This window comes from Marinifilum sp. D737 (assembly GCF_026672275.1).
Classification (GTDB): Bacteria; Bacteroidota; Bacteroidia; order Bacteroidales; family Marinifilaceae; genus Marinifilum.
Window position 1 is genome coordinate 1 of record NZ_JANQCD010000022.1, and the last position, 57,671, is coordinate 57,671.

49 protein-coding genes and 2 tRNA genes (1 of these 51 running past the window's edge) are annotated in these 57,671 nt (G+C 35.0%); 22 read left to right on the forward strand and 29 right to left on the reverse strand.

The window, feature by feature from the left end:
• Positions 1-187: 187 nt before the first annotated feature.
• On the reverse strand, positions 188-1,177 hold the full coding sequence (locus tag NQ163_RS13365; RefSeq protein ID WP_268190815.1) for a GSCFA domain-containing protein: 990 nt from the start codon (positions 1,175-1,177) through the stop codon (positions 188-190).
• A 7-nt stretch (positions 1,178-1,184) separates the two neighbouring features.
• Entirely contained in the window at positions 1,185-2,021 is an 837-nt protein-coding gene (locus NQ163_RS13370; RefSeq protein WP_268190816.1) for an alpha/beta hydrolase, read from the reverse strand.
• Between the two features lie 139 nt (positions 2,022-2,160).
• Here NQ163_RS13370 and NQ163_RS13375 point away from each other — a divergent pair, with 139 nt between their 5' ends.
• Positions 2,161-2,583, forward strand: coding sequence for a secondary thiamine-phosphate synthase enzyme YjbQ (locus NQ163_RS13375; RefSeq protein WP_268190817.1), 423 nt, complete (start codon positions 2,161-2,163; stop codon positions 2,581-2,583).
• Between the two features lie 49 nt (positions 2,584-2,632).
• Here the strand turns inward: NQ163_RS13375 and queG are convergent, their stop codons facing one another.
• From queG to sufB, 7 genes are all read right to left on the reverse strand, one after another.
• A complete protein-coding gene (queG, locus tag NQ163_RS13380; RefSeq protein ID WP_268190818.1) occupies positions 2,633-3,565 on the reverse strand; it encodes a tRNA epoxyqueuosine(34) reductase QueG in 933 nt (310 codons plus the stop codon).
• Between the two features lie 341 nt (positions 3,566-3,906).
• Positions 3,907-4,218, reverse strand: a complete 312-nt coding sequence (locus NQ163_RS13385; protein ID WP_110362295.1) for a metal-sulfur cluster assembly factor — start codon at positions 4,216-4,218, stop codon at positions 3,907-3,909.
• 8 nt (positions 4,219-4,226) lie between these two features.
• Positions 4,227-4,706 carry a SufE family protein gene (locus tag NQ163_RS13390; RefSeq protein ID WP_268190819.1) on the reverse strand — a complete coding sequence of 160 codons (480 nt, stop codon included), beginning with the start codon at positions 4,704-4,706 and terminating at the stop codon, positions 4,227-4,229.
• The gene (locus NQ163_RS13395; RefSeq protein WP_442786027.1) at positions 4,706-5,929 is read right to left on the reverse strand and encodes a SufS family cysteine desulfurase; all 1,224 of its coding nucleotides are present in this window, start codon (positions 5,927-5,929) and stop codon (positions 4,706-4,708) included. Before NQ163_RS13395 ends, NQ163_RS13390 begins: the two co-directional genes overlap by 1 nt.
• Before the next feature lie 112 nt (positions 5,930-6,041).
• Positions 6,042-7,403, reverse strand: coding sequence for a Fe-S cluster assembly protein SufD (sufD, locus tag NQ163_RS13400; RefSeq protein ID WP_268190821.1), 1,362 nt, complete (start codon positions 7,401-7,403; stop codon positions 6,042-6,044).
• Between the two features lie 44 nt (positions 7,404-7,447).
• A complete protein-coding gene (sufC, locus tag NQ163_RS13405) occupies positions 7,448-8,200 on the reverse strand; it encodes a Fe-S cluster assembly ATPase SufC (protein WP_110362289.1) in 753 nt (250 codons plus the stop codon).
• Positions 8,201-8,361: 161 nt separating this feature from the next.
• A complete protein-coding gene (gene sufB, locus NQ163_RS13410) occupies positions 8,362-9,813 on the reverse strand; it encodes a Fe-S cluster assembly protein SufB (RefSeq protein WP_110362287.1) in 1,452 nt (483 codons plus the stop codon).
• Positions 9,814-10,550: 737 nt separating this feature from the next.
• Here sufB and NQ163_RS20815 point away from each other — a divergent pair.
• The 10 genes from NQ163_RS20815 to thiL all read left to right on the forward strand — a co-directional run bounded on the left by NQ163_RS20815 (position 10,551) and on the right by thiL (position 19,596).
• On the forward strand, positions 10,551-10,757 hold the full coding sequence (locus NQ163_RS20815; RefSeq protein ID WP_442786028.1) for a helix-turn-helix domain-containing protein: 207 nt from the start codon (positions 10,551-10,553) through the stop codon (positions 10,755-10,757).
• A gap of 387 nt (positions 10,758-11,144) precedes the next feature.
• Positions 11,145-11,342: a hypothetical protein gene (locus tag NQ163_RS13415; RefSeq protein WP_268190823.1), complete on the forward strand. Its 198-nt coding sequence runs from the start codon at positions 11,145-11,147 to the stop codon at positions 11,340-11,342.
• A 32-nt stretch (positions 11,343-11,374) separates the two neighbouring features.
• Positions 11,375-11,974, forward strand: a complete 600-nt coding sequence (locus tag NQ163_RS13420) for a hypothetical protein (protein ID WP_268190824.1) — start codon at positions 11,375-11,377, stop codon at positions 11,972-11,974.
• A gap of 776 nt (positions 11,975-12,750) precedes the next feature.
• Positions 12,751-12,954: an HTH domain-containing protein gene (locus tag NQ163_RS20820; protein ID WP_442786029.1), complete on the forward strand. Its 204-nt coding sequence runs from the start codon at positions 12,751-12,753 to the stop codon at positions 12,952-12,954.
• Between the two features lie 146 nt (positions 12,955-13,100).
• A complete protein-coding gene (locus NQ163_RS13425) occupies positions 13,101-13,592 on the forward strand; it encodes a hypothetical protein (protein ID WP_268190825.1) in 492 nt (163 codons plus the stop codon).
• A 565-nt stretch (positions 13,593-14,157) separates the two neighbouring features.
• Positions 14,158-15,549, forward strand: a complete 1,392-nt coding sequence (locus NQ163_RS13430) for a carboxypeptidase-like regulatory domain-containing protein (protein WP_268190826.1) — start codon at positions 14,158-14,160, stop codon at positions 15,547-15,549.
• Between the two features lie 10 nt (positions 15,550-15,559).
• Positions 15,560-16,993, forward strand: a complete 1,434-nt coding sequence (locus NQ163_RS13435) for a carboxypeptidase-like regulatory domain-containing protein (protein WP_268190827.1) — start codon at positions 15,560-15,562, stop codon at positions 16,991-16,993.
• A gap of 4 nt (positions 16,994-16,997) precedes the next feature.
• Positions 16,998-17,762 carry a hypothetical protein gene (locus NQ163_RS13440; protein WP_268190828.1) on the forward strand — a complete coding sequence of 255 codons (765 nt, stop codon included), beginning with the start codon at positions 16,998-17,000 and terminating at the stop codon, positions 17,760-17,762.
• A gap of 17 nt (positions 17,763-17,779) precedes the next feature.
• Complete coding sequence (locus tag NQ163_RS13445) at positions 17,780-18,325, forward strand: TlpA family protein disulfide reductase (protein WP_268190829.1); 546 nt, start codon at positions 17,780-17,782, stop codon at positions 18,323-18,325.
• A 221-nt stretch (positions 18,326-18,546) separates the two neighbouring features.
• Entirely contained in the window at positions 18,547-19,596 is a 1,050-nt protein-coding gene (thiL, locus tag NQ163_RS13450; RefSeq protein ID WP_268190830.1) for a thiamine-phosphate kinase, read from the forward strand.
• Between the two features lie 85 nt (positions 19,597-19,681).
• On the opposite strand, the gene NQ163_RS13455 is transcribed toward thiL, so the two are convergent.
• The 5 genes from NQ163_RS13455 to NQ163_RS13475 form a co-directional block, all read right to left on the reverse strand.
• A complete protein-coding gene (locus NQ163_RS13455; RefSeq protein ID WP_268190831.1) occupies positions 19,682-20,656 on the reverse strand; it encodes a DUF5700 domain-containing putative Zn-dependent protease in 975 nt (324 codons plus the stop codon).
• 124 nt (positions 20,657-20,780) lie between these two features.
• Complete coding sequence (gene lpxA / locus NQ163_RS13460; protein ID WP_120240873.1) at positions 20,781-21,563, reverse strand: acyl-ACP--UDP-N-acetylglucosamine O-acyltransferase; 783 nt, start codon at positions 21,561-21,563, stop codon at positions 20,781-20,783.
• A gap of 67 nt (positions 21,564-21,630) precedes the next feature.
• Positions 21,631-23,022 (reverse strand): bifunctional UDP-3-O-[3-hydroxymyristoyl] N-acetylglucosamine deacetylase/3-hydroxyacyl-ACP dehydratase, encoded by a 1,392-nt coding sequence (locus NQ163_RS13465; protein WP_268190832.1) that lies wholly within the window; start codon positions 23,020-23,022, stop codon positions 21,631-21,633.
• Between the two features lie 41 nt (positions 23,023-23,063).
• A complete protein-coding gene (gene lpxD, locus NQ163_RS13470) occupies positions 23,064-24,104 on the reverse strand; it encodes a UDP-3-O-(3-hydroxymyristoyl)glucosamine N-acyltransferase (RefSeq protein ID WP_110362257.1) in 1,041 nt (346 codons plus the stop codon).
• Between the two features lie 215 nt (positions 24,105-24,319).
• Positions 24,320-25,579: an HD domain-containing protein gene (locus NQ163_RS13475; protein ID WP_268190834.1), complete on the reverse strand. Its 1,260-nt coding sequence runs from the start codon at positions 25,577-25,579 to the stop codon at positions 24,320-24,322.
• Positions 25,580-25,923: 344 nt separating this feature from the next.
• On the opposite strand from NQ163_RS13475, the gene rimP reads away from it, so the two are divergent.
• From rimP to NQ163_RS13505, 6 genes are all read left to right on the forward strand, one after another.
• On the forward strand, positions 25,924-26,388 hold the full coding sequence (rimP, locus tag NQ163_RS13480; RefSeq protein WP_268190835.1) for a ribosome assembly cofactor RimP: 465 nt from the start codon (positions 25,924-25,926) through the stop codon (positions 26,386-26,388).
• Between the two features lie 20 nt (positions 26,389-26,408).
• A complete protein-coding gene (gene nusA, locus NQ163_RS13485) occupies positions 26,409-27,641 on the forward strand; it encodes a transcription termination factor NusA (RefSeq protein ID WP_268190836.1) in 1,233 nt (410 codons plus the stop codon).
• 68 nt (positions 27,642-27,709) lie between these two features.
• Entirely contained in the window at positions 27,710-30,727 is a 3,018-nt protein-coding gene (gene infB, locus NQ163_RS13490; RefSeq protein ID WP_268190837.1) for a translation initiation factor IF-2, read from the forward strand.
• A 237-nt stretch (positions 30,728-30,964) separates the two neighbouring features.
• A complete protein-coding gene (locus NQ163_RS13495) occupies positions 30,965-31,504 on the forward strand; it encodes an RNA polymerase sigma factor (RefSeq protein WP_268190838.1) in 540 nt (179 codons plus the stop codon).
• Positions 31,482-32,084 carry a hypothetical protein gene (locus NQ163_RS13500; RefSeq protein ID WP_268190839.1) on the forward strand — a complete coding sequence of 201 codons (603 nt, stop codon included), beginning with the start codon at positions 31,482-31,484 and terminating at the stop codon, positions 32,082-32,084. Before NQ163_RS13495 ends, NQ163_RS13500 begins: the two co-directional genes overlap by 23 nt.
• Before the next feature lie 4 nt (positions 32,085-32,088).
• Positions 32,089-33,294, forward strand: a complete 1,206-nt coding sequence (locus NQ163_RS13505) for a hypothetical protein (protein ID WP_268190840.1) — start codon at positions 32,089-32,091, stop codon at positions 33,292-33,294.
• A 61-nt stretch (positions 33,295-33,355) separates the two neighbouring features.
• Here NQ163_RS13505 and gcvH read toward each other — a convergent pair whose 3' ends face one another.
• The 15 genes from gcvH to NQ163_RS13580 all read right to left on the reverse strand — a co-directional run bounded on the left by gcvH (position 33,356) and on the right by NQ163_RS13580 (position 52,833).
• Positions 33,356-33,730 (reverse strand): glycine cleavage system protein GcvH, encoded by a 375-nt coding sequence (gene gcvH / locus NQ163_RS13510; protein WP_268190841.1) that lies wholly within the window; start codon positions 33,728-33,730, stop codon positions 33,356-33,358.
• Positions 33,731-33,933: 203 nt separating this feature from the next.
• Positions 33,934-41,460: a T9SS outer membrane translocon Sov/SprA gene (gene sov / locus NQ163_RS13515; RefSeq protein WP_268190842.1), complete on the reverse strand. Its 7,527-nt coding sequence runs from the start codon at positions 41,458-41,460 to the stop codon at positions 33,934-33,936.
• 45 nt (positions 41,461-41,505) lie between these two features.
• The gene (ruvA, locus tag NQ163_RS13520; RefSeq protein ID WP_268190843.1) at positions 41,506-42,087 is read right to left on the reverse strand and encodes a Holliday junction branch migration protein RuvA; all 582 of its coding nucleotides are present in this window, start codon (positions 42,085-42,087) and stop codon (positions 41,506-41,508) included.
• A gap of 144 nt (positions 42,088-42,231) precedes the next feature.
• Complete coding sequence (gene pdxA, locus NQ163_RS13525; protein ID WP_268190844.1) at positions 42,232-43,290, reverse strand: 4-hydroxythreonine-4-phosphate dehydrogenase PdxA; 1,059 nt, start codon at positions 43,288-43,290, stop codon at positions 42,232-42,234.
• Positions 43,291-43,470: 180 nt separating this feature from the next.
• Positions 43,471-44,910 (reverse strand): leucyl aminopeptidase family protein, encoded by a 1,440-nt coding sequence (locus NQ163_RS13530; protein ID WP_268190845.1) that lies wholly within the window; start codon positions 44,908-44,910, stop codon positions 43,471-43,473.
• Between the two features lie 175 nt (positions 44,911-45,085).
• Positions 45,086-45,466, reverse strand: a complete 381-nt coding sequence (locus NQ163_RS13535; RefSeq protein ID WP_120240888.1) for a hypothetical protein — start codon at positions 45,464-45,466, stop codon at positions 45,086-45,088.
• The gene (locus NQ163_RS13540) at positions 45,466-46,461 is read right to left on the reverse strand and encodes a DUF4837 family protein (RefSeq protein ID WP_268190846.1); all 996 of its coding nucleotides are present in this window, start codon (positions 46,459-46,461) and stop codon (positions 45,466-45,468) included. The genes NQ163_RS13535 and NQ163_RS13540 overlap by 1 nt, the downstream gene beginning before the upstream one ends.
• A 28-nt stretch (positions 46,462-46,489) precedes the next feature.
• Positions 46,490-47,938, reverse strand: coding sequence for a lytic transglycosylase domain-containing protein (locus tag NQ163_RS13545; RefSeq protein WP_268190847.1), 1,449 nt, complete (start codon positions 47,936-47,938; stop codon positions 46,490-46,492).
• Between the two features lie 164 nt (positions 47,939-48,102).
• Positions 48,103-48,300 (reverse strand): Sec-independent protein translocase subunit TatA/TatB, encoded by a 198-nt coding sequence (locus NQ163_RS13550; RefSeq protein WP_110362225.1) that lies wholly within the window; start codon positions 48,298-48,300, stop codon positions 48,103-48,105.
• A 53-nt stretch (positions 48,301-48,353) separates the two neighbouring features.
• A complete protein-coding gene (rseP, locus tag NQ163_RS13555; RefSeq protein ID WP_268190849.1) occupies positions 48,354-49,706 on the reverse strand; it encodes an RIP metalloprotease RseP in 1,353 nt (450 codons plus the stop codon).
• 129 nt (positions 49,707-49,835) lie between these two features.
• Positions 49,836-50,984 (reverse strand): 1-deoxy-D-xylulose-5-phosphate reductoisomerase, encoded by a 1,149-nt coding sequence (locus tag NQ163_RS13560; protein ID WP_268190850.1) that lies wholly within the window; start codon positions 50,982-50,984, stop codon positions 49,836-49,838.
• A 20-nt stretch (positions 50,985-51,004) separates the two neighbouring features.
• A complete protein-coding gene (locus tag NQ163_RS13565; protein WP_268190851.1) occupies positions 51,005-51,877 on the reverse strand; it encodes a M23 family metallopeptidase in 873 nt (290 codons plus the stop codon).
• A 116-nt stretch (positions 51,878-51,993) separates the two neighbouring features.
• A tRNA-Met gene (locus tag NQ163_RS13570) sits at positions 51,994-52,066 on the reverse strand.
• Positions 52,067-52,150: 84 nt separating this feature from the next.
• Positions 52,151-52,223, reverse strand: a tRNA-Met gene (locus NQ163_RS13575).
• A gap of 160 nt (positions 52,224-52,383) precedes the next feature.
• A complete protein-coding gene (locus tag NQ163_RS13580; RefSeq protein WP_268190852.1) occupies positions 52,384-52,833 on the reverse strand; it encodes a DUF4268 domain-containing protein in 450 nt (149 codons plus the stop codon).
• A gap of 129 nt (positions 52,834-52,962) precedes the next feature.
• On the opposite strand from NQ163_RS13580, the gene NQ163_RS13585 reads away from it, so the two are divergent.
• The 5 genes from NQ163_RS13585 to NQ163_RS13605 form a co-directional block, all read left to right on the forward strand.
• Positions 52,963-54,108, forward strand: a complete 1,146-nt coding sequence (locus NQ163_RS13585) for a metallophosphoesterase (protein WP_268190853.1) — start codon at positions 52,963-52,965, stop codon at positions 54,106-54,108.
• Between the two features lie 12 nt (positions 54,109-54,120).
• Positions 54,121-54,801: a DUF4956 domain-containing protein gene (locus tag NQ163_RS13590; protein ID WP_268190854.1), complete on the forward strand. Its 681-nt coding sequence runs from the start codon at positions 54,121-54,123 to the stop codon at positions 54,799-54,801.
• Between the two features lie 35 nt (positions 54,802-54,836).
• Complete coding sequence (locus tag NQ163_RS13595) at positions 54,837-55,919, forward strand: hypothetical protein (protein WP_268190855.1); 1,083 nt, start codon at positions 54,837-54,839, stop codon at positions 55,917-55,919.
• 52 nt (positions 55,920-55,971) lie between these two features.
• The gene (locus NQ163_RS13600; RefSeq protein WP_268190856.1) at positions 55,972-56,571 is read left to right on the forward strand and encodes a ribonuclease HII; all 600 of its coding nucleotides are present in this window, start codon (positions 55,972-55,974) and stop codon (positions 56,569-56,571) included.
• A gap of 267 nt (positions 56,572-56,838) precedes the next feature.
• Positions 56,839-57,671, forward strand: partial view of a S46 family peptidase gene (locus NQ163_RS13605; protein WP_268190857.1) — the beginning only. Its footprint extends 1,345 nt past the window's final position; 833 of the gene's 2,178 nt are visible here — the first part of the coding sequence; the start codon lies at positions 56,839-56,841; the stop codon falls past the right edge of the window.

Consider the following 57,671-nt stretch of genomic DNA (forward strand, 5'->3'; position numbering starts at 1 on the left):
TTCATCATGTTTTTCCTATCGCCCTACCTTTGTAAAGCGGGTGCAAAGATAACGCATACTTTCCCGACTTTCCAAATGAAAACCTCAAGTTTTTTCGCAAAAAGAAATAGCTGCCTGAAAATCAGTAGCTATTTTTTTATGTGGAAAGGGAAAAACAAATTACAAAATTTAGATGAGAAAGTCCAACTTAATTTTGAAGATTTTTTCGCATCACCTTTCTTTCCAAATCAAAGGACAGGTTTGGCAATTGTTTCTCAAGGATTTCCATCCCGGAAATGGTTTTTTGAATAAACTTTTGATGCGATTCAGAATCTGGATTAAAAGGACGATGTTCCGCAGCTGAAATCATTTTTCTAATTTTCTTCATGTAATCCACAGTCTCTTTCCCCATGAAAACATCAGAAAATCGTGACCAAATATAATTTACCGAAGTCGAATTCATATGAATCATGTCTTCATGATAAAATCGATAATCTCTCAATTCATCCATCACAATCTCGTAAGAAGCAAAATAGCTTACATGATCGAATAGTTGCACCAGCTGATCAACGGCCAGGAGCAAGGTTGACTTGCTTAATTGATTTCCGTGGGCTCCATCTTTCCAGTGCCGAATTGGGCTTACAGTAAAAACAATTTTCAGGTGAGGGTTAAAAAGAGATAAGGATAAAATTAAATCTTTATAAAATCGAACAATTTCATCTACTTCCAGACGATATCGATTAAAGGATTTTGCTGACTGCTTATGACAATTGGATACAATTTTTCCCGAATCGATTAATTCATAAACCCAAGAAGTACCGAATGTAATGCATAAAACATCGGCGGTAGCCAAATCTAATGAAGCAGATTGCATGGCAGTATTAATACTTTTCAAACATTCTTCGGAAGATGTTGATGAAAAACTTCCATGGTGAGAATAACTAAAGTATAAATCATTCGCAAAATTCAGATCATCTTCTGTAAACTCCTTATTGTCGATCAACAACTGAATACTATTGCCCACACTAATTGGGTTGTAGATTACTCCAAATGGATTTACAGTTGTGTTGAATTTATTTTGAACCAGTAAATTTCCAACATTTTCAACAAAACACGAACCCAACATTAAAATTTTAGAGTGATAGGAAATTTTAAAATCTGATTCAGGTATTTCTACAATTGTTCTGAATTGATCCATGATATTTTTATTTCTTCAGCAGTTTATATATCCAATCGCAAATGTATTCGAAAACTTCGTTATTAAAAGGTTCATTGTGCAATTCATGATAGCCTTTCTTCCATAATTTAAAGGTACAGTTTTCCTGATTTTTATCTGCAAAAATTTTGCTTGCCTTAGAGTTGGTAATTTCATCCTCATCGCCATGAATTAACAACAAAGGCTTATTAATATTTTCATCGGAATTGTATACAAAATAGCCAGCATCATATGCTTCCACAAATAAACGAAAGGATACCCAATGATGAACCAACTCATCTTCATCGTATTGGCGACAAACCTCTGAATTGTGAGAAAGCAAACTTGAATCAAATTTTGTCTTGATACTAATTTTCGGAATCAGGCGATTCAAAAATCTCAGTAATGGAATCACTATTTTAGGTGGAGAAGCTTGAGAAATGATCCAGGGTGAAGTGGAAATTACACCTTTATAATTCCCATTCCTTCTTAGCAAGTGGTTCAACACCTCTCCTCCTCCCATACTATGCCCATATAATAAGATTGGTAAGTTTGGATATTTCTGCTCTGCCGTATTTAAAACCAAATCAATATCATTCATGAAATCATTATAGGAAGAAATTACACCTCGTTTTCCTTCTGATAATCCATGACCTCTCTGATCAAAGCTTAAAAGTGCAAACCCCTTACTCACAAACTTTTCCGCCCAACACAGATACCTGGAACTATGTTCACCAATACCATGTACCAAAACAATTACAGCCTTTACATCCACATCTGGGAGGAATTCCTGTGCAAAAAGTTGAGTATTATCGAAAGTTTGTAGATGAAATATGTTATGCTGCATTGGGAAAATGATTTATACCGATTATCAATTAAATGCTCATTTACTACACATTGTTTCTAAATGATCTTTAAATTGTATATCGGCATTGTATCACAATTTATATTGTGACAAAAAATTAAAATATAAATGTAGCAAGAAAATGCAAAAACAAATTACAATTCGAACCGATAAGCACAACGCCTTATATGACATTACTTCAAAAGTTGAAAAAGTTGTGAGGGAAAGTGGCATTCAATCAGGCATGGTAAATGTTTATGCACAGGGAGCTACTGCTGCCATCATGATTCAGGAAAACTGGGATGAATCGGTGCAAAACGATGTGGTCACACTACTAAAAAAGTTGATTCCTTCGGGCGTATGGGAACATGATGCCCAGGATAATAATGGAGACTCGCATTTGAAAGCTGGAATTGTTGGTCCGAGCGAATGCATACCAATTATTAATGGTAAAATGGGGTTATCAACCTGGCAAAACATTTTCTTTTGCGAATTTGATGGTCCAAGAAAGGAGAGAAGTATTATTATAACGTGCATTCGATGTAAAACTTCAACCACAGTTTGATCTGGTTTTAAGTAGAAATTTACGTTGAACTCAAGCTATTGCAAGTTGTTTACAGATCTAAAAAATCAAGATTTCTCTTTATTCCTTTAAATTTTGTTCTCTTGACCGCTGAATCTCGAAATATTTCTCCGAATTTATGAGCATCCATATCCTGCCAATCTTCTTTTGACATGCTTAGCAAATCTGGGTTTGGATCAAACTCAGTAACATTATGAGGTTTTGACATTCTGTTCCAAGGACAAACATCCTGACAGATATCGCAGCCAAACACTCTGTTTTCAAATTTTCCTTTTGCTTCTTCCGGAATATCTCCTTTTAATTCGATGGTATAATAAGAAATGCATTTGCTTCCATTCACAACATATGGCTCTGTGATTGCTCCGGTTGGACAAGATCGAACGCATCTATTGCACCCTCCACAAAAATCGGCGTAAGCAGGTTTCTCATATTCCAGCTCCATATCCAAAAACAATTCTCCCAGGAAAAGAAAGGAACCAATTTTTCGGTTAATGAGTAATGAATTTTTCCCAATCCATCCTAAACCAGCTCTTTTTGCCCAAGCATGTTCTAAAACTGGAGCCGAATCAACAAATGCACGTCCCGAAACCTCTCCGATTTCCGTATTGATGTATTCAAACAACTGATTTAATCTGTCCTTTAGTACAAAATGATAATCTTTACCGTAAGCATATTTTGCAATTACTGGTGCTTCCTGATGATTTTGTTGCTCTTTCGGAAAATAATTTAGGCCAACTACAACAATAGACTTTGTATTTTCAACCAACAATCGAGGATCCAAACGCTTCTCGATATTATTGGCCATGTATCCCATCTCGCCATGGTATCCTTTATCCAACCATGAAAGAAAATTTTCTTTTTCGTCTTCCAGGAAATCTGCCTTTACAATTCCACAAAGATCGAGTCCAAGCTCATAGGCTTTTGTTTTAATGAGATTTGATTTTGCGAGAAGTGAAAGATTCATGATGGCAAGTTAATAAATTTAGCTAAGGTGTAAAGTTTTATGCTGCGTTGCAAGTGGATGTGTTAGGGATTGAAATGGAAACCCCGAAGTGAGGAACGAACGAGGCGTTGCAATGAAAAGCCCGACCCGACGAAGGAGGGCAACACCCTAAACAACTTTCATGATGCAAAGAGAATCACCAGGATCTCTGTGAATGAGTGAATGAGTAATTGAGTAAAGAAGTAGCTGCAATATTTAAGCTATTCTGCGTAAATCAGCGAAAAAAAATTGTGAGGATCTGCGAAATATTTTTGGGAAGACTTTCAGAAAAAAAGGGCCGAAAGGGCCCTTTTGAAAATATTTTAAAGAAAACCCAATTCGAGTTTTGCTTCTTCAGTCATCATATCCTTATCCCAAGGCGGATCGAATGTAAGAACAACCGTAACATCTTCGATCATTGGTAAGGCTTTAATTTTATCATTTACCTCTTCCAAAATCTGATCAGCCATTGGACAGTTAGGAGCAGTAAGAGTCATTAATACCTTCACCTCATCTTCTTCATAGAAATCGATCTCATAAATTAGTCCCAGGTCGTAGATATTTACCGGGATCTCCGGATCGTAAATGGTTTTTAAAACCTCAACGATTATACTTTCTGTTTCCTTTTTTCCCATCTTGTATTTTATTTTACATGATTGAAAGCAATTCCGTACATCTTAATTTGCTTCACCATTGATACCAAACCATTTGATCTAGTTGGTGAAAGATGCTGTTTCAAACCAATTTCATCAATAAAGTTTAAATCAGCATTCATGATATCCTCAGGAGTTTGGTTATTGAATACACGAATTAACAAAGCTGCAATTCCTTTTACAATAATTGCATCACTATCCGCTTCAAGCTTCACTTTTCCTTCTTCCAAACTTGCATTAAACCAAACTTTCGATTGACAACCTTTAATAAGGTTCTGATCTGTTTGGTACTGTTCATCCAATCCTTGTAAATCGGTTCCCAACTCGATTAGATATGCATATTTGTCCATCCAATCTTCGAATCCTGCAAATTCTTCAATAATTTCTTCCTGAATCTCGTTTATTGTCATCTCTCTAATAATACTTAAGCAAAGAGTTGTTACTTCTACCTCTTTTGATTTTGATGGCACTAATGTACAAACATTTTGCAAACTTTTAGGATACCATTATAAAGCGCGTCGATTTCTTCCTTTGTATTGTAGAAGGAAAACGAAGCACGAACGGTTCCGTCGATTCCAAAATGTTGCATTATTGGTTCTGTACAATGTGTTCCTGTTCGAACGGCAATTCCCATTTGATCTAAAAGCATTCCCATGTCGTAGAAATGAATTCCATCAACCAGGAAAGAAATTACAGATGTTTTGTGCTCGGCAGTTCCATATATTTTTAAGCCATCGATACTTGATAACTTTTCGGTAGCATAGGCCAAAAGTTCTTGCTCGTATGCATCAATATTTTCGAGACCAATATTTTCTACATATTCAATTGCAGCGCCTAAACCAATTGCATCGATATAATTAGGAGTTCCCGCTTCGAACTTAAATGGCAATTCATTGTAAGTGGTTCCCGAAAAGCGAACTTCCTTAATCATTTCACCACCACCTTGCCATGGAGGCATCTCGTTTAGCAAATCTTCCTTACCATACAAAACACCAATACCGGTTGGACCATACAGTTTATGACCAGAGAAAACCAAGAAATCAACATCCCATTCCTGAACATCAATTTTTAAATGCTGTACCGACTGAGCTGCATCTACCAGAACCTTAACTCCTCTGGCGTGAGCGATATCGATAATTTTCTGGACTGGGTTAATGGTTCCCAATGAATTTGAGATGTGATTTACTGCAACAATCTTTGTTCTATCAGTAATCAATTCATCCAACTGATCTACCAAAAGCTCTCCATTATCATTAAAAGGAATTACTTTCAGAACTGCTTTTTTCTTCTCACAAACCAATTGCCAGGGAACAATGTTCGAATGATGTTCCATTTCCGAAACGATCACCTCATCGCCCTCGCCAATATATCTTTCAGCAAAAGAATTGGCAACAAGATTAATCGATTCAGTTGTACCTCTTGTGAAAATAATTTCGTGAAGATGTTCCGCATTAATGAAATTCTGTACAATCTTTCTTGCATTCTCATTCCCATCGGTAGATTTGTTACTTAAGTAATGTACTCCACGATGAATATTTGAATTGTACTTGTAATAATACTTCACCATTTCATCAATTACCTGTGTAGGTTTTTGAGAGGTTGCAGCATTGTCGAAGTACACAAGATCTTTGCCATGTACTTTTTCCTGAAGTATTGGAAAGTCTTTACGTATTTTATTTATGTCCAGCGTCATTCTTTTCAATGAATAATGAATAATTAGTAATTAACAATTAATGCCTCTTCATTTGAAGAATCTCTCTACAATAAGAACACATCCAATTGTTAATTACTAATTGAAAATTGTATTAATGATTACAAGCTATTGCGCAAGTATTACATTTCGAGATTTCGCCACGCAATCTTTTGTCAACCAATTCGTCGATTCTTTCTTTCAAAGGCTCAACCCTGATTTTATCGATAATTTCGTGAGCAAAAGCAAACATCAACATCTGACGAGCTTCTTTCTCATCGATACCTCTTGCACGCAAATAGAACAAAGCATCCTCATCCATTTGTCCTACGGTTGCTCCGTGACTACATTTCACATCATCAGCATCAATTACCAATTGTGGTTTGGTGTTGATCACCGCATCGTTTGAAAGCAACAAGTTGTTGTTCGACTGGTAAGCCTGAGTTTGCTGAGCATCTCTTCTAACGAAAATTCTACCGGCAAAAGCACCAGAAGCCTGATCGTCCATCACACCTTTAAAGTGCTCGTTACTCAAACAATTTGGTTTGGCGTGATCAATCGAAGTAAAGTTATCTACATGCTGATCGCGATCCATCAAGTACATACCAAAAGTATTGTTCTCGCAATGCTCCTCATCTAAAATTACATGATGATTGTTACGAATGGTTCCTCCATACAGAGAAATGGTATTCGATAATACATTTGAGTTGCTTTCCTGACGAATGTAGGTTGAATTCAGAATCACAGAATTTAAATGCTGATTTTGCAGAGTATACAAATCGAAGATCGCATTTCTTGCAACATTTACCTCTGTAACCGAATTCGTTAAATATTTATGGTGAGTTAAAGTATGATCACAAACAATAATTTTTGCCTGTGCATTTTCTTCAACTACAATTAAATTTCTTTGTGTAGCCATTAGGTCACGATCTGAACGAAGCAAGTTCACCACCTGTATCGGTTTTTCGATCACAACACCTTTTGGCACATAAATAAAGAATCCATCCTTAGCCAAAGCTGTATTTAATGCAACCAATCCATCATCATCGGTTTTGGCATATTTGCCATAGTGAGCATTAAATATTTCCGGATATTTTTCTGCAGCTTCCTGAACACCACAAACAATTACTCCTTTTGGCAATTCAGTTAACTCTTTATTGTTTCCGTAGTACCAACCATTTGTCAACAATACCATATTGGTATCCAATTCAGGCACATCGCACTGGAAAATCTCATTCAAATCAACATCAACTTGCTGATATCTTAGATTTACATTGTATGGATGATCAAAAGCCGGAATCAAGTTGGTATACTTGTAATTCTCGTTGGCACGAGTAGGCACGCCTAATTTTGCAAAATCCTGGAATGCGTTCTTGCGAGTTTTGTTCATCACATCCGACGAACCTTCTAACAACAATTCATTTCCTTGATTGAACAAATCAGCGAAATCCTTATTTATTGTATTAATATCGGCCATATCTGACAAATTATTTAATGAGTGCTAAGACTCTTTACTATCAACTATTTTCCGTTCTCTTCCTTAATCCAGTCGTATCCTTTTTCTTCCAGTTCAAGAGCCAACTCTTTTCCTGCAGTTTTTACGATACGTCCATCATACAATACATGAACTACATCAGGTACAATGTAATCCAACAAACGCTGATAGTGAGTAATTACGATTGTTGCATTATCGCGAGTCTTTAATTTATTCACACCATTTGCAACAACACGAAGTGCATCGATATCCAAACCTGAATCGGTTTCATCCAATACTGCCAATTTAGGTTCAAGCATTGCCATCTGGAAAATCTCATTTTTCTTCTTCTCTCCTCCTGAGAAACCTTCGTTTACCGAACGATTTGTCAATTTCGAGTCGATTTCAACCAATGATTTTTTCTCGCGCATCAATTTCAAAAAATCTGAAGCCGACAATGGATCCAATCCTTTGTATTTGCGATGCTCGTTCACAGCTGTCTTCATAAAGTTCACAGTAGAAACTCCAGGAATTTCGATTGGATATTGGAATCCTAAGAAAATACCTTCTTTGGCACGATCTTCAGGTTCCATATCTAAAAGGTCTTTTCCCTGAAAAGAAACTTCTCCTTCAGTTACATTAAACAAATCTCTACCTGCCAAAACTGAAGCAAGAGTACTTTTTCCGGCACCATTAGGTCCCATAATTGCGTGAACTTCACCTGGCTTTACATCCAGATTGATTCCTTTAAGGATATCTTTTCCTTCGATGGAAACGTGTAAATTCTTAATGCTTAACATCTTATTTATAGCTATTAGCCATTAGCTTTTAGCTTTTGGCTGTTTACAGTTTAATTTAATAATCTGAGAAATGAATCGTTGAACTCTTGCATTTCTCTTTGCTTACTTATTATTGATATAGCTAATAGCTATCGGGAGCTAAAAGCTAACAGCTTATTTTATTATCCTACAGAGCCTTCCAAACTGATTTGAAGCAATTTTTGTGCTTCAACAGCGAACTCCATTGGCATTTTGTTGATTACCTCTTTTGCATATCCGTTTACAATCAAACCAATTGCATCCTCGGTATTGATACCACGCTGATTACAGTAGAAAATTTGGTCTTCACCAATTTTCGAAGTTGTAGCCTCATGCTCAACCTTTGCCGATTGATTACCAATTTCAAGATATGGGAAAGTATGTGCACCACATTTATCGCCCAATAGCAACGAATCGCACTGCGAGAAGTTACGAGCACCTTCACAGTTTTTAGAAACCTTAACCAAACCACGATAAGAGTTGTTACTCTTACCTGCCGAAATCCCTTTCGAGATAATGGTAGACTTGGTATTGTTACCAATGTGAATCATTTTGGTTCCTGTATCGGCCTGTTGGTGATTGTTGGTTACCGCAACCGAGTAGAATTCACTTGAAGAACCATCACCTTTTAGGATAGTTGATGGATATTTCCAGGTTACAGCTGATCCAGTCTCCACCTGAGCCCACATCAGTTTAGAGTTAACCCCTTCGCAAATACCACGCTTGGTTACAAAGTTGTAAATACCACCTTTACCGTTCTTATCGCCAGGATACCAATTCTGAACCGTTGAGTATTTCACCTCAGCATTATCTTTCACAATAATTTCAACGATAGCAGCGTGTAACTGATTCTCGTCACGCATAGGAGCAGTACATCCTTCAAGGTAACTTACGTATGATTCCTCTTCACAAACAATCAAAGTTCTCTCGAACTGACCCGTATTTTCAGCATTGATACGGAAGTAAGTTGACAACTCCATTGGACAACGAACCCCCTTAGGAATGTAAACAAAGGAACCATCAGAGAATACAGCCGAGTTTAAAGCTGCAAAAAAGTTATCCTGAATTGGAACAACAGTTCCCATATATTCCTGAATCAAGTCCGGATGATCTTGAACTGCCTCGCTAAAAGAGCAGAAAATAATTCCTTTTTCGGCCAAAGCTTCTTTAAAGGTTGTTTTCACCGATGAAGAGTCCATTACAACATCCACTGCAACATTGGCAAGTATCTTTTGCTCATCCAAAGGAATACCAAGCTTATCGAAAGTAGCTCTAATTTCCGGATCAACATCGTCCATACTCTCCAATTTTGCTTTTTGCTTAGGAGTAGAATAGTAAATGATATCCTGATAATCGATTTCAGGAATATCCAGATATGCCCACTCTGGCATTTTCATTGTTTTCCAATGACGATAAGCTTTCAATCTGAAATCAAGCATAAACTTAGGCTCTTTCTTTTTAGCCGAAATCATGCGGATGATATCTTCATTCAGACCTTTACCGATGTCATCGTTCTCAATGTCGGTTACAAAGCCATATTTGTATTCGCTCTCGGTAACCTCATTCAATATTTTATCTTGTTCTTCTTTCGCCATAATACCAAAATATTAGATCCTGACCGATTTCATTCGCTTACGCGGAATTAGCCCTGGTTACATATCATTAAGATTCAATTTTCTCCTCGAAGCTATTCTTTGTTAGGTCATAAAAAACCTGCAGTTTCTGCAAAGCAAATAAGAATTTGTGATATATCCCCCTCAAGCCCTTCTGAAATCAAGTGCAAATATAAGAAAGTATTTAAATATCTTACTGATATGATGCAATAAAATACTTCCAAGTCCTTATTAACTGAAACGTAAAAATTTCGGTTTGGATACGTTTGCGAAAAAGAAATAACAGACTTAATCATGATTCCAAACATTTTCTTCCTGCAGATAAAAACCATCCTTTACACCATTGACAATCTAACCTATAATATTAACAACAACATGAGTTCAATATATATCTTATTAATTTACCGTTGATTAATGACAACTGACTTAATAAATCATTACTTCTTAATACTTAGTTTGGAATATTTTCCCTATTAGCTAAAGGCTAATAGCTAAAAGCTTATTCGATCAAAAAAGTAAATTTTAAATTACCAGTTTGTTTGATTGAGTTTCTTAGGTCGAACTCACGTTAATATACATAAGTTAAAACAAAAAGCTAATCACATCAATACATCACTTGATAATAAAAAAAATAACGCTCATCACTTTTTTAACAGAACATAAGTTGCGTTTTTTTAATTTTAAGAATAAATAAACCAATTATAGGGAGAGGTTGTATTATGAATTACGAAACAATTCTTAAAAGAAATGAACGTTTAAAATATCTAATTCAAAATAAAAACACCGGAACTCCGGAAGAATTAGCTAAAAAACTAAACACTTCAGTCAGCACTGTTTTTCGGATGGTAAAAGCACTTAAGAATTTAGGAGAACCAATTGTGTATTCTAAAATTCGAAAAACCTATTACTACAACAATAATATGTGAAAGCAATCAAAACGCTTTAACCTCTAAAAAAATGACACTTCAATCTATTTCTTATTTAGAACGGAAGTCTTCATACACAGTGAACCCCTAAGATAACAAGCATGAAGCTTATGTTTTATTAAAACATCCACCCATTAAATAGACTTAATAAAAATAATCAAACTGTCACCTCGTGATAGTTTGCTTACATAACTTAGTTCTCGAGTTCATTCAATTGCGCAAAAGAAAAAAAACTCAAGCCTATTATCTCGTTTGAGGAGATAAGGGCAAAAATCAATTTTTTGTCTAATTTAAAATTATGAATAAAATTAACAAAAAGTTTATTCTTGGTATCGCATTAAGTATGATTTTTCTTTAGCAATTATGCAAGGTATTAGCCAAAAGAACATGCAACAGCAAACAAAGAATATACAGCAAGTTAGCGCAGGGTGTATCGTTTTAGCAGCTTATTCTGACAATAAAGCAGTTTCAGCAGTATCAGGTGTCTACGGAGGTTGTGTACTGGAATTTGCCGCAAGCTCATGCGGAGTATGGGGGGCAATGGGTCCAGTTGGTTGGATGATAGGTGGAGGATTGGCATTATAGTATTAATTTTATGAATATCACCTTATTAAATTATGGCAACAAACAAAACGAAATTAACATTATCTGTTCTGTCAATTATTACAATAACTTTAGGAATAATTATATGGCAAGTATTTGATAAAGTAAACAATACGGTAATTTTAACAATAATTCCTATCTGTCTTATAGTAATGTTGACAACATTTTACTTTTGGAAAACAAATTCAGAAAATTTGGGCTCTACATTATTTTTTGAATTAGAATCAAAAAGAAAAATAAAATCAACAGTCACTCAAATAATTATGAAGACCATACTTTATGTACTCTTGTTTTTTAATTTTTACTTCTTTTCAAATAGTCAATTCAACTTTTTTTATTCTTGTATATACCTTGGGATCTTTCTAGTAATTAACATTGTGTATTTCATGCAAGAAATGCTAGTAGTGGACTCTAAAAAAATAAGACATTCACCAAGATGGAGTACAAAATGGAAAAATATCAATAATTACAGTCTTAATTCCGACTCTAGAATACTATCAATCAAAAAAACAAATGGTCAGGTAATCCAAATATCGGGGATCATGCAAAAAGATTTAAAAGATGTAGAAACAGCAATTAAAAAACATCTATACGCTAACACTAAAAAATCATAGCCAGTGAAATATATAAAACTCAATTTGTATGTTATAGAATTTAATTCTTATGATACACCGTTCAATTACAATTTATGACTCTCAAAAATATTAAAAACGCGAAATGCTTTTGGATATTTTTTCTTATATCTTCTTGTATTTGGATAACGTCCTTATTGATTAGGTTGTTTTGTATAAGTTCTCAAGATTTACAACCACTTCTCGAGCTATCTAAATCGCATCAAGATGCTACAATAAACAAATTAATACACTTAATGAAAAATTTCTTTATGCACAACCAAACTTTATTTGAGACATTAGAAAGCTTGAGTTTAACCGATAAAGTTAAGGTGTAGAAAAACTAAATCACCTCAATTTCAGGATTGAAATACGATGAATTTCTAAATCGAATAAGAATTTGTGAACTATCCCCCTCAAGCCCTTCTGAAATCAAGTGCAAACATAAGAAAGCATTTAAATATCTTACTGATATGATGCAATAAAACACTCCCAAGTCCATATTAACTGAAACATAAAAATTTCGGTTTGGATATGTTCGCAAAAAGAAAGAACAGACTTAATTATCTTCATTCCTCATTGTAAGCAGAAAAAATATTAAATCAACACCACCCATTTAACACTTTAAATTCACACAATTTAACCGCTGATAAAATCCTATTTGACGTAATAAAAAAACAACCGTTTAACATTGTTTAACATTTTTAAGGGTTACCTTTTTAATAAAGAGGGAATTAATAGATACAAACCACACAAAAACCAATTTAAAAATTAACCAAATGACACATTTAGAATTACTAGAAAAAACCGAATACCTAAAAGAGATCATAAAAAAAGGTAATACGGGAACACCACAGGAATTAGCCAAAAGATTAAACATTTCAGAACGGAGCCTTTCCCGTCTCATAAAAAACTTAAAGGAAGCTAATTTTCCCATCATTTATTCGCGCACAAAACAATCATACATAACAGAAGAATTCTAAATAAGCTCGTCGCCAAAATATGGCGATGAGCTTTCCTAACTTAGCCCTTGAGTTGTAAACAATACGCTTTCAAAGCTCAAGACTTAGGATTCTTATCATGAGTTAGGGGCGAAATTATTTCTTTTGTCTAATTAAATTAATACAAAATGAAAAACAACGACCTTATTCAAGTAGTCTTCACCGAAGAAGAATTGACAGCAAACAAAACGCATTTAGATGAATTGTTAACAACTGCAACCAAAAATGCTCCGGAACTGTCGTCAGAAGAAAGAACACGTTATGGGAAAATTGGCGGCACAAACAAATTACTGGTAGATAAAGCTCACTTGTTTATGCAGCAAAATCCAAGTTTGATTCCTGCTTTTGTGAATATGGAAGAATTTGCACGTGATTTTAAAGCTCGTGAAGAAATTGAGGGAATGATACAAAAGCTTGAACTCATCACTCGACGCTTGAGTGATACCAAAATACTTCTCGATAACGATAACTACAATGATGCCATGGCATTCTATCGTGCAATTCGCTATTACGCCGGGGAGCAGGAACAAATGGCTATTCCTATTTATGAAGAAATGAAGCAGTTTTTCCCTCATGGTAAGAAAAAGGAGGAAGAAAAAGCTGAAACCGAAAACAAATAATCCAATTTATTTGATTGTATTAGTGGCACGGTTTTTTCCGACAATTTCATAAGCGGAACCTTAGCCTTAGCCCTTAATGGTTCCGTTTTATTTCTCTAGTCTCGAGGCTTAAAATATATAAGTAAAGGATAGAAAAACATACATTTTCCTTTGATTTTCACACCTTTTTGCATGATTTACAAAGATAAACGTTCGAATTTAATTCTTCGAAGCTTAAAAATCATGACTATAACCTTGATTTTCTATCCTATAAATTTGTTTAACTATGTTTTAGGATTGAATTTTTAAGCTAAAGGCATCAAATTCATACTTCGAGGCATTTAATTAAAGCCTAAACCCACCTCCTTTTCTAAAAAAGGTATGGTTTTAATTCTTCAACCTCTACAATTTATTAAAACACCCCTTCCACGCTTAAAAAATTATAGTTCAACAAACGATGACAAACTAAAAAAGTAGTTATTTTTTGATTATTTAACACTTTCCTTACGCATTGTTAACTTTTAATTCCATACATTCATATCGTTATTTATTATATGGTTAATCAAATCACAAAAGCATTTACCACATGAACAAGCCAATTTACATTGCATTTTTGCTATTAAACCTACTAAGTAGCACCGCCAATGCACAAATTCAAGTCAACTCTAAAGTGGTTGATAAAGAAAGCGGAAAAGCCATTCCGTTTGCCAATATCTCCATTGCCAACACCACAAAAGGCAGCATGAGCAATCAGGAAGGAGATTTTCAACTCTACATTCCTCTGTCAGGCTTAAATACCAGGGTTTTGATTAGTAGCTTAGGCTATAAAAGCATAAGTATACATCCTAAAGAAATTGGAAAAACCATTGAATTATCACCCGTTTCTTATGGCATTTCGGAGGTAAAAATATCTGCCAATAAACTGATGAATGATCCGAAAAAGATTCTAAAGGAATGCATGAAAGCTGCACCTGGTTTTAGGCCCGATCAGCCCTACATCAACAAAGGTTTCATGAGACAAACTCACTTGCTCAATAAAAAGTATGTAAAACTCATAGAAGCTGCACTGTTTACCTACTCTACTCCCAACGAAAAGGCCAGCAAAGTGCACATACTCGAAAAAAGAAACAGCTACGACAACAGAGAAATTGATGCCAAAAAATTAGGTTTCTTTAAGAAATGGGAAAGCACAAGATACAATAAAGCCAAACGAGAAGCGGAGAACTACAATCCTGGCAAAGAAGAGCTATTGGAATTAATACGTGAGAGCGATGAGAAAAGAAATTCTGTAAGAAAAATCAAACAATTGAAAACCGCCTACCAAGCTAAAATAAAAGACCTAAGGCTTAGTTTAAATGACATATACAACGATAAAAACTCTCAATTAAAACTAGATACCATTCTGGAGAATGATGGAGAAGGAATCTATAAAATAAAGATACTTCCTACGGCCAAAGAATTAAAAAGCAGTCCTTTTATTAGCATTGGCTACCTTCTTATATCAACCAAGGATTTTGCTTTGTATGAACTTAAATATGGAATGACAAAGAACCCAAAAATTGCTAACCTACAACAAGTGGCATTTATTAACCTTGTTAAATCAAACTTCACCCTAAAATACAAACGCTATAAAGGCAAGCTTTACCCTTCGTACTTTAAAAGAAACAGTTTTGATCTAACTGGAATGTCTGATGTTAAAATTCACTTAGAAAAAGCCAAATATCCACGCATTTGCCAAGAGTTTTTATTTACCGAAATCATTGACAACACAAAAGAAGTAAAACAAAACCTACCAGCGAAATGGAACGACAAGCTATATGAAGATAGCGAGTACCATCCTGAATTTTGGGAGAATTACACCATACTGCTTGAAACCAAAGATGAAGCCAAGCTTCGCAAGGATTTAGAGAGTGAGGTAAGCCTGAAAGAACAATACCAACATGCTACCGATAGCATTCGAATTAATCAAATCAATTAATTCCCAGCCTATGAAACCAATTGTTATTAAAATATTTTGCGCATTACTATTTGCGCCATTTTCAGTATTCAGTCAAAACAAACTAAAAGCAAATATATCCAATGGAGAACAAAAAGCCATTGCCTTTGCCAGTGTAGCCTTAAAGGGAACAAGCTTGGGAACCATAAGTAATCCCAACGGAAATTTTGAATTGGCCTTGCCTTCAGACGATACAAAACAGCAAATTGTTATTTCCTGTATTGGCTACAAGAGCCAGGCATTTGCTGTTGATTCGCTTTTGAAAATTCAGAAGAAAGGAAGCATTCCAAAACTTTACTTGAACAAGCATTCCTATCAACTACAGGAAATCACTGTAGGCAAGCAAGAGATATTAAAAGATGCCAAGCAAATTTTTGCCAATGCCATTAATGAGCTACCAAAGCTGTTAGATGATCAGCCCCATATTGGCAAATATTATTTTCGACAATCGCACCGCAGCAAGACTAGCATGAACCGCTTGATTGAGGCTGCCGTTAGCATTTACGATCCTGGAATATCACACAAGATTGAAGAGTGCAAATTCAATATTGATGAATTACAATCAAGCTTAGACAATAGAGATATTGACTTCAAATCATTACTTGGTTTTTACCAATACATTCAAAAGAAAAAAGACATTGCAAAAGATAGTTTATTGGTAAATTCAGAATCTTATAACGATCCTGAAGTACAAAAAAGACTTGTAAACGCCTTAGACAACAACAAAGCTTCTTTTTTTAAATTCTTTACTGCTACCAATATGATTCGGGCTGCACAAAAAGAAAGACGAAAAAACTCAAAACCAGTCAATCCATGGTTTGTAAATGGTGGTCCTCTATTAAGCAAAACCTTTATGAAGAAACACAGGTTTAAATTGGATACCATTATACAGTACAATGGTGAAGCCACCTACAAAGTAAAGATTCTACCAAATAAAAACTATCTGGGGCTAGAAGGTCAAGAACATAAATTTATGCCAATAGGAATTGCTTATATCAGATTGAAAGATTTTGCGATTTTTAATCTTGACTATGGATTCATTAGTAATCCGAAATACAAAGGATTTAAATACAGAGGTGAGCGACATGGAACGTTTAAAGGCAATTACAGATATTACTACCTGTTTAAAATTAGGTTTAAAGAATACAATAGCAAATTCTATCTTAACTACTTATACTCCATACGAGGTGATTATAACGATGATTTATCAGGAAGTCAAAAGGTGATTCAGGAAATGGTGAATACTGAAATCATAAATGATCAGGATATCGTAAATCAACAGTTCCAACAACTCAACTGGAAAGGGGATCATTACGAAAAACTTCCCTACCACAAAGAATTTTGGGACAATTACACCACCCTGCTTCCAAGCCAGGAGCAAGAAAACCTAAAGAAAAACCTGGAACAAGAACTTTTAAAGAAATAAAGCCATGAATAGATTTCTAAATACGATTACAAATGTCAAAACTGTATATGTTTTAATCTTTACACTGGTAATCACGCTATTTGTAAATTTTATCTACTATGATTATATCAACACCACTGAACTTCTAAGAAAACATCATCACGAAAAACAAGTTAAACAAGAAGCAGAGCTATACCAGGAGCACGATGATTTAATGGCAGATTTTAAAGATGATTTGGCTGAAATTGAACTAGAAGCAGATGAAACAGATTCACAATCTGGTTCTACTTATTTTGGCGATATCTTTTTTAATATTACCTATGATTTAATTCCTCCCCTATGCATTTGCCTGGGATTGGCTTTATTTGTTTTCATTGGCTTTCAATTCTTCCCAGACCTAAAGGATATTGCATATGGCAATCTTTTAAAATCTATACTTATTGCCTACCTAATATTTCCATTAAGTACATTGTTTAAATGCATTTGGTTTGGTTTGTTTCAAAACCAATATGAAGTGATCGATTTGCAACAGGTGGAAAGCATTCTAAATCCATCCATTCAAAGTTTTTTAACTAAGCCCACGGAGTACCAATGGTATCATTATCTATTTGCAGATATGACCTTTCAAAATCTGCTATTCGCACTTCTCATTCCATTCTTTTTAAAATCCATAATAGGATTTAAATATTCCGAACTGCTAAAAAAGATGAGCATCTCACTTGTTGGATTTTTTATTGTATTCCACATCGTATCACCTTATCAGTTGTATCTAATTTTCTTATTTGATTAATTGTAAACATGTATATTATGAATCGCAAAACAATTATTGTAGGTATTGTAATCCTCTTAATCGTTTCGTTAGGGATTATTATAAGGTCTCAAATTATAAAAAAAGAAAACAGCTTAATGCAAAAACAGGAAGTTAAAGCAGAGCTTACCTCTATACCTAAATTCAATTTCCAAGATATACCAGGAAACCCATTTACCAATGCCAACTTAGAAAAGGATAAACCCACTGTGGTGGTTCACTTTGGTAATTTTTGTCCCTATTGTCATGAGGAAGCTAAAATTATGAGTCACTATTCCGAGGAGTACAAAGATTTCCAACTCTTGTATGTAACCAAAGATGAAATGGATAACATTAACATCTTTATGAACAAACACAAGTTAAGAGATAAATTGAATCTTACCATTTTAAGGTATGAGAACAATGAATTCGAAGAAGCCTTTGGCTCCAGATCACTTCCTTGTGTTTTCATTTTCGACAAGCATCAAAAATTCGTACAACATTTCGATGGAGCAGTTACGGCACGTACTTTAATCAAGTATACACGTGCTGCGAATCTCAAATAATTAATATCGATCAAACTCTTCTGTTCATCCAGACCTGACAGGATTAATAAACCTGTCAGGTCTAATATTTTTTCTACCTTTGCAAGCAAATTCTAAATTTAGAAATCAGCATATCATACCGATTATTAAATGAATACAGTCTTAAGTTCATTTCATTACTTCACGCTTATCGTTTAAATATCGGCATGCTATCACAATAAAATTACCTTACAGGCAATATCATGCAGGAAAACAAAGCACAAGGAACCGATATTTCAACATTGGGAGAATTCGGTTTAATCAAGCAATTGACAAAAGGCATCGAGATAAAAAACAGCAGTACAAAAGTTGGTATTGGCGACGACGCTGCAGTACTGGATTATCAGAACAAAAAGACAGTGGTTACTACCGATTTGTTGGTGGAGGGAATCCATTTCGATTTAATGTACACGCCATTAAAGCATTTGGGATACAAAAGTATTGCTGTAAATGTTTCTGATGTGTATGCCATGAATGCTTGCCCAAAACAGGTTACTGTTTCCATTGCCATTTCGAAACGCTTTACCGTTGAAGCCATCGAAGAAATTTACGATGGTATTCGCATGGCCTGCGAAAATTACAATGTCGATTTGGTTGGTGGCGATACTACATCTTCTTTAACTGGATTGTGCATTTCTGTAACTGCCATTGGCGAGGCTGAAGAAAATGAATTGGCTTACCGAAGTGGTGCTAAGGTAAACGACCTAATCTGCGTAAGCGGAAATTTAGGAGCTGCCTATGCTGGCTTGCAATTGTTGGAGCGCGAAAAAGCAATTTTCGAAAACAATCCAAACATGCAGCCTGATTTATCGGGACACGATTACATTTTGGAACGCCAGTTAAAACCTGAAGCCAGAAAAGACATTTACGAAAGATTGAAAGAGGCTCAAATAGTTCCAACGTCTATGATTGATATTTCAGATGGATTGTCATCGGAATTGATGCACATTTGCGAGGAATCGAAAGTAGGATGCCAGATTTACGAAGAGAAAATTCCTGTTGATTACGAAACTCATAAAATGGCCGAAGAGCTAAACATGAATTACAGTACTTTCTCGCTAAATGGTGGTGAAGATTACGAGCTGCTATTTACGGTTCCCTTAGACAAATTTGATGATGTAGAGAAAATTGAAGATGTAAAAGTGATTGGTCACATTACCGAAGCATCGAAAGGAATTTATTTGGTAACTCGTGATAATACTGAGATTGCTTTACAAGCTCAAGGATGGAATCCTTTGAAGGAGGAGGAATAGGTAAAAGTAATAACACATAAATGTAACCTCAAGTCAATATCTTGGGGTTACAATTACCATATCCTTTAATTGCAAAGGCAAGTTTTCATCTATTTTTTAAACTCAAATAACAATTGATAAAAGCTTTAGGATCTTCATTTATCAAATTCACCAACTCTTTCCTGCCCAGCTCTTCGTCTATGGTTCTTGCCATCAAAGCACCTACTCTATACCACAACCTCTTCCCATTCGAAAGAGATGCAATCAATTTCCAATCACTATCTTTAAAATCCCTCCCGACATGATTAAAAAAATGGTAATAGATTTGAAAGTACTCCTTTTCTAAATTCTGCATCACTAAGGAATCATTCAAACAAACATAGTCAGCATCATAATTCATGGCATTTTCTTTTAACCTTACTCCTAACGGTACATAGGTAGCCATACCCTCTAATTGTGTTGCCAAGGCTATAAAATCAACTGCATCTGAATATTTCTTTAAATCTAAATGAGGCATGGGTTTATTGCTACATTCAAAAAAACCTGCATGATGCAACTCATGTAACATGTAATATCGAATTTCAGCAGGTTGATTTAGGTAATGTGAATGAGCAAGATTAATACTTGCATTTTTACCGTATACAACCCCCAAATCGTAACCGTAAGTAAAAAACAAGCTTCCTGTAAATTTGAATTCAGTTGGTAAAAACTCTTTACATCGCTCATGAATGAAATCATCATGCAATACTTGTTCTTTTGCATTTTTTAGATTTCGTTTAAACCTTTCCAACTTTAATCTTTCTTTGTCCAAAGGATGGAGTAAATATTCAACCAACTCCCTATTCGAAGATTTAGGCACATTATAATTGAACTTCCTGGCATGATTCATAATATGATCTACAGCCTCTAATCGAGATATTTTGGCTAAAATACATGTATCGCCAGTTTCGAGATATCGAATCGCCATCTCGGCAAAAGAGAAATCATATTTTAACTGTCCTTTCTGAATAATGGAATTCTTATCACAAAATGCATTTGAACATACAATCAATAGCAGTGTTAGAATTAAAAATTTTCTCATTCTGTATATCTGATTTTTTCCTTAAGACGCCCCATAAAATAAATCGGTTACACATATTCAGAATAAAAAAAGTGAGACCCTCATACGAAGATCTCACTTTTTTAAATATCCTAGCTATTTGTGTTTACTCTGGGAAGTATCCTCTCATGATACCACGTTTAGAGTTCTTCACAAACAGAATAATTTCATCTCGCTCTGGTGAAGCAGGCATTTCAGCTTCGATAGCTTCCAATGCTGTAAAGTTGTTCATACCTTTTTGGTACAAGTAACGGTATACATCCTGAATTTCGCGGATCTTTTCGTTACCAAACTCACGACGACGCAAACCAATTGAGTTTACACCGATGTATGAAACCGGCTCTCGACCAGCTTTCACATATGGAGGAATATCTTTACGCACCAAAGATCCACCCGATACCATAACGTGAGAACCAATGTGTACGAACTGGTGAACAGCTACCAAACCACTTAAAATTGCAAAGTCATCGATTACAACCTCACCTGCAATCTGAGTAGCATTACCAATGATACAGTTGTTACCAACAATACTATCGTGTGCAATGTGTACGTAAGCCATCAAAAGACAGTTGCTACCAACAATGGTTTTGCCTTTTGCTGCAGTACCACGGTTAATGGTCACACACTCACGAATGGTTGTATTATCGCCAATTTCAACAGTAGTTTTCTCGCCACGGAATTTCAAATCCTGTGGAGTAGCACCAATTACTGCTCCTGGAAAAACATTACAGTTTTTACCAATTCTGGTTCCTTCCAAAATGGTTGCATTCGAACCAATTCTTGTACCCTCTTCAATTACTACATCCTTATCGATTGTAACGAATGGCTCAATCACTACATTATCTGCGATTTTTGCCTCGGGATGTACATATGCTAACGGTTGCTTCATTTTATTATTTATTACGTGTTACACAAACTTCTGCCACACCAGAAATTTGCCTTGTAGTAGTTAAATTTTATTTGTTCTTTGCGATTTGAGCCATGAACTCACCTTCAGCAACAACAGTATCGCCAACAAAAGCTAAACCGCGCATGTTAGCAACTCCCCTACGAATTGGTGACAAAAATTGCAATTTAAAAATCAGAGTATCTCCAGGAACAACTTTCTTTCTAAATTTAATATTGTTCTGAGTTAGGAAGTAGGTAGAATAGTTTTCAGGATCATCTACCTGATTTAATACCAAAATACCACCACATTGTGCCATAGCTTCAACCATAAGAACACCTGGCATTACAGGTTCTCCCGGGAAGTGTCCTACGAAGAAAGGTTCATTCATAGATACATTTTTAACACCTACAATAGTATCTTCTTGAATGTCGATAATTTTATCAACCAACAAGAATGGAGGACGGTGAGGCAACAATTTCATCACCCCGTTAATGTCTAACACAGGCTCTTTATTTGGGTCATAAGCCGGAACTGAATCTTTTCCCATTTCTTTTTTTATTCGTTTGATTAATAATTTTGCCATTTGGGTATTTGGTCCGTGACCAGGACAAGAAGCAATTACTTTTCCTTTGATGAACTTACCACATAAGGCAAGGTCACCGATCACGTCTAATAATTTGTGTCGAGCACATTCATTTTGGAAGTAAAGCTCTAAATTACTTAAAATCCCTTCCTTCACTTCTACATGCTGATGGTCGAATAGGTCGGCAATACGATCCAACTCTTTTTGTTCCATCATTTGGTCCATAATAACAATTGCATTATCAAGGTCTCCCCCTTTAACCAAATTGTTATTCAATAAAAATTCCAATTCGCGTACAAAAACAAAGGTACGACACATCGAAATTTCATCTTTATAATCATTCAATGATGTCAATCGAGCATACTGATTGCTCAACACTTTCGAGTCGAATGAAATCATCGTATCTACACTGTATTCACTATCAGGAAGTATTGTTAATTCAGAACCACGAGCTTCATCTTTGTATACAATTGGTTCTTTTACCACATAGTACTCACGCTTCGCATCCTGCTCAACAATTCCTACACTTTCAATTCCCTCTACATAGAATTTTGCACTTCCATCTAAAATTGGAGGCTCAGGAGAATTCATCTCAATCATACAGTTGTCAACACCCATTCCGTACAATGCTGATAAAGCATGCTCGATGGTTTGCACTTTGCATTCTCCCTTTTCAAGAACAGTTCCTCTTGATGTATCTCCTACGTATTCAGCACTTGCATCAATCACAGGTTCTGCTTCAAGGTCAACTCTCTTAAACTTGTATCCATGATTTTCAGGAGCAGGCACAAATTTGATTGATACTTCCAATCCGGTATGAAGACCTTTTCCTGTTAAAGTAAATTCTTTTGCTAATGTTCTCTGCTTATCAGCCATAAACTTTCAATATTTTTTCTGTTTCCGGAAAATGGAATCTCCTATTTTTCCTCTTCCAGCTTCTTTACTTGTTTCTCTAGATCCATAATCTGCTCTCTCATCTTAGGCAGATTTTTAAATAGCACATATGACTTTTGATATGGTCCGAATTCAAAAGCAGGTGATCCCTGAAGAACCTCTCCCTTTTTCTTAATATTTCGTCCAATACCCGATTGTGCAGCAATCTTCACTTCGTCGGCAATAGACAAGTGACCTGCAATTCCAACCTGTCCACCAAACATACAATGTTCGCCAACCTTAGAACTTCCTGCAATACCAGTTTGTGATGCAATTACAGTATTTTCACCAATCTCGACATTATGAGCAACCTGAATCAGGTTATCCAACTTCACTCCTTTACGGATAATGGTTGATCCCATAGTAGCACGGTCAACACAAGTATTAGCACCAATCTCAACATGGTCTTCTAAAATCACATTACCAACCTGTGGAACTTTCTTATAATCATTTGCTGACGAAGGTGCAAAACCAAAACCATCGGCTCCAATTACCGAACCCGAATGAACGATACAATCTTTACCTATTTTACAGTTTTCATACACCTTAACTCCTGAATTAAGAATTGTATTGTCGCCAATAATTACATTATCGCCTATATATGTGTGCGGATAAATTTTTACGTTATCACCAATTTTTACATTACTACCAATGTATGCAAATGCCCCAACATATATTTTATCTCCAATGGTAGCAGATTTACTTACAAAAGAAGGCTCTTCGATGCCTACTTTTTGCGGTTTGCTCTGTTCATACATTTCCAACAACTGGGCCAAAGCCTGGTAAGCATCCTCTACGCGAATTAAAGTAGCTTTTACTTCTTTAGCTGCTTTAAAATCTTTGTTCACTAAAACGATAGAAGAGTTTGTTGTGTAAATATGATGTTCGTACTTGGGATTTGCCAAAAAAGAAAGAGTTCCTGGTTTGCCTTCCTCAATGCGAGATACATTGTTTACGGCAACTGATCCATCGCCATCAACTTCACCTTGTAGAAACTCTGCAATATCTTGTGCTGTAAAATTCATTTGTTCTGGTTTTATATCAGATAACAAGCTCTTTCATTAACAACAAAGCTCGTTTTTTATTGAGCACACATCGTCCAATATATCTGATTAATACGAAAAAAATTTCTGCAAATCTAACAATTATTTCATGCACTTGAAATTTTTTTGCTTTTCAGACTACATCTAAAAACCACTGTCAACTGAATAACTGACTGTTACAAAACTCAAATTAAACATTACAAAATCTTAATCTTTGGGTAACACAAGTAGAATTTTTTAACCGTTTTCGAGAGTACGTCAATGTTCATCATGTCCGATGCCTCTGCAATATCACAAACAGAACCATCTTTATGAAGGATGTTGATATGATCTTCAGAAGTATAAGCATTATTACTGATCATTCCATTGATAACAATAAAATCAAGTGCATGTTCAGAGCAACCAAAATATTCTTTAATTCCTGATCTTACTTTTTGGATATAGTCTGGCGAAAATGGCTTTTTCTGTATTTCAATTTTAAACAATTGTCGATCACGTATACACTTACACAAATAGGCAAGAACTTTATCCGAATGATCCGACCACACTTTTATAGACACCATGATATCATCATCATCAAGCTCAGCAAAAATATCCAATGCACTTTTCCCATCGAGCAAAGGAGCTGAACTTTCAAAATCCTTAATTCCAATTTTATTGTAGAGAAAGTATCGTAGTGCAGGTGTAGCAAATAAATCCTCTCCCCGTTCGGCCAAATATTTTGCACGCTTTAATATATACACCAACATCTCTTCTGCAGCAATCACTGTTTTGTGCAAATAAACCTGCCAATACATCAACCTACGAGCAATTAAAAACTTCTCAATAGAATAAATTCCCTTCTCTTCCACTACCAAATTATCATCCCGAACATCTAGCATTTTAATGATTCTGGCTGATCCTACAACTCCCTCGGTAACTCCTGAAAAAAAACTATCTCGTCTCAAATAATCCAGACGATCCATATCAAGCTGGCTCGAGACCAACTGATTTAAAAACCTTTTGGGATACTCATTCTTAAAAATTTGAATTGCAGTATCCAATTCGCCCTCGAATTGTTTATTTAAACGACTCATAAACAATTCCGAAAGTTTTTCATGAGTAATGCCATTTACAATACTGTATTCTAATGCATGCGAAAAAGGCCCATGACCAATATCGTGTAATAGAATGGCTGCATGCACTGCTTCTGCTTCCTTTTCTGTTATCTCATTACCTTTTGATCGCAATACCTCAATGGCCATTCCCATTAGGTGAGTAGCACCCAAGGCATGCTGAAAGCGATTTTGAAAGGCTCCGGGAAAAACCAAATAAGTCAAACCCAATTGTTTTATTCTTCTTAGTCGCTGAAAATAGTGATGTTCTACCAATTCATGCGAAATCCCTATTGGAATATGAATAAAACCATGAACAGGATCGTTTACAATCTTTTTTTTAGGAGTAAATTGTTCTGACATAAACAGATAAATATTGGTTGTAAACAAATGTATAAAAACCCATTATAAAAGCCTATACATGAAAAAATCAATAATTAGTTTTCTTTTTCAAATATATTTCTCGAATTCTTTTCAATTTGATAATGATTTATCGGACTGTTCATTATAGATTTTCAATCCGTTGGATTTTATAATAATCAGTAATAAAATATCAAAAAAATTTTCTTTAGCAGTTAGAATACAATAATTTAGAGGAATGCCATTTGTTTTTTAAAACATTTATCTCTAATTTTGCATCGAAAAGTAAGAATAACGTGTACTTTAGGGGGCAGGAAGTCCCCTATTTTATTGACATTAACCGATATATGATTGATAAAAGAATTGTACTTGAAATTGTTGAGAAAGAAATTGCCGACACAGATTTGTTCGTCGTGGAGGTTACTGTTTCTACAAGTAATGCAATTTCAGTAATGATTGATAGTATGGAAGGTGTACCAATTAGCACCTGTATTGAGTTAAGTCGTGCAATCGAGAAGAACTTTGACCGCGATGCTGAAGACTTTGAACTTCAGGTAGCTTCAGCAGGAATTGGTCAACCCTTTCAAGTAATTCAACAGTACCACAAAAACATTGGGAAAGAAGTTGAAGTACTTACCACCGAAGGTGTAAAACACAAAGGAAATTTAATCACCGTAGGTGAAAACGAGATAGAAATTGAAGTTGAAGAGAAAGTAAAAGTTGAAGGTAAAAAGAAGAAACAAGTTGTTGTTAATACCTACAGTTTTGCTTTTGATCAAATTAAATCAACAAAAGATATCATTACTTTTTAACAAGTAAATAGCTGAATAACATGAATCTTATTGAGACTTTTTCAGAATTTAAAGAATTGAAAAACATCGATCGTGCTACCATGATGAGTGTTTTGGAAGATGTATTTAGAAATCTTCTTTTAAAGAACTATGGTACCGATGAAAATTTCGATATTATTATCAATCCGGATAAAGGTGACCTTGAAATTTGGAGAAACCGTGAAGTAGTTGCGGATGGAGAAGTAGAAGATTCAAATCTTCAGATTTCTCTTTCGGAAGCTAAGAAGATTGATGAAGATTATGAACTTGGCGAAGAGGTAACCGACGAAGTAAAATTCCTTGACTTTGGCAGACGTTCTATTTTAACATTGCGTCAGAATCTTTCGGCAAGGATTTTAGAATTAGAGAAAGATAATATCTTTAATAATTATAAGGACAGAATTGGTGAAATTGTAACTGGTGAAGTTTACCAAATCTGGAAAAAGGAAATTTTGATTTTAGATGACGAAGGAAATGAATTGATCCTTCCTAAAACAGAACAAATCCCTTCTGACTACTTCCGTAAAGGAGAGTCGATCAGAGCTGTTGTAATTCGTGTAGAAGTGAAAAACAACAGTCCTCTAATTATTATTTCAAGAACTTCTCCAGTATTCCTTGAAAGATTATTTGAACTTGAGGTTCCTGAAATTTTTGATGGATTGATTACCATCAAGAAAATTGTTCGCATACCTGGTGAAAGAGCAAAAGTTGCTGTTGAATCGTATGACGAAAGAATTGATCCGGTTGGAGCATGTGTTGGTATGAAAGGTTCCAGAATTCACGGAATTGTTCGTGAGTTAAGAAACGAAAATATTGACGTGATCAACTTCACTGCCAATAAGCAATTATATATCACAAGAGCTCTTAACCCTGCAAAAATATCTTCTATCCAAATTAATGAAGAAGATGCTCGCGCAGATGTTTATCTGAATCCAGAAGAAGTATCATTAGCAATTGGTAAAGGCGGTTTAAACATCAAACTTGCCAGCCAGTTAACAGGATACGAAATTGATGTATATCGTGAGAAAACAGAGGAAGAAGCTGAGGAAGATGTAAATCTTTCAGAATTTACTGACGAAATCGAAGCTTGGGTTATCGATGAGTTAAAGAAAATTGGTTGCGATACTGCAAGAAGCGTATTGGAACTATCAGCTGAAGAACTAGAGAAAAGAACTGATCTTGAAATAGAGACTATTAACGAAATTTTAGATATTTTTAGGTCCGAATTTGAATAGTCGGATTTTTAAGGACAGTTCCTCACAAATTATTGAAAACGGCACATTTTAACAGTTAACTTCAAAATATGGCAAAAGTCAATAAAAATAAAAGACTTAGTAAACTAGCAAGAGAATTCAATGTTGGGATATCTACTATTGTCGATTTTCTGAATAAAAAAGGTATTGAGATTGATTCTAATCCAAATACCAAAGTTTCAGATGACGCTTATGATATTCTGGCAAAAGAGTATAGCTCTGATTTGAACCTTAAGAAAGAATCGGAGAAAGTAAATTTGAAAAGTACCAGAGAAAAGAAAGAAACTGTTTCTATCGATCCAAAATCGGAAGAAGGTACTAAAGAAGCAACTGTTGAAAAAACTGAAGAAGAAGCTCCGGCAAAAAATCCTGTTAAAGTTGTAGGTAAAATCGATTTAGATGCATTAAAACCGAAAGCGAAACAGGAAAAGCCAGAAAAAAAAGAGGAAAAAGCTCCTTCTAAACCTGAAGAGAAACCTGCCAAAGCAGAAGCTCCTAAGGTTGAGGAAAAACCTCAGACCGTTAAAAAAGAAGTAACTGAAAAACCATCAGAGCCGGCTACGCCTGCTAAAGATGCTCAAACTGTTAAAATGGAAAGCCCTAAAAAAGAGGAAGCAGCTCAAACCGAAAAACAAGAAAATAAGGAAGAGCTTAAAGTAGTAGGGAAAATTGATTTAGATTCTTTAAATCAGAAAACAAGACCTGCTAAAAAGACAAAAGCGGAGAAAGAAGTGGAGAGAAGAGAAAAGCAAAAGTCAGCTCCTCAACAAAAGCAACCTGCTCAAGAAAAAACTGCTGGGCCACAAGGTCAAGAAAAGCCAGTAGCAAAAGAAGAAATTTTTAAATCTTCTACTCAGAAACTTTCTGGTCCTACTGTAATTGGAAAAATTGAACTGCCAGTAGAGAAAAAATCTACCAACAAAGACAAGCAAGGTAACCAACAACGTAAGAAACGCAAAAGAATTAAAAAGGATAGCGAAAAAGTTAATGTTGGGAATCAGCAAGGTGGTCAACAAGGTCAAGGCAGACAACAAGGTGGTCAGCAAGGTCAAGGAAGACAACAAGGTGGACAGCAAGGTCAAGGAAGACAACAAGGTGGACAGCAAGGTGGACAGGCTAATAAATTCAAAAAACTGAAAAAGAAAAAGGCAGTTAAGAAGGAAGTTAGCGAGGAAGATGTACAAAAGCAAATTAAAGATACACTTGCAAGATTAACTTCGAAAGGTGGTAAATCGAAAGGTTCGAAGCACCGTCGTGAGAAGAGAGAGCAGGCAAGTGCTAAACAAGCTGAATTAGCTGAACAGGCAGCAGCAGAAAAGAACGTGTTGAAGTTGACCGAGTTCGTAACTGTAAACGAATTGGCAACTATGATGGAGGTACCTGTTACCAACATTATTGCAACATGTATGGGACTTGGTTTATTCGTATCGATCAACCAGAGATTGGATGCTGAAACCATTGCCATTGTTGCCGATGAATTCGGATACAAAGCAGAATTCGTAAGTGTTGAACTTCAAGAATCTATTGAAGAAGAAGAAGACAAAGAGGAAGATTTACTTGAACGTCCACCGATTGTAACGGTAATGGGTCACGTTGACCACGGTAAAACTTCTCTTTTGGACTACATTCGTCATGCCAACGTAATTGCTGGTGAGGCCGGAGGTATTACCCAGCACATTGGTGCATACAATGTATCATTAGACGATGGTAGAAAAATAACTTTCCTTGATACTCCGGGTCACGAAGCCTTTACAGCGATGCGTGCTCGTGGTGCTCAAGTAACCGATATTGCAATTATTATTGTTGCTGCTGATGATAACGTGATGCCACAGACTATTGAGGCAATCAACCACGCAAGTGCAGCAGGTGTACCAATTGTATTTGCAATCAACAAGATTGATAAAGATGGTGCTGACCCAGAAAGAATCAAGGGTGAGTTAGCCAATATGAATTACTTGGTAGAAGACTGGGGTGGTAAATACCAGTGCCAGGAAATTTCCGCTAAGAACGGTATCAATATTGAAGATTTATTAGAAAAAGTATTGCTTGAAGCTGAATTACTAGAAGCCAAAGCAAATCCAAATAAACGTGCAGTTGGTTCGGTAATCGAATCATCACTTGATAAGGGTCGTGGTTACGTTACTACTTTATTGGTACAAGCAGGTACTTTAAAAGTAGGTGATGTATTACTTGCAGGTAGCTACACTGGTCACGTTAAGGCTATGTTTAACGAGCGTGGAAACAAGATCGACGCAGTAGGTCCATCAGAACCAGCATTGATTCTTGGTTTAAATGGAGCGCCTCAGGCTGGTGACAATTTCAACGTAATGGAAAGTGAGAAGGAAGCTCGTAACATTGCTAACAAGCGTGAGCAATTACAGCGTGAGCAAGGACTTCGTACTCAGAAGCACATTACTCTTGATGAAATTGGTCGTCGTATTGCAATCGGAAACTTCCAGGAGTTGAATGTAATTGTAAAAGGTGATGTGGATGGATCTATCGAGGCACTTTCTGACTCATTGATCAAACTTTCTACTGAAGAAATTCAGGTGAATGTAATTCACAAGGCCGTTGGTCAGATTTCAGAATCAGATGTAATGTTGGCAACAGCATCGAACGCAATTATCGTAGGTTTCCAGGTACGTCCTTCAGTTGGAGCACGTAGATTGGCTGAGAAAGAAGAAATCGATATCCGTCTGTACTCAATTATCTACGATGCAATCGAAGAATTGAAATCAGCAATGGAAGGTATGCTTTCTCCTGAAATCAAGGAAGAGATTGTGGCGACTGTTGAGGTTCTTGAGACATTCAAAATCTCTAAGGTTGGTACCATTGCCGGATGTATCGTTCGTGATGGTAAGATCAAGCGTAGCTCTAAGATCCGCCTGATTCGCGATGGTATTGTAATCTACACCGGAGAACTTGGTTCGTTGAAGCGTTTCAAAGACGATGCGAAAGAAGTTGTGAAAGGTTACGAATGTGGTCTGAATATCGACAAGTACAACGATATCAAAGTTGGCGATATGGTAGAAGCATTCGAAGAAGTAGAAGTAAAAAAGAAATTGTAAGAAACAATTCCTATCATATAGAAAAGCAGTCCAAATTGGACTGCTTTTTTTTATTTGGTATCACTCCCCATTAATGATTTTATGAACATCCAATTTAAAGGAAAATTAAATTCGAAATAACTCACTATAAAAATAATTAAGAATTCGTGCAGCGTTTTTAATTACTTATGTATTCTATAAGTAAATTGCAAAAACTTATCATATCCTCAATATTGGTAAGATCCTAAAAACGCACGAATGTATAAACTCTTTCTAAAAAATAAGAAGACCATTTTCAATAAGATTTACGAGAATCATTCTCAACTGTTGTTCTTATTGATTCTTCGCTATGTTGTATCTCAATTCGATGCAGAAGAAGTCTTACAAAGAGGATTTATTAAGATTTACGAGGCTTTAGATGATTTTACCTATGAAAATGATAAAGCCAGTTTAGGATGGTTAAAACGCATCATGATCAATGAAAGTCTTCTCTTTTTAAGAGAACAAAAACGTTTGACATTATCTGATAACATTTCATTTATCGAAAATTCGTCCAATCAATTGCCCGAAGTGGAAAACAAACTTGGCATGGAAGATTGCTTAAATCTCGTAAGAAATTTACCTGATGGATACCGTACTGTATTCAATCTTTATGTTATTGAAGGATATGCGCATAAAGAAATTGCAGATATTCTTCACATTAGTGAAAGTGCCTCTAGATCGCAGCTTACCAGGGCACGAAACATTTTAAAATCACAATTAAAATCATTGAATTATGCAACCGAACTCGTTGGATAGTATTATTAAAAATAATTTGGAAAACCAGTCGGAATTGCCCTCAAATGTACATTTCGACAAGGAGAGATTACTTTCTTCAATCGATAAACGAATCAAACAGCAATCGAGAGAGCACAAGTGGCGAGTTATAGCAGTACTACTTGTATTATTACTTGGATCTTCATTATTCCTGCATTATCAGCAATACGGCATTATAACAAAGCAAAACCAAAATATAGGAAATCAAAAGCAGTTAATTTCCTCTCTAAACAGCGAAAATGAGAAAATAAAAGATACAAATTATTTACTGCTTGATTCACTTTCCAAATCGACCATTGCAAATCTGGAAAGTCCAAAACACATTGCTTTACCACAACTTCCAACAATCGTAATCAATCAGCCAATAGTATTTAAAAATAATGTTGAAGATAAACTATACATACAAATTGTCGAACGAATAAAAATAGAAGAAACTGAAGGTGAAATTCCGGAACTCAACCTGCCTGTTTACTATGAAAGTGATCGTTTGGCAAGCAATACAAATCACCAATCGAAAAGTAAATCATTTGCTAAGAAGATTGGCAATCTATTTAAAAATTAAGGTCATGAAAAAAATAATAATTGCATTCATTCTAATCATATTAATCGTTCCTTCTGCTCAGTCACAAGGAAATTGGTTTAATGCGCCTAAGAATTATCAATATGGGTTTTCAAATAAAAGAGATACCATTCTAATGGATTATGGAAATGGTAAAAAAATAGAAATTAGTTATTCGTGGCACAATATTTTTGGGACCAAATTAGACGATTATTATGCCAAAACTTTTTGGAAACCGATTCAGTTAGATTTAAAAATCCTAAAGGAGAAACTGAATGAAATCCCATTAAAAAAGGATAGAAAATACCACATAATACTTCACTCACAGAGATCTAATCTATACTCTAATGAATTTTTTGAAGCGATAAAGCTTAATAATCAAGAAGCAAAAAAATCAGGTCTATCAAAAGAAAAAAGAGATAGCTTATTACATGTTACTTTTAAAACCTATTACAAAGGTAAAATCAAGAAAAAACATAAACTTTCGGTCAATGAAAGAAAAACCTCGGAAAAGAATCGAGAGTACTTAATTGTGCAAAACAAACTCTACAACAAAGCACAATGGCAACATATCATAGAAATTAAAGAATTACTTTGGAGTATTAAGTTTTACATAACTAACATTGACGAACTTAAAGAATTCGACATTAACGAAATTCAAACGTTTATGGCAAGTGAGAAAGACAGATTCCTAAAAAGAAGATATTACCAGTACTTTTCAAAGTTACATTATAAGAAAGAAAATGGTGAATTTAGATATGAGCGAACTCTTGGCGAAAAAAGAGAGAAAAGACCACGATTCCTAAAACTAGGTTTTGATGCAGGCTTTGGTAGTTCTGTAATTAAAAGTAAATTATCAGCAGACATAAGTGCAGGCATCAATCTCTACTTTAATGAAAATTTACAGTATGCTGCCAAACTAGGCATAAGAACACAAGCCAAATCATTTGGAATTGATAATAAAATCAGAAACAATGTTTTTATTGATGCTTTAATGGATATTAATATTGCTGAAAGCTTTAAAAAATCACAGTGGATTGGTGCCGGATTTGGTTACCTGGTAAAACGAGAAGGAAATATTTATGGAAAAGATACGGCCAGGGCATTTTTTAAGTATGGTTTCACAAATGGAATTGCCATCCAGCCCGAATTCAACTACTCCTTTCATGATGAAAAATTTCTTTTAGGAATTGGTGTTTCCTTCAACTTCTAATATGCAAACAAAAAACCCTCACACATTAGTGCGAGGGTTTCTTTATATTTTCAGAATACTATTATAGTAATTCTTTGTAAGCTTCAGCAGAAAGTAATTCTTCAAGCTCAGCAGCATCATCTAGTTTGATTTTGATGATCCAACCATCACCATAAGGATCAGAGTTGATTAGATCTGGAGCGTCTTCCAACTTCTCGTTGAATTCCAATACTTCACCACCAACTGGCATAAACATGTCAGATACAGTTTTTACGGCTTCGATAGTTCCGAATACTTCTTCCTTATCTAATTCTTCGCCTTCAGTTTCTACTTCAACAAAAACGATGTCTCCTAGTTCTCCCTGAGCGAAATCAGTAACACCAATAAAAGCTTCTTCGCCTTCTACACGTACCCACTCGTGATCTTTAGTGTACTTCAAATTTTCTGGTACATTCATGATAGTATGTTGTTTTAAAAGAGGTTTATAAACTGCTCCAAATTTACAGTTTTTTTTCAATAATTAAATATTAGTAATTGAGTAAATCAACTATTGAATGTATGATCTTTATCACATTCTAGATCAATATCATACAACAAACCTATTGAATATTAATAGTTCATGAAAAATATTCTTGTTTCAACCTGCTCTTAAACACTTTATTAATTCGCTAATGTAAATCTTATACTTGCCCCAAACTCTGTGGTTGTAGTTGGATAAGAAAGTGATACGTAAGGTGTATTTACAATTCTATCGTAATACAAACGCAGGTTGAATCTGTTACTCAAAACATAATCTGCACTAAATTTTAAGGTAACCACCTTTTGGCCAGAAGTTAGCTGATCTACTTCATCAACAATTTTTCGAATAATGGTACTGTTCTTTCTTACTGATAAATCTGCCCTTAAATTCAAATCTGAATTGTATTTTTTCTGGCGAGAACCAGATCCAATTATCATTCCGAAATTATCAAATCGATATCCCATACCAAAAATCATTTCGTTCGAAGCTACTTCGGTTAACTGAGTATTGGACAGACTTAAAATCAGGTTACGCGTACGTTTAATTTCAAAACTTGTAGAAAAATTATTTTTCCAAATCATATCAACATTAATCAATGGGTTAAATTGCTCATTAATCGAAATTGAATTCACATCGTACAAATTGTAAAAATTACCCGTAATCTTATTTATTTCAAGAAATCCATCTTCATCTACTTCGGCAGCTAAGTTAGTTGTATAAGAACCAACATCATAAGTTGATGTATATGCATGGCTCAAATTAATGGATTTGAAATAACGTCGGATAAATGGAATTTTTGACAAGCCTTCGAAAGAAACTCTCCAGTTTGGCTTCATTTTAGCAATACCAGGGAACAATTTGTTGAAGCCACTTCCTACATTTCCATATGCTTTAAGGAAAGCTGGTACTAACACTTCTTGTGAAGTTGAAGTAAATCCTTTGTAATATCCTGTACCTTCATTATTATCATCCAAAATTTCTTCATTCTCATATGATGCACCATAACGTTGTTGAGCCAACCTCAGCGATTCAGTCTTACGATTTTCCAGGAACTTATTGAAATACTCCGACGAGTAATCGCCAGTATTACCAATGGTAAAAAACGCAGATTTTAAACTTAGGAAACTCATACTAAAGTTTCCTGACTTTACAAGATTTTTATTGCTAAACCTATCATTATCTTTATTATAGATGTAATACTCACTTCTATTTCTTGAATAATTCCTATTTGCAGTAAGATCAATTTTTAATCCTTTAAAAGGTTCAATTGTACTACGAATTGAAAAATTCTGAGTATGACTCATTACATATGGATCATTCATTGTAGGATCTGTTGTAATCCAACCTTTATCAGCAGCATTACGCGCAAAGTTTTTATCTTGCTGACCAGTTAAGAAACCAAATCCAGGAGCTTTTGTTCCATTGAACGATTCCCCACCAAAATAGTTTGTTTGTGGTAAATATCCAGGTAGAGTTGTAGAGTTAATTTCAGAATAATTAACACTGATATTCCTCACGCTCATTAATGTTCTCAGAAAGTTTTCTCCAATAACAGCAAACACGTTATCTTTCTCGCTAACTTTACCGGTAACGCGCACCCTAACATCTTTAACAGTTCGGGAAGCTGTTATTTTAGCTCGATTTCCGGTAACAGGCTTAACTTTAATTTTCACCTCTTTTCCTAACTTATCGTAGGCTCTAATGGTAATATCTTCAGTCATTAATTTGTGATAGATGGAAACAGGTACTCCTGCTTTCAATTCATCAACTTTACCGTCATAATTTACTTTCTTGTATGATTTGGTTTTCTTCTTGTACTTACGGTTCGAATTGTATTTGCGATTGATCTTCTTTAAAATGCCAACTTTATTATACAAACTTGTCATTTTTAATTGACCATTCAACTGAATATTATTCGAATTTCGAATGGTGTTACCCAACTCAATTGTATCGGCAGTAATTGCTCCTGCATTCCAATCATAAGCACCAGAGTAACGTGCATTAAGCGAAGTCCAGTTAAGCAAAGGTATTTTATTAATCGGAACGGTATAAGTCACATTAAACTTATGGTGGTATTTAATATTTCGTCCACCATCCATTAAATTATTCCAAATCGAATCTTTCCAAATTTCATAAGCATCACGATCTCTATGCTTATCAACAATACCATCCGGTTCATCGATACGTGAAGTATTTGTTGCAGAAAAATCGAACTTTAAGCCTTTCGTTAGGTTGTATTTCAAATCGTAATATCTGTACCAAATAAAATCTTTATCGTATGATGGATCAATTTTTAATCCTGGTTCTTCAATATTTCGTTTCTCTATCTCATGATAGTAACGTTGAATATCCGAACGGAAAGACAATTGTGTTGGCAAATAATAGAAATTGAAATCCTTTAATAACCTAAACATAGGCTTTTGAAAAGCTTTTACCTTTTTAAATGGCTGTACAATTTTCGGGCGCTCGGTATAATTATAGCTAAGTACACCACGATAATTTTTCTCCAAATCAAGAGTGGTATTTACATCTCTTGAATAAGTTTCATTATACGAATAAGTCATTGATAAATTTGAAACATCCAGCAATTTTGCTTTTCCCTCCTGTTTCTCGATTCGAACATTGGTAAGATTGAAACTTTTTCGTTTGGTATATTCTTGTGCCCTATGTTTAATCTCCTCTCTTTCTTCTTTATTCTCTGCATTTTCCAATGCTACATCCAAAGGAATATCCGGATCCAAAGGATCATACTCAGGTGTAACAGTTTCTTCTGAAATTGCATAGTACATCGGAATTCTCACTCCTGATTTTTCAGGGAAGAATTTTCCTAACTCCAAACTTGCAGAAAAATCATATTGGAAAATATCATCTTTATAGCGCTCATTAACACCATCTTCTATACCTCCAAATCCTGAAGTAATTTGACTTCCAGACCATGTTACCGTACCCAAGTCTGCCAACTTTGTTGTTACTCTTAAATTCGCAGCCCAACCTCCATCTTCATCAAAATCGGTTAAACGCAATTCATTCATCCAAACTTCAACTGATTTAGGCTGATTGTCATCACTACCAGTAATATCTTCAAATGGGTTTTTAATCCCAATCATTATGGTTCTCACATTGGCAAGATTCGGATTACCCTTTATTCTAACCCTGTGTCCTTCTTTTACAGGATTATTATCACTGGATAAATCATTTACAGCAGCATCATAAACAGTAAGGTAATCAACACTTGAACCAACAGATCTCATAGCATCATTACGCAATTGTTTAATGGTTTGGAATAACCTTAACTTAAAGTCAAACCTATTCTCATCTGGCCAAACAGCTAACCTGTCATTTTCATTATCTCCATTGTACAGTCCAGGAGCGGTTAATTTCAGTGGGATTTCATATTCATAGTAGTTATCCTGGTAATCTGATCCCAATCGAATGAAGGCTGTAACTTCATTATCCCTTAAAGGCAAACCGCTAATTTCTTCGGCATGAACATCCATAATAAGCTTTCCATACTTACGAACGTCCATACTAAGTGTCTTATATGCACCTTTTCCTTTTCCATTTTCAAGATCAGTAACTTTTAACAGAATCGCTTGTTCATTCAGCTGTATTAATTGTGGATTACTAGGATCTACAACCCTGTCGATACCTGGAGGAAGTACATAGTTTACTGGCTCTTTTGAGGCATTCTCTTCAATATTAATTGCAGTAATATCAAAGTTTGCATCGGAAACTATAGCATCATCTTTATCCTCATTTAATGCCTGTTCATACTTTCTCCAATCATCACGAACCAAATCAAGAGTTGCAAAACGCATGATCACATCTTCCTCAAATCCCTTCATAAACATTCTCATAAATCGAATGGAAGTAAAATCAGAAATACTTCCAAACTGATCTTCAAATTCATTAACCGGAATTTTGAATTGATACCAATCAACTGTTCCTTGCGTTCCATTCGCCAAATCAACAGTACTGGTAATTTTATCGGTAATAAAATTCTTACCAACTTCCATCCCTGTTGGTTCAAGGTGTACACGATACTGATAATAAGCTTCTGTTTCACTTAAGGTTTGATCATTATTAATGTCTTCAACATTTGGTAATGTTGTTGCTGAAGTTGGATAAGGTTCAGCAGATAATTCAGCTGTAGGTGAATTGCCTTCTGGCCCATTATATCTCTTGTATCTTTCCAAAATACTTACTTCATCGGCATCATAGTCGCTACCTCTAAAATAGTGGTAATCATCTCCCGAAGGGTCATTTATAGCATTTACATAGGCACCTGAACCAACACCCAGGTTGGCAGACAATTCAATTTGTTGAATGTACTCATCAAAGAAACTAACTTCCTCTTCAGAGTTAAGCCCATCCAAACCTACATCCTGATACTTCCTGGCATTTGTATTATTATCAAAAGCAATCACCTGTGATTGAATCTTTGGAACACGTCCCCAAACTGTATTATCCACCAAGGAAAGATCTTCATTAGTAGGCAAACCATTCTCGAATGATTTTCTTGAGTCTCTAAGAATATCCTCGGAAACATTACCCAAATTGAAATATAAATCTCCTCCTTTATGAGTTTTATCATATACAAATGGATCCATCATCCAGAATTCTATGTATGCAATATTTGCAGCTTCGAAATCGTTGGTTTCTATTCTTCTCATGATACCACCCCAACGTGTTTCCGGAGCTTCTAATGTTCCATCAGGATTCATCCCCTGTGAAACACCTGCATGGCCATCAACATCATAATTATAGGGTCCCTTTTCGTCAGGATAATAGGCAAGGTTTAAAACTGAAATATTCGTCGGAACACCTGAGGCTCTTTCCTTATTAGGCCAAATTTCCTCTTCAAAAATCTCACGTACAAAATGATTCGACTGTTGTTCTTTATCTGCTTTTATATGCCCTGGAGTTGCCGAATTATTACGCAAGAATAATGGATCGATTACATACCATGCCAATTTTGCACGGTTAAAACCATATGCTAAATCACTGCTCAGATTTCCCTCAGGAAAGAGTGCATCGTTATTTTGCGGAGTACTAGCCAACACCCAAGAACTCAAACTCTTCATGTCAATAGAAGTCTGTGTTCCTTCAAAATCATCGATATAAGCAGTACCCGAACTTCCAATAGATTTATTGTGTCCCGGTCTTAGTTGTGCAAATTCACCTTCAACCGATATTTTAGAAGGCTCTTTTGTCTCAATAAATGGGATCTTATCTATCATTCTGGTTAAGAACATTGATTCTGTTTGATAACTTCCATTTAACCCCCAAATGGTATTCGATATTGGTTCATCACCAATATTCACTTTCTGAGTTAAAGGCTGTTCGGACAAGTGCATCACCGTTGCTCCAAGGTTAAAATTATCATTAACCTGATAGTCCATCTGAACACCAAGAAGCGTTTTGGTTTGAATGTTAAACAGCGAATTGTTTTCCGATTCAATGCTAATTGGTGTATTCGATTCCAATAATGATTGATTGATAATTTTTACACGACCTAAGGTGTAATCAACCGTATAATCAATGTTTTCGACCAGTTCTCTTCCGCCAGCCTTAACCCTTACCGATCCTGGTTGAACATTTAAAGCATTCAAAGAAATTTCAGAGCTTGAGGATGATTTGTAACTCCCTTTTAAGGAGTATTTATTCTTCTCAGCTATTTGTTGAGCTTCATTCTGCGTTTTCTCATATAGTTCGTCGAAGACATACTTATTTGCAATAGCATCATTCCCTATTTTCCCTCTTAAATAAGATCCAAATGGTTCTATAATCGGGAAAATAACTCTACCATTATTACTGTAGATAGTGATACCATTAATAAAATCAAACATCCCATCTGAACCCGGGTCTAATTGAGAATTCAACCTATCCAAATTCATAACCTTCAGCAAAATCTCATTTTTGATATCTCCTTCTGGCAGGTAATTAACTTTTGTTCCTGCCTGATCGTTCTGATACATGATATTCAAAACGAAATCATCCTGATTTACCTGATAAGCGCCAATGTTGTATATATTCTTCATCATCAGCTTCCAGGTTGGCATGCCAGGACTCAGGTTGGTTCCTTTCAAAAGCTTCATTACCAAAGATTGTGGTGCACTAACACCATCTGAAGTAAATTCCCCAACACGAAAAACCTGACCACGATTCGTATATTCATAAGCAACCGCTAAAACTTCATCAGCATTCAGAGCTTGGTTTAGCGATATATATCCTAACTTCTCATTAATAGTATATTCCGAAGGCGAAAGTTTACGAGCATTTTCTACTTTTTCATAGTCTTTACCACTGGTAAAACCAGGTGCTAAAGGTCCAAGAGTTTCTGTTACTTTATTAACATCTCTAATGTCTGAGTAGGTCTCAGTCATTTGTTGATAAACATTATTCAATTCATTATCTGGCAAAACACCGGTCCCTGTTTGCGAAAAAATGGCATTGCTGATATTAGCAGCACTTTCACCAATATCTACAAAAGCGACAACATTTCTTGAATCCTGAAAATTAGAGGTCTTATTGGTAACCCAGACTTCAACCTTATTAATTGCTACCCCTGAGTTGACAACAGGCAAGTTCTCCAATGCCTTATCATAGGTATCGTAAAAATACTTCGACAAGAAAAAGTGACGGTTTGCTTCGTATTGATCAACAGAGATCTCAAACTCATTTTTTTGCGCTCCATTTTCCAAATTAACAACAGCAGTTTCACCTTTTTGCTGAGAAAAAACAGATGTAACGCCTAATTTTCCAAATTGCATTTGAGTTTTTACACCAAACAGATTCTGCCCACCAGTGATTAATGTATTAGAAATTGGCATAGAAACATTACCGGCCTCTACCTTTTTGATAATCTCATCTTCATCACCAGTATATTCCAAACGCATCTGGTTTTCGAAATCAAAAGTAGCCTCAGTGTTGTAATTCACATCCATCTTCAACTTCTCTCCAACTGTACCGGTAACGTTCATTTGGATTTTTTCATCAAAGTCGAAACTGGTTGTTTTCCTCAAATTTTCAGGTAAGGTTGGATTTTCAACATTGGTAGTACTAATTCCAAATGTCAATTCTGCCGATCCTTGAGGTTTTATTTTTATTGTATTGCTTCCAAAAATCTTATCAATAAACTGCCCCCCAAAATTCAAATCAGGAACCAATTCATTATTCCCTCCGGCTCCATCGTTTCTACTTCTTTGCATCCAATAATCCCGAATGGAATTTTCGGCAACATATTGCTCATATTCCTCGGCTGTCATGGTAATTGCACGGCGATAATTCATATCTCCAATGGTTTTTACCAGAATGTAATTACCAGTTGCAGGATCGTACTTAATAGAAGTTTTAATATTACTCGGATCCTTCAAATAAAGCGGAGATTGCTGTTGCGAGCCATATTCCAAATTATCATTTTCATCATTAAATGGATAACGAAGAGAATCGTTCTTTGCGTTTGGATTATCCTTATTAAAAGGTGATCTTGAATTTATTATCCGTTTGTTTTCATTTCCTGAACGAAGGGTTGTGTCTTGCTGTTGAATTGCACTAAATTCCGAATCAAGCTGATAAGCATACGCATTAACCGATTGATTACTCTTTATTACAAAACAAAATATTACTACACAGAGACTTAGAGTATATTTTAATAGTTTTTTCAATTAAGTTAGATTTCCTTAGGTTAGTAAAGCAAATACGTTCTTAGTTTACAATTGTTTCAGAGCTAATTTTATTAAATCCTCAACACTTGATGTTGGATTAGCAGTATAGATTTTATCCACCACTTTATATGCAGCATTTTTTGCAAAACCTAACATCACTAAAGCAGATAACGCTTCTTCCTTGTTGGTATTGTCCTGAGGAAGTGAAATTTCTAATATATCAGATTCTTTTCCTAGTTTATCCTTTAATTCAATAATAATTCTTTGCGCAGATTTTGCTCCAATACCTTTTACTCCCTGTAAAGTTTTAGCATTATTAGATAAGATTGCCGTTTGAATTTCGGCTGGACTTAAAGAAGAAAGCATTACTCTGGCAGTATTTACACCTACTCCGGATACAGAAATTAGATGACGAAAAATTTCTCTTTCTCTGGTATCCATAAATCCGTATAACATATGAGCATCTTCACGAACCACTTGATGAAGGTACAATTGAACAGTTTTATGCCCTGATAACTGGCTGTATGTGTTTAATGAAATATGAATAAAATATCCAATGCCATTATTTTCTATAATAGCTGAAGTTGGTGTTAAATCGGCGAGTTCACCTTTAATGTACTCAAACATAAATTAAGAATTAGATTATTCTGGAATTTAAGGTTTTTAAAATATGCAAAATTATGCAATTTTAATAATGAAAGATAGGCTTTTAACAAAAAAAGAAAGAGCGATTAAACATTTAACCGCTCTTGTTATAATTTTGTTAATTATTTATTGCACGTTTTTTACATTCTCAGCAGGCTTAAGAGGATCTTTACTCATCTGCTTATACATGCGTCTGTTTTTATGAACATCCAAAGCCAAATACAATGCTTCACGGAAAGAAACTTCGGAAGCAACATTGGTTCCGGCAATTGAATAAGCTGTTCCATGAGCTGGCGAAGTTCTTACTCCTGAAAGCCCCGCAGTAAAGTTAACTCCAGAATCGAATGCCAATGCTTTAAATGGAGCTAATCCCTGATCATGATACATCGCTAAAATTGCATCAAACTTTGTATAATCATCTGAACCAAAAAAGCCATCAGCAGGAAATGGTCCTAAGGCCATGATTCCTTTCTCTCTTGCTGTATCCAAAGCAGGAATAATGATCTCTTGTTCTTCAGAACCAATTAAACCGTTATCACCGGCGTGTGGATTTAGACTTAGAACCGCAATTTTTGGTTTTTGAATTCCAAAATCTTTTAGCAGTGAGGCATTTAAAATTTCAAGTTTTTCAAGAATTGCCTCTTGGGTAATTTTTTCAGGAACTTTTGAAATTGGCACATGACCAGCAACTACTCCAACTCTAAGTTTATCACTAAGCAATAACATTAATGATTTTCCAGACTCCAACTTCGCTTCCAAATATTCGGTATGACCAGGAAATTCAAAATCTTTCGACTGAATGTTCTTTTTATTTATTGGTGCAGTAATTAGGACATCAATTGCTCCTTTTTTCAAATCCGCAACAGCTGATTCTAATGCTTGAAAAGCGGAAGTTCCAGCAGCATTTGTAGATTTTCCAAGCTCTACTTTAATATTCTCGTCAACACAATTAATGATATTTGCACGCTTAGGATGTGCTTCATGTGCTTCTTTAATATTATTCAAGCTAAAATTATCGATATTTAGTGCTTTACGATGATAAGCTGCAACTTTTGGAGATCCATAAATAATAGGAGTACAAAGTTCAAACAATCTATTATCCATTAAGGTTTTAATGATTACTTCATAACCAATTCCATTAATATCACCGTGAGTTATTCCGACCTTTATTTTGGTATTCTTCATGTGTTTAAAGTATTTGGTTTGATATGTGTTACTTGTCAAACTCAAGTTAATCACATCACAAACAGTATTAGAACTTAATCAGTTCACAAGTGCAAGATATTGTATTCCAAATAAAAACTTAGCTTGCGATTACAAAAATAGAAAGAATCCCTTAATCCTAACTATCTTTTTAATGATTCCTTATGATTGGTAATTTTTTATAAAATCGTACAACAAACGAACACCAACACCAGTGCCTCCTTTTCCTCGGTAATTATCTGTTGTACCAAGGAAAGCAGGGCCTGCAATATCGATATGAACCCAAGGATAGTCTGTAAAGTATTCAAGAAATTTCCCGGCAGTTATAGCTCCTCCATCACGACCCCCAATATTTTTCAAATCTGCAATGTCTGATTTTATTAACTCTCCGTATTCTTCCCAAAATGGAAACTCTACCACTCTTTCATAAGTCTTGTTTCCTGATTTTTTAAGTTGTTCCATTTTATCCGTACTTTCTTCATTCCCCATAGCAACAACTCCATATTTGCCAATTGCAACCGCAGCAGCTCCAGTTAAAGTTGCCAAATCGATAACAAATTCAGGATCATATTTTTTTGCATAACTCAAAGCATCAGCAAGAATTAATCTTCCTTCGGCATCGGTATTTAACACCTCTACATTTAGTCCATTATACATTTGAATAATATCTCCGGGGGCATAGGCATTTCCTCCCGGACGATTATCTGTAGCAGGAATTAGGCCAATTACATGAACAGGAAGTTTTGCTTTTGCAATTGCATACAATGCCCCTGCTACGGATGCAGCTCCTCCCATATCAGATTTCATTAAATCCATACTGTCTTTGGTTGGCTTTAAACTCAAACCTCCTGTATCGTAAACAATGCCTTTACCAACAAATACAATGGGCTTTGTATTTTTTGCACCTTCAGGTTTCCATTCTAAAATCGAAAATGTTGGCTCATCAATACTTCCCTTATTTACAGCCAAAAGACCTCCCATTTTCAAGCTTTGAATTTTAGTTTTTTCAAAAACTTCCACACAAAAGCCTGATTCATCAGCCAATCTTTTGATCTCCTCGCTTAATTTTTCCGCAGTTAGATAACTTAATGGTTCATTTACCAGGTTGCGTGCATGTTTTACCGCTTCGCATACTGCTTTTAATTCTTTAATGTCTTTTACTTCCAACACATCGCTCTGAACATGAACTTCGTTTAGATAATGCTTTACTTTTTTAGTTTCCTTTAAATATTTTATAAACTGATAGTTGCTTAGAGACAAGCCTTCAAGAATTGGTAAAATCAATTCTTTGTTCAAAGAAAAATCAACAACTACAAGTTCTGAGATTTTACTTTCCTGAACTTTTGAATGAAGAGAATTACCAAGTTTTCTCATTTTCTCGTAATCTTTATACGTTGGCTTTTCTGTTGAACTTACATGCACAAAAATCTTTCTAGTATATTGATTGAGTTCTATCAACGAAACCTCACTCTCAACCTGTTTCGTAAGATATTGAATTTCATTTTCGGCAAGGGGAAGGTTTTTGTAGTTTTTATTGCTTGTCAAGTAAAATACATTCTTTGTTTCTACTGAAATATTCGGTGTAAGTAAATCTATATTCATGTGTTAATTTTTAAGTTGAAATGGTTTTTGTGTGAAAACCAATTTTGAAGTTAAGTAAAAATACTAAAAATCAATTCAAACTGTGACTATATTTATAATCGAACTCAGGTTAAAAATCTTTTCTTTTAAAATCTGTCCAAAAGAAAAACCGCAGCTCTGCAGCTACGGTTTCTTTTTATAATTTATCCGGATTCTCTTTAAAGTAATTTCTTATCAGAACTTTTTTCAGTTCCCGAAGAATCACCAATTCGGCAAGAAGATCTGATTTTGGCACATCAGGATATTGCGCCTCGGCTTGCATAACTTGCTTTTCACTCAAATCAATCTGATAAAGCAATAAAACCAACCGGTGGTAATCTCGATCCAAGAGCCAAATTAAATGTTCTTTCAATTGAGAAAACAATTCCTCATACGCATAATCCACTTCGCCCGAAAATTGCACCTCTAAACCAAATTGAGCGAAATCTTTCTCAATTTGTGCAGCAACTTGTCGAATTATTTCTTCGCGATTACGATATGGTTCGATGCTTAAATTTTTATAATCGGGCAAATTCATTACTTAATGGTATTATCGTATGAATACATGATTGCTTCCAATTCACGCAACATTTCACGTTTATTATTATTAGGATAATAAACGTAAGAATCCATACAGATTACTCTATTATTCTTTTCATCAAGAAAAGTTACACTTACAAATGGACCACCCATAAAGTCATTTTCAACTTTCCAAAGTCCACGAGTTTCATAGGCATAATTCCCTTCAAAATCGAATTGTCTGGAAATAATCGGATATGACATTTCAGTTCCCATATAACTTCCTTCTGTAGGCCCGGGAACGTATTTTTTCAATAAATTGTTTCTTCTTTTGATAAACTGATCTTTTGAGAACATATCCTCCGAAAGATAGTCATATGAGTAGATGAACATTCCCTGGCTGGTCGTTGGAGTTTCATTACTTATCCAAAGAAAATCTGGTTCATCTTTATTGATTTTATATCCAGATGGAAACGAAAGTGTAAATTGATATTTTGATTTTACTTTCTCGAAGATTTCCTGAACTACATTTCTTCTAAATGTTTTTATTTTTCTATTTCTCTCTCCCAAAAGGAAATAAGCAACAATTTTATTTCTATTCTCTTGCAATAATTCAATCATTGCTTTATTGTTTTTTGCTTCAATCTTCATGAATGACTGAGTCTTGGCATACAGTTCATCCTTAACAGCAAGATTGCTTTTTTTCACTTTAGCAGAAACTCTAAGATCCAGGATACTACGATGAGTTTTAAACATACTGCTAAAAGCATTGTGATTGATATGAATGACATCCAGAACTGGTTCATCTTGTGGTAATCCTAGTTGGGTATCATTAAGAATTGATTTTAATGTATCCCCCACAGCACTTTCCCACAATGCGTCATTTATCAAAACCAAAATCTCACCAGATCCACCAGTCACAACTGGTCTCAAACCTTTTGTTGTCTTTTTACAAGACACTGCACTTACGATAATAAGCGCACAAAGAAGTGTTATATTTATTATTTTTTTCATAATTAGATGTTTATTTGGAATTCAATTATTATTCGTATTGAACTATTTTTAATACCATACCTGGTTCAACAACATTAGATTGATTTATGTTATTTACCTCAACCAGATCTTTAACAGACTCTACTTTAAACCTATTGGCAATTGATTGCAAACTATCACCTTCTTGGACCTCATAAAGTAGAAATTTGCTCTGTTTCAACAATGGATCTCTTTGAGGCTTTTGAGCAATCTCTTCGGATGGTTTCACCCAAATTTTTAATCGTTGACCAATGTAGATATCATGATTCTTCATATTATTCCACTCCATAATATTGTGTGTGGTACAAGAATAGTTCATAGCTATTTTATGAAAATACTCTCCAGCTTTAACAACATGATAGATCATATATTTCCCTTTGGTAGAAGAAAGTTCTTTTTGCAATTCAAGGTACTTCTTAGGTTGATCCTTCATTGCATAAATTTCTTCTTCATTGTCGATAAACAAACCAATTTTTTCGACAGGAAGAACCAATTGAGCAGGCAACTCTCCTGTAGGAATTATATCTCGTTTGTATGTAGGATTTAATTTTCTAATTTCTTCTATCGGCACATCAATTACCGCTGCCACATGTTTAAACAATACACTTTTCTTCACATTCACCGGTGATACCCTAAAATAAGGATATTGATTTGGTTCAGCCACAATATTGTGCTCTCTACTATAATTTAAAATGTAATTTGCCGCAATAAAAATTGGCACATAATTTCTGGTTTGCTGTGGTAAATATGGTGATATTTCCCAGAAATCAGTTTTACCACCTGAACGCTGAATTGCCTCACGCACAACTCCAGGCCCTCCATTATAAGCTGCAATAGCCAATTGCCAATCGCCAAAAATACGGTGCAAATACTGCAAATACCTGCAAGCTGCTTCGGTTGATTTCTCTGGATCCATTCTCTCATCAACATAGGAAGTAACCTTTAAATCAAACATTTTGCATGAATTATACATAAACTGCCATAGGCCCATTGCTCCCGATCTAGATCTTGCTTTAGGATCCAAAGCAGATTCTATTACCGAAAGATACTTTAGTTCCAATGGCAAATTATATTTGTCCAAACACTCTTCGAAAATTGGAAAATACAATTCCGAACGTTCAATTATTTTTCCGGTTTTCTCTCGATGACGCACTGCATATGCTTCAATAAATCGACGAACCACTGGTTTGTAATCCAACTGTATTGGTGTCAGATCATTTAAACGTTTCATTCTTTCTTTATATATCTCATCCGAAAAAACAGGAATATAATTCGCATCTAAAATTTCATTGTCTGGAAGTTCTTCTTTCAATATCTCATCAGTAAAATACATTAATCTTTGGTTGACTTCTTCTGCATTTTCTGGTTTTTCTTTTTGCAGAATGCTAAACAAAGATTGAGCAGATACAGCAGAACTGCCTACAAGAGAGATTAACAAAAGAAGGATAAAATTCTTCATGCAAACTAGTGGTTTAGGTTTAGGGATTTCTAAATTCGAATTGAAAATAATTAATTTACAACTAGCATCCAAATGATTTTACAAGTTTTAAACTAATTTTTTAGTTGATTTAGTTTTAAAAAACAGAGTCATTAAAAAAGGCAGGTAAATAACCTGCCTCTCATTTATTTTTCTAACGACTCTTTATCCTTATTGTTTTGATCCTGGTCTTGATCCGTAGCCTTTTTAAACTCCTTCATTCCTTGACCTAATCCTTTCATTAATTCAGGAATTTTTTTGCCACCAAAAAGAAGTAAGATTACAAATACAATTATTACGATTTGCCAGGGACCAATCATTCCCGCTATTACAAAAAGATTCATATCAGTTGAGTTTTAGTATTTACAGTGCTAATATAGTATTTTTAATGCAATAATTACCAATTGGATACCCATTTCACCACATCATTGGCATTTGCAAAAATAAGCAAACCAAAAAGTAAAACCATTCCTGTAACCTGTGCATACTCCATAAACTTATCGCCGGGCTTTCTTCCTGTAATTATTTCATACATCAAGAATAACACATGACCACCATCCAATGCTGGAATTGGTAGGATATTCATAATCGCCAAAATAATAGAAAGAAAGGCTGTTAACTCCCAGAAAGCATGCCAATCCCAAACCGATGGGAAAATACTTCCAATGGTACCAAATCCTCCAATTGATTTGTATCCCTTGATATCTTTATCGAAAATTAAACCAAACTGTTTTAGGTAATCATTCAGTTTTTTAAATCCTTTTCCAATACCAGCAGGAACAGCTTGTGCAAATGTATATTCTACAGCTTCATACTTAAATCCGCTAAGGTCTAACAAAGGTTGAAAACCGATTAAGCCTTCATCGGTTGTAGTTAATTTTATATTTAATTCCTGATTGTTTCTTGAAATTAAAACATTAATCTCTTGTCCTGCCTGCGTAGCTAAATACTCTTTGTATTCATCAAAATACGTAAAATTCACTCCATTCACACTTACAATCTCATCATCTTTTTGCAAGCCTGCCAACTTAGCTGGTGAATCTTTAGCTACTTTACCTATTTTCATTGGGTGAAATGGATAACGAATACTAATCGTTGGATCGACACCAAACTTTTTACTGCTTCGTTCAATTAATGCTGGAATATACGTTGCTGGAATTGCAACATCCACATTTGCTCCATCGCGAATCACTTGAATTGATGAAGGTCGATTTAGAATAATCTCTGGCATGATTTGAGAAAATCTTTCTACTTTTTGATTATCCAAAGCAACAATAATATCTCCATCCTTTAAGCCAATACTTTCCGACAAAGAATCACAAACAATACCATACTTTGCATTTTCAGCTGGTAAATACTGTTCTCCCCAAGCGAATAAAACGGCTGTGTAGATAACAAATGCCAAGATGAAGTTTACCAATACCCCACCAACCATAATTAACAAGCGCTGCCATGCTGGTTTTGATCTAAATTCGTATGATTTTGGAGGCAGTGCCATTTGTTCCTTATCCATCGATTCATCAATCATTCCTGAAATTTTCACATATCCACCAAGAGGAATCCAGCCAATACCATATTCTGTTTCTCCTTTTTTAAATTTAAAAAGAGAAAATCCAGGATTAAAGAACATATAAAATTTCTCAACCCTTGTTTTGAACAATTTTGCAAATACAAAGTGTCCTAACTCATGTAAAACCACAAGAATAGACAAACTCAATAAAAACTGTCCTATTTTAACCAATACATCCATTCAAATATTTATTTGTAACAGGTAATAAATCAGGAGTAAATAACTCTCATTACACCATACTATTTTTCTACCTGCTAATTGTTAATTACTAATTGTTAATTGTAAAAGGCTGCCTAAGATAATTATTTTTTACAACATGGCTTCTGCCAATCTTCTCGCTTCTGAATCAGATAAAACATAGTCTTCATAGCTTGGTTTCTGAATAAAACTTGCTTTATTCATTACTTCTTCAATGATATCACTCATTTGCAAGAATCCAACTTGATCTTTAAGAAAAGCGTCAACTACAATTTCGTTTGCAGCATTAATTACACATGGCAAATTACCACCTTTATTCATGGCTTCGTAAGCAAGAGCCAAATTTTTAAAGTTCTCAGAATCGGCAGGAGCAAAATTCAATTCAGGATAATCTAAAAAATTAAAACGAGGAAAGTCTGTTTTTAATCTCTTTGGGTAAGTAAGAGCAAACTGAATTGGCAGTTTCATATCAGGCAAACCCATTTGTGCTTTCATCGATCCATCCTGAAACTGAACAATGGAATGAACGATTGACTGATGATGTACAATCACATCAACCTGATCGGGACGTAGATCAAACAACCATTTTGCTTCAATTGCTTCAAAACCTTTATTCATCATACTTGCCGAATCTATGGTAATTTTTGCTCCCATATCCCAATTCGGATGCTTCAAGGCTTGCTTGGCGGTAACATTTTCAAGGAATTTTTTATCTTTTCCTCTAAACGGACCTCCCGAAGCTGTCAGATATATTTTCTCAATTGGATTATCGAACTCACCCAATAAACACTGAAAAATTGCTGAGTGCTCCGAATCAACAGGGTAAATACTTACACCATACTCCAATGCAAATTTCTGTATGATATCACCAGCAACCACCAATGTTTCCTTGTTTGCCAAAGCGATATTTTTTCTGGCTTTAATGGCATTTATTGTAGGCAACAACCCCGAATATCCAACCATTGCAGTAACTACAACATCAATGGCCCCCATTTGAACAACTTGAGCAATAGCTTCGTGACCAGCATAAACCTTTATTGGCTCATCCTTTAAAGCTTCAACAAGTTGAGGGTATTTCTCTTCTTTGGCTATAACAACAACATCAGGCTTAAATTTCTTTGCCTGTTCTATTAGTAATTCTACTTGATTGTTTGCAGTTAAAACATCTACAACAAATTCTTCGGGATTTGCTTCTACCACTTCCAATGTTTGGGTTCCAATGGAACCCGTCGATCCCAGAATAGCAATATGCTTACTCATTAATAATTAGAGTTTTGTTTTTAAAATTTTATATAGTCTTCAGGGTTTAAAGGTTGTCCGTTATGCCACAATTCAAAATGCAAATGCGGACCAGAAGTTAACTCTCCTGAATTTCCCAACAATGCTATTGCTTCTCCAGCTTTTACATGCTCACCTGCTTTTTTCAAAAGCTCAGAATTGTGTTTATACACCGAAAGTAAATTATTCGAATGTTGAATTTGAATCACGTATCCTGTATTCAAAGTCCACTCCGAAAAAATAACTGTTCCATCTAAAACAGAAGATATACGTTCATTTACACCTCCTACAATATCAGTACCATAATGTTGAGACTTACTATCAAAATGATTTGAGATCATTCCCTTTATAGGTGAAAAGAAATGTGTATTTGACAATCCCCTTGATTTTGGAGCATCTTCAAGAGTTAAGTTGTATTTTTCATCTTCCTCATGATCCAAACGGAACAAGGAATCGGATTCTGTTCTTGTAAAACTCAAATTTTTATATTTTGGATCAACAATAGAATCGGAAGCACTTTGAACCACATTATCAAAATCATTTCCTTCCACTATATTTCGAACCCCTTGAAAAAAACGATCTCGTTTCTCCAATTCAAGAATCAATGAATCCACCAGAATGTCATTATTCTCAATATTTCTTCTCATTTCTCCATCTGGATAGCCAGGAATGTACTCTCGTAAAGGCGTAAAAGCAATCAATAAGGTTACTAAAACGATTAACAGAACCGAAAATAGTCCTGTTACGGTAAATACATTTAATCGTGATAGTCGAATAGACAATACTTCATCAAACGTGGCTTCGTTGGATATTGTTAGTCTGTATTTATTCTTTAATTTTTCAATTAAAGGCTTTTTCTCATTTAAACTACTCATACTGATAGTATCTGAAAAGATTTACGCAAAGGTAACAGAAATCAACGAAATTGTATGTTTTTTAAATCAGAAGGAATAAAAAAAGGCTTAGGAAAAATCCTAAGCCTTAAACTAAGTAGCGGGGGCCAGACTCGAACTGACGACCTTTGGGTTATGAGCCCAACGAGCTACCAACTGCTCCACCCCGCAATATATTTTTTAGAAATTATCTGTCTTAATAATTTGCCTTTCGGCGAAAAAATAAGCTTTGACTAAATCAAAGCTCAACCTTAGTAGCGGGGGCCAGACTCGAACTGACGACCTTTGGGTTATGAGCCCAACGAGCTACCAACTGCTCCACCCCGCAATATATCTTAAGACTTATCTCTTTCGTTTTGCGGTTGCAAAGATAAGAGCCTTTTATTCCAAAACAAAATTTTAGTGCTTTTTTTTTAATAATTCCAATAAAAACAACACTTTCAGAAGCTTTTTACCTTGTTAATCAGATCAATAAGCATTAAAAAAAATTAATCATTCTGAACCACTTCTTTTATATCAAGGAAAGCTTCCTCCAATAAACTCATTTTCTGAAATAAAAATTGATAATACTCCTCCCAGTTCTCCTTTTTATACACCGAAGCTCCTCTCAACTGAAAGTAGACAAGGCTTACCTCTTTAAAGCCTTCAATAAAATAATTCTTATCCCAAATCAGTTCATCACCACAAGTATCTTCAACAACTGGTCGATACTTCATGAATTTATCATACACAGAATAACGCTTATCATCCGACTTACTATCAATTTGTAGCATTACAAATGCGCCATCTTCATTTAAATCAAATTTTAATTGTGCTTCTTTGATTTGTGTTCCTTTCAAAACCCAGGAAGTCATTTTTCGACCTTGCTTTTTCGAGTATCGTTTAAAACCATCCCAAAATTGAATCCTAAACTCTCTCTTTTCTTCTTTCGTGTACATTCAAAAATCTATTTTACTGCAAAACTAATAGTTCTTTCTCACACTATAAGAAACTATCAATTAATTTGTAGCAATTTTCAGAATAAAAAATAATCTTATCTTTAACTACTCTAAATTAGTTTGGATTTAATGAGATTATACGATATATATTTTCCCTTTATTACTCTATTTGTATTGATTTCTTGTAGCTTGCATGGATATTCCCAACAGGAAACCATGCCAGATAGTCTGATCGTTTCTTCCTATGTTGAAGGTCCTCATATCAGACAAACTTCAAGTAATCGAGTTGATGTTTATTACATTCAACATGATAGTATCAAAAACAAAACCAAGAAAATATCACGATCTCTTCGATACAAAAACGACACCTTAACATTTAAAGGTTTTGCAGGCTCCGATACATTAACTTATATTATACCTCAGAAAATCAGACCTCGATCTGGAATATTTGAGAAAGCAGATAAGGTAATTGTTCTGGGTGATATTCATGGAGAATTGAAGGCGTTGACTAACATTCTTCGCTATAACAATGTAATTGATGAAAAGAATCGCTGGACATTTGGCGATGGACATATTGTTTTCACTGGCGACGTATTCGATCGAGGGAATAAGGTAACTGAATGTCTATGGCTAATATTCCAACTTGAAATACAAGCTGAAAAAGCCGGTGGACGAGTACATTATATAATAGGCAATCACGAAATGATGGCTTTATTATTTGATGACAGATACGTAGATAAAAAGTACAAACATGCAGCGCGATATTTAAAATATCATTATTCACATTTTTTTGGTAAACACACCGTTCTTGGAAACTGGTTACGCTCTAAAAATACGCTCTTGCGAATAGGTGATCAGCTTTTTGTTCACGGAGGAATTTCTCCTCAATTTCTGGAGAAAAAGATGAAAATTGACGATGTGAATATGAAAATGCGATATCACTTAAACAATTATACTCAACTTGAAGATACTACATTAGTCGATTTATTCTTATATTCATATAGTCCTTTGTGGTATAGAGGATATCTGTCAAGAACTCCAAGTTACGATAGAATTTCTCTTGCCGAAGTAATTAAGACACTAGATTTTTATGAATCAATGGTAATAATTTTTGGTCATACTCCTGTGGCACGAGTTTATCCTTTTTATTCTTTTAAACTCATTGCTATGGATGTTCCTATCGGAGATCCAAACTTCATTGACCAAGCCTTACTGATTGAGAATCAAAAATATTATCGGATATTTGCACACAAAGAAAAAGAACGATTACGTTAAAGCAGACAAACAATGGAACTACTCACTAGTCTAATCAATACTGTAGATGTACCAAGCACTGTTATCCTTTCCAATAACATGGTTGAACTTTTGCTTAGGTTTGTATTAAACATCGTTGTAACCATTTTTGTTGTCAACTATGTATATTTTAGGGCAACAGGAAAAAGAACCTACGTTTTTACTTATATCATGATAAGTACAACCGTATTTTTCCTTTGTTTCTTACTAGGAAATATCGACTTACAACTTGGTTTTGCTCTCGGTCTTTTTGCAATTTTCGGTATTATTCGTTACCGTACCGATACCATTCCAATACGGGAAATGACTTACCTGTTTTTGGTTATTACCATTTCTATCATCAATGCTTTGGCAAGACGAGATGTTAGTTTAGGTGAAATAATAATTACCAATGTAGCATTCATGCTTACCACTTATATCATGGAAAGAGTTTGGATGCGCAGGCATATGGCACGTAGAACCATAATTTATGATCGAATGGATTTGATTCACCCGGATAAACATGATTTGTTAAGACAAGACATAAAAGAAAGAACCGGTCTGGAAATAAACAGATTTAAAATTGGCCAGATAGACTTAGCTAAAAACAGCATCAGGTTAACTATTTTTTATAAAGATGTGGTAGGCAACAACATCTTAACCGATGCAGAATTAAGTGATAAAGGCATGGAATAAATACAAATAGAAACCAACAAACCCACTATATATATATGAATTCGAAAATCCGATATATCGTGTTTTCATTTCTACTAATACTCCTTAGTAGCATAAATTCACTTGGCCTATCCCAAAATATCCAGGATAGTGTTAGCTTATTCAAAGCGCCTAATCTTTTTGAATCCGACACCTTAATAAAATTATCCATTACCACCGATTTAAGAACCTTGGTAAGAGATATAGGTGAGAAAAATAAATATCACAAAGCAAGGTTATCTTACCATCAAGGAGATTCAATTGTTACCATGAGTGTACAATTAAAAACCAGAGGTAATTTCAGAAAAGATAGAAGTATTTGCCCTTTTCCTCCAATTCGAATTAAATTCAATAAAGCTGAATCAAGTTACTCCCTTTTTCATGGGCAAGGAAAACTTAAAATGGTTACCCATTGTCATAACAAAAACGAAAGGTATCAGCAAATGCTCCTCCAGGAATACCTGATATATAAAGCATACAATCTATTTTCTCCTGAAAGTTTCAATGTGCGTCTTGCCGAGATTACTTACAAAGACAGTAAAAATCAAATGGGTCCATTGAAAAAATATGCATTTTTTATCGAAGACTTTGAAGATATGGCTGTTCGAAATGGTAAAATTCCAAGGTATGAGAAAAAAATTCATCAGGACCACACTCTTATTGGTAAAATAACCAAGTTGGCCGTATTTCAATACATGGTTGGCAATACCGACTGGGGAGTTCCAACCCTTCACAATATTAAATTAATTGCCAAAACACCAACTTCCAGACCTGTACCAGTTCCTTATGATTTTGATTGGGCAAGTTTGGTAAATGCTCCTTATGCTGTACCAAACCCGAAGTTAAATATTAAGTCTATCCATGATCGATTATATCGTGGATACAAAAGAACAGCCAAAGATTTGGAATATATTTTTAGGGAGTTTCGAATGAAAAAAGAATCTCTTTATGAAATGTATACAAGTTGCCCGTACCTGAATGACAAAGAGAAAGAGCGTGTATTAAATTATTTCGATGAATTTTATGAAATAATAGATGATCCTAGATCTGTTAAAAGAGAGTTCATCGATAATGCACGAACAATTAAGTACAAGAAATAATTGCAATTATTAATTTGAATTATATTTGTCGAAATTTTAATTTTCAACAAGTATGCTTGCCACATTTTTACATGATAATACAATTGAAGCTGGTTGCGACGAAGCTGGCCGTGGTTGCCTTGCAGGTCCGGTATTCGCTGCAGCAGTAATTCTTCCTTCCAATTTCGAAAACGAATTGTTAAACGATTCTAAAAAGCTATCCGAAAAGAGACGATATCTATTAAGAGAAACCATTGAAAAGGAAGCTATTGCATGGGCAGTTGGAATTGTTGATCATGAAGAAATAGACCAAATCAACATTCTTAATGCGTCTTTTCTTGCAATGCACCGAGCTGTTGATCAATTAAAAACCAAACCGGAACACCTTCTGATTGATGGGAACCGATTTAATCCATACAAGGACATCAACCATACTTGTGTAATAAAAGGAGATGGAAAATACGCATCAATCGCTGCAGCTTCAATACTTGCTAAAACATACCGTGACGATTTCATGATGAAAATTCACGAAGATTTTCCATATTACAATTGGAACAGCAACAAGGGATATCCTACAAAAAAACACCGAATTGCAATTCGCGAACACGGAATTAGCCCATTTCATCGTAAAAGTTTTGGTTTACTTCCAGACCAAATGGAATTAAAATTCTAACAAACACATGATTAACAAGCTATTATCGCTTTATTTTAACGAGGAAATCTATACGTTCATCTAATTTTACCAAAGCGAAAAAAGAATATATAGCTGATTTTCTGACAAATACACAATAGGCTTTAATTGGGATTATCGATAGTATCTATAAAATAGATAGAATAATACTAACTTTGCTTGTCAACAAAATAATTTGACTCAACAAACACTCCTAGTGCTTACTTATAAGTCAAACACTTGGGGCATATTTAAAATTATTCAACTAAAATGAGAAATTTAAAATCATTAGTATTGGGATTAAGTCTTTTGCTTTGCTTTTCTACTGTGAGAGCAGACGAAGGAATGTGGCTTTTATCCTTATTAAAAAAGAACACTGCAGAAATGCAGGAGAAAGGCTTTAAGCTTACAGCTGAAGACATTTATAAAGTAAACGAATCTTGTTTAAAAGATGCAATTGTTGGTTTAGGAAGCGAAGGAAGACCATTCCGTCACTTTTGTACTGGTGAGATTATTTCTGACCAAGGTTTATTCTTAACCAACCATCACTGTGGTTTTGGTGTAATTCAGTCGCACTCAACTCCTGAGCATGATTATTTATCAGATGGTTTCTGGGCATACGATAAGAAAGAAGAGTTAAGCAATCCAGGTATTACTGCTTCTATTTTGGTAAGAATGGAAGATGTAACCAAAGCTGTTTTAAAAGGAGTAAAAGACGACATGTCGGAAGAAGATCGTTACAAAGCGATTGAAGCAGCAGCAACAGCTATTGAGAAAAAAGCTGAAGAAGATACTCACTTGAGAGCTAACGTTAGAAGCATGTTCAATGGCAACCAATACTTTGTTTTCATTTATGAAATTTACAAAGATGTTCGTTTGGTAGGTGCTCCTCCACAATCAATGGGTAAATTTGGTGGTGATACTGATAACTGGATGTGGCCTCGTCATACTGCTGACTTCTCATTGTTCCGTATTTATACTGGTGCTGATGGAAAACCAGCAGCTTACTCAGAAAACAATGTACCATTGAAACCTAAGCATCATTTACCAATCTCTGTTAAAGGAGTTGAAGAAGGTGACTTCGCTATGATTATGGGATTCCC

What these genes read in the sequence shown, in the direction of transcription:
- NQ163_RS13365 (WP_268190815.1), bottom strand. Translation starts at nt 1,177, where the DNA reads ATGGATCAATTCAGAACAATTGTAGAAATACCTGAATCAGATTTTAAA.
- NQ163_RS13370 (WP_268190816.1), bottom strand. Translation starts at nt 2,021, where the DNA reads ATGCAGCATAACATATTTCATCTACAAACTTTCGATAATACTCAACTT.
- NQ163_RS13375 (WP_268190817.1), top strand. Translation starts at nt 2,161, where the DNA reads ATGCAAAAACAAATTACAATTCGAACCGATAAGCACAACGCCTTATAT.
- queG (WP_268190818.1), bottom strand. Translation starts at nt 3,565, where the DNA reads ATGAATCTTTCACTTCTCGCAAAATCAAATCTCATTAAAACAAAAGCC.
- NQ163_RS13385 (WP_110362295.1), bottom strand. Translation starts at nt 4,218, where the DNA reads ATGGGAAAAAAGGAAACAGAAAGTATAATCGTTGAGGTTTTAAAAACC.
- NQ163_RS13395 (WP_442786027.1), bottom strand. Translation starts at nt 5,929, where the DNA reads ATGACGCTGGACATAAATAAAATACGTAAAGACTTTCCAATACTTCAG.
- sufD (WP_268190821.1), bottom strand. Translation starts at nt 7,403, where the DNA reads ATGGCCGATATTAATACAATAAATAAGGATTTCGCTGATTTGTTCAAT.
- sufC (WP_110362289.1), bottom strand. Translation starts at nt 8,200, where the DNA reads ATGTTAAGCATTAAGAATTTACACGTTTCCATCGAAGGAAAAGATATC.
- sufB (WP_110362287.1), bottom strand. Translation starts at nt 9,813, where the DNA reads ATGGCGAAAGAAGAACAAGATAAAATATTGAATGAGGTTACCGAGAGC.
- NQ163_RS20815 (WP_442786028.1), top strand. Translation starts at nt 10,551, where the DNA reads ATGAATTACGAAACAATTCTTAAAAGAAATGAACGTTTAAAATATCTA.
- NQ163_RS13415 (WP_268190823.1), top strand. Translation starts at nt 11,145, where the DNA reads ATGCAACAGCAAACAAAGAATATACAGCAAGTTAGCGCAGGGTGTATC.
- NQ163_RS13420 (WP_268190824.1), top strand. Translation starts at nt 11,375, where the DNA reads ATGGCAACAAACAAAACGAAATTAACATTATCTGTTCTGTCAATTATT.
- NQ163_RS20820 (WP_442786029.1), top strand. Translation starts at nt 12,751, where the DNA reads ATGACACATTTAGAATTACTAGAAAAAACCGAATACCTAAAAGAGATC.
- NQ163_RS13425 (WP_268190825.1), top strand. Translation starts at nt 13,101, where the DNA reads ATGAAAAACAACGACCTTATTCAAGTAGTCTTCACCGAAGAAGAATTG.
- NQ163_RS13430 (WP_268190826.1), top strand. Translation starts at nt 14,158, where the DNA reads ATGAACAAGCCAATTTACATTGCATTTTTGCTATTAAACCTACTAAGT.
- NQ163_RS13435 (WP_268190827.1), top strand. Translation starts at nt 15,560, where the DNA reads ATGAAACCAATTGTTATTAAAATATTTTGCGCATTACTATTTGCGCCA.
- NQ163_RS13440 (WP_268190828.1), top strand. Translation starts at nt 16,998, where the DNA reads ATGAATAGATTTCTAAATACGATTACAAATGTCAAAACTGTATATGTT.
- NQ163_RS13445 (WP_268190829.1), top strand. Translation starts at nt 17,780, where the DNA reads ATGAATCGCAAAACAATTATTGTAGGTATTGTAATCCTCTTAATCGTT.
- thiL (WP_268190830.1), top strand. Translation starts at nt 18,547, where the DNA reads ATGCAGGAAAACAAAGCACAAGGAACCGATATTTCAACATTGGGAGAA.
- NQ163_RS13455 (WP_268190831.1), bottom strand. Translation starts at nt 20,656, where the DNA reads ATGAGAAAATTTTTAATTCTAACACTGCTATTGATTGTATGTTCAAAT.
- lpxA (WP_120240873.1), bottom strand. Translation starts at nt 21,563, where the DNA reads ATGAAGCAACCGTTAGCATATGTACATCCCGAGGCAAAAATCGCAGAT.
- NQ163_RS13465 (WP_268190832.1), bottom strand. Translation starts at nt 23,022, where the DNA reads ATGGCTGATAAGCAGAGAACATTAGCAAAAGAATTTACTTTAACAGGA.
- lpxD (WP_110362257.1), bottom strand. Translation starts at nt 24,104, where the DNA reads ATGAATTTTACAGCACAAGATATTGCAGAGTTTCTACAAGGTGAAGTT.
- NQ163_RS13475 (WP_268190834.1), bottom strand. Translation starts at nt 25,579, where the DNA reads ATGTCAGAACAATTTACTCCTAAAAAAAAGATTGTAAACGATCCTGTT.
- rimP (WP_268190835.1), top strand. Translation starts at nt 25,924, where the DNA reads ATGATTGATAAAAGAATTGTACTTGAAATTGTTGAGAAAGAAATTGCC.
- nusA (WP_268190836.1), top strand. Translation starts at nt 26,409, where the DNA reads ATGAATCTTATTGAGACTTTTTCAGAATTTAAAGAATTGAAAAACATC.
- infB (WP_268190837.1), top strand. Translation starts at nt 27,710, where the DNA reads ATGGCAAAAGTCAATAAAAATAAAAGACTTAGTAAACTAGCAAGAGAA.
- NQ163_RS13495 (WP_268190838.1), top strand. Translation starts at nt 30,965, where the DNA reads ATGTATAAACTCTTTCTAAAAAATAAGAAGACCATTTTCAATAAGATT.
- NQ163_RS13500 (WP_268190839.1), top strand. Translation starts at nt 31,482, where the DNA reads ATGCAACCGAACTCGTTGGATAGTATTATTAAAAATAATTTGGAAAAC.
- NQ163_RS13505 (WP_268190840.1), top strand. Translation starts at nt 32,089, where the DNA reads ATGAAAAAAATAATAATTGCATTCATTCTAATCATATTAATCGTTCCT.
- gcvH (WP_268190841.1), bottom strand. Translation starts at nt 33,730, where the DNA reads ATGAATGTACCAGAAAATTTGAAGTACACTAAAGATCACGAGTGGGTA.
- ruvA (WP_268190843.1), bottom strand. Translation starts at nt 42,087, where the DNA reads ATGTTTGAGTACATTAAAGGTGAACTCGCCGATTTAACACCAACTTCA.
- pdxA (WP_268190844.1), bottom strand. Translation starts at nt 43,290, where the DNA reads ATGAAGAATACCAAAATAAAGGTCGGAATAACTCACGGTGATATTAAT.
- NQ163_RS13530 (WP_268190845.1), bottom strand. Translation starts at nt 44,910, where the DNA reads ATGAATATAGATTTACTTACACCGAATATTTCAGTAGAAACAAAGAAT.
- NQ163_RS13535 (WP_120240888.1), bottom strand. Translation starts at nt 45,466, where the DNA reads ATGAATTTGCCCGATTATAAAAATTTAAGCATCGAACCATATCGTAAT.
- NQ163_RS13540 (WP_268190846.1), bottom strand. Translation starts at nt 46,461, where the DNA reads ATGAAAAAAATAATAAATATAACACTTCTTTGTGCGCTTATTATCGTA.
- NQ163_RS13545 (WP_268190847.1), bottom strand. Translation starts at nt 47,938, where the DNA reads ATGAAGAATTTTATCCTTCTTTTGTTAATCTCTCTTGTAGGCAGTTCT.
- NQ163_RS13550 (WP_110362225.1), bottom strand. Translation starts at nt 48,300, where the DNA reads ATGAATCTTTTTGTAATAGCGGGAATGATTGGTCCCTGGCAAATCGTA.
- rseP (WP_268190849.1), bottom strand. Translation starts at nt 49,706, where the DNA reads ATGGATGTATTGGTTAAAATAGGACAGTTTTTATTGAGTTTGTCTATT.
- NQ163_RS13560 (WP_268190850.1), bottom strand. Translation starts at nt 50,984, where the DNA reads ATGAGTAAGCATATTGCTATTCTGGGATCGACGGGTTCCATTGGAACC.
- NQ163_RS13565 (WP_268190851.1), bottom strand. Translation starts at nt 51,877, where the DNA reads ATGAGTAGTTTAAATGAGAAAAAGCCTTTAATTGAAAAATTAAAGAAT.
- NQ163_RS13580 (WP_268190852.1), bottom strand. Translation starts at nt 52,833, where the DNA reads ATGTACACGAAAGAAGAAAAGAGAGAGTTTAGGATTCAATTTTGGGAT.
- NQ163_RS13585 (WP_268190853.1), top strand. Translation starts at nt 52,963, where the DNA reads ATGAGATTATACGATATATATTTTCCCTTTATTACTCTATTTGTATTG.
- NQ163_RS13590 (WP_268190854.1), top strand. Translation starts at nt 54,121, where the DNA reads ATGGAACTACTCACTAGTCTAATCAATACTGTAGATGTACCAAGCACT.
- NQ163_RS13595 (WP_268190855.1), top strand. Translation starts at nt 54,837, where the DNA reads ATGAATTCGAAAATCCGATATATCGTGTTTTCATTTCTACTAATACTC.
- NQ163_RS13600 (WP_268190856.1), top strand. Translation starts at nt 55,972, where the DNA reads ATGCTTGCCACATTTTTACATGATAATACAATTGAAGCTGGTTGCGAC.